General features: G+C 26.3%; 56 protein-coding genes and 1 tRNA gene. 30 read left to right on the top strand and 27 right to left on the bottom strand.

The genetic code is table 11. The features are described 5' to 3' along the window. Window positions 1–61: 61 nt before the first annotated feature. The 11 genes from Q0J90_RS11360 to pepT all read right to left on the bottom strand — a co-directional run bounded on the left by Q0J90_RS11360 (window position 62) and on the right by pepT (window position 10,892). The gene (locus Q0J90_RS11360) at window positions 62–1,348 is read right to left on the bottom strand and encodes a glycine/sarcosine/betaine reductase component B subunit (protein ID WP_297278015.1); all 1,287 of its coding nucleotides are present in this window, start codon (window positions 1,346–1,348) and stop codon (window positions 62–64) included. Window positions 1,349–1,671: 323 nt separating this feature from the next. Further along, a complete protein-coding gene (gene trxB, locus Q0J90_RS11355; RefSeq protein WP_297278014.1) occupies window positions 1,672–2,631 on the bottom strand; it encodes a thioredoxin-disulfide reductase in 960 nt (319 codons plus the stop codon). Window positions 2,632–2,656: 25 nt separating this feature from the next. Next, window positions 2,657–3,043 carry a GrdX family protein gene (locus Q0J90_RS11350; RefSeq protein WP_297278013.1) on the bottom strand — a complete coding sequence of 129 codons (387 nt, stop codon included), beginning with the start codon at window positions 3,041–3,043 and terminating at the stop codon, window positions 2,657–2,659. A 345-nt stretch (window positions 3,044–3,388) separates the two neighbouring features. Next, a complete protein-coding gene (locus Q0J90_RS11345) occupies window positions 3,389–4,123 on the bottom strand; it encodes a gamma-glutamyl-gamma-aminobutyrate hydrolase family protein (RefSeq protein WP_297278012.1) in 735 nt (244 codons plus the stop codon). 30 nt (window positions 4,124–4,153) lie between these two features. Beyond that, the gene (locus tag Q0J90_RS11340) at window positions 4,154–5,227 is read right to left on the bottom strand and encodes a tetratricopeptide repeat protein (protein WP_297278011.1); all 1,074 of its coding nucleotides are present in this window, start codon (window positions 5,225–5,227) and stop codon (window positions 4,154–4,156) included. Window positions 5,228–5,371: 144 nt separating this feature from the next. Then, complete coding sequence (locus Q0J90_RS11335) at window positions 5,372–5,875, bottom strand: dihydrofolate reductase (RefSeq protein WP_297278010.1); 504 nt, start codon at window positions 5,873–5,875, stop codon at window positions 5,372–5,374. Further along, window positions 5,872–6,660, bottom strand: a complete 789-nt coding sequence (locus tag Q0J90_RS11330; RefSeq protein ID WP_297278009.1) for a TdeIII family type II restriction endonuclease — start codon at window positions 6,658–6,660, stop codon at window positions 5,872–5,874. Before Q0J90_RS11330 ends, Q0J90_RS11335 begins: the two co-directional genes overlap by 4 nt. Before the next feature lie 15 nt (window positions 6,661–6,675). After that, window positions 6,676–8,250 carry a DNA methyltransferase gene (locus Q0J90_RS11325; RefSeq protein ID WP_297278008.1) on the bottom strand — a complete coding sequence of 525 codons (1,575 nt, stop codon included), beginning with the start codon at window positions 8,248–8,250 and terminating at the stop codon, window positions 6,676–6,678. Between the two features lie 21 nt (window positions 8,251–8,271). Next, entirely contained in the window at window positions 8,272–9,072 is an 801-nt protein-coding gene (locus tag Q0J90_RS11320) for a thymidylate synthase (RefSeq protein ID WP_297278007.1), read from the bottom strand. A 322-nt stretch (window positions 9,073–9,394) separates the two neighbouring features. After that, window positions 9,395–9,568, bottom strand: a complete 174-nt coding sequence (locus Q0J90_RS11315) for a hypothetical protein (protein ID WP_297278016.1) — start codon at window positions 9,566–9,568, stop codon at window positions 9,395–9,397. 70 nt (window positions 9,569–9,638) lie between these two features. Beyond that, entirely contained in the window at window positions 9,639–10,892 is a 1,254-nt protein-coding gene (pepT, locus tag Q0J90_RS11310; RefSeq protein WP_297278006.1) for a peptidase T, read from the bottom strand. A gap of 137 nt (window positions 10,893–11,029) precedes the next feature. Between pepT and Q0J90_RS11305 the strand changes: the two genes are divergently transcribed. Together Q0J90_RS11305 and Q0J90_RS11300 are read left to right on the top strand one after the other, a co-directional pair. Continuing rightward, window positions 11,030–11,401 carry a hypothetical protein gene (locus tag Q0J90_RS11305; RefSeq protein WP_297278005.1) on the top strand — a complete coding sequence of 124 codons (372 nt, stop codon included), beginning with the start codon at window positions 11,030–11,032 and terminating at the stop codon, window positions 11,399–11,401. A gap of 40 nt (window positions 11,402–11,441) precedes the next feature. Next, window positions 11,442–11,714: a hypothetical protein gene (locus tag Q0J90_RS11300; RefSeq protein WP_297278004.1), complete on the top strand. Its 273-nt coding sequence runs from the start codon at window positions 11,442–11,444 to the stop codon at window positions 11,712–11,714. A gap of 6 nt (window positions 11,715–11,720) precedes the next feature. Here the strand turns inward: Q0J90_RS11300 and Q0J90_RS11295 are convergent. Beyond that, window positions 11,721–11,801, bottom strand: a tRNA-Leu gene (locus tag Q0J90_RS11295). Window positions 11,802–11,852: 51 nt separating this feature from the next. Between Q0J90_RS11295 and Q0J90_RS11290 the strand changes: the two genes are divergently transcribed. From Q0J90_RS11290 to Q0J90_RS11255, 8 genes are all read left to right on the top strand, one after another. Beyond that, window positions 11,853–13,583: a YhjD/YihY/BrkB family envelope integrity protein gene (locus Q0J90_RS11290; protein WP_297278003.1), complete on the top strand. Its 1,731-nt coding sequence runs from the start codon at window positions 11,853–11,855 to the stop codon at window positions 13,581–13,583. A 61-nt stretch (window positions 13,584–13,644) separates the two neighbouring features. Beyond that, entirely contained in the window at window positions 13,645–15,474 is a 1,830-nt protein-coding gene (locus Q0J90_RS11285) for a methyl-accepting chemotaxis protein (RefSeq protein ID WP_297278002.1), read from the top strand. Between the two features lie 75 nt (window positions 15,475–15,549). Further along, window positions 15,550–15,783, top strand: coding sequence for a zinc ribbon domain-containing protein (locus tag Q0J90_RS11280; RefSeq protein WP_297278001.1), 234 nt, complete (start codon window positions 15,550–15,552; stop codon window positions 15,781–15,783). Between the two features lie 47 nt (window positions 15,784–15,830). Then, a complete protein-coding gene (gene rlmN / locus Q0J90_RS11275) occupies window positions 15,831–16,859 on the top strand; it encodes a 23S rRNA (adenine(2503)-C(2))-methyltransferase RlmN (RefSeq protein WP_297278000.1) in 1,029 nt (342 codons plus the stop codon). A 70-nt stretch (window positions 16,860–16,929) separates the two neighbouring features. Beyond that, window positions 16,930–19,593: a DUF4132 domain-containing protein gene (locus tag Q0J90_RS11270; RefSeq protein WP_297277999.1), complete on the top strand. Its 2,664-nt coding sequence runs from the start codon at window positions 16,930–16,932 to the stop codon at window positions 19,591–19,593. Window positions 19,594–19,604: 11 nt separating this feature from the next. Beyond that, the gene (locus tag Q0J90_RS11265) at window positions 19,605–20,327 is read left to right on the top strand and encodes a polyprenol monophosphomannose synthase (protein ID WP_297277998.1); all 723 of its coding nucleotides are present in this window, start codon (window positions 19,605–19,607) and stop codon (window positions 20,325–20,327) included. Between the two features lie 146 nt (window positions 20,328–20,473). Then, window positions 20,474–20,752, top strand: a complete 279-nt coding sequence (locus Q0J90_RS11260) for a hypothetical protein (protein WP_297277997.1) — start codon at window positions 20,474–20,476, stop codon at window positions 20,750–20,752. Between the two features lie 32 nt (window positions 20,753–20,784). After that, complete coding sequence (locus tag Q0J90_RS11255) at window positions 20,785–21,759, top strand: ABC transporter substrate-binding protein (RefSeq protein WP_297277996.1); 975 nt, start codon at window positions 20,785–20,787, stop codon at window positions 21,757–21,759. On the opposite strand, the gene aroA is transcribed toward Q0J90_RS11255, so the two are convergent. From aroA to Q0J90_RS11230, 5 genes are all read right to left on the bottom strand, one after another. Beyond that, the gene (aroA, locus tag Q0J90_RS11250; protein WP_297277995.1) at window positions 21,754–23,013 is read right to left on the bottom strand and encodes a 3-phosphoshikimate 1-carboxyvinyltransferase; all 1,260 of its coding nucleotides are present in this window, start codon (window positions 23,011–23,013) and stop codon (window positions 21,754–21,756) included. The two genes, Q0J90_RS11255 and aroA, sit on opposite strands and share 6 nt — an antisense overlap. Window positions 23,014–23,030: 17 nt before the next feature. Beyond that, the gene (ftsY, locus tag Q0J90_RS11245; RefSeq protein ID WP_297277994.1) at window positions 23,031–23,987 is read right to left on the bottom strand and encodes a signal recognition particle-docking protein FtsY; all 957 of its coding nucleotides are present in this window, start codon (window positions 23,985–23,987) and stop codon (window positions 23,031–23,033) included. Window positions 23,988–24,138: 151 nt separating this feature from the next. Further along, window positions 24,139–24,807, bottom strand: a complete 669-nt coding sequence (locus Q0J90_RS11240; protein WP_297277993.1) for a rubrerythrin family protein — start codon at window positions 24,805–24,807, stop codon at window positions 24,139–24,141. A gap of 270 nt (window positions 24,808–25,077) precedes the next feature. After that, on the bottom strand, window positions 25,078–26,037 hold the full coding sequence (locus tag Q0J90_RS11235; protein WP_297277992.1) for a hypothetical protein: 960 nt from the start codon (window positions 26,035–26,037) through the stop codon (window positions 25,078–25,080). A gap of 255 nt (window positions 26,038–26,292) precedes the next feature. After that, window positions 26,293–27,480, bottom strand: coding sequence for a PLP-dependent aminotransferase family protein (locus tag Q0J90_RS11230; RefSeq protein WP_297277991.1), 1,188 nt, complete (start codon window positions 27,478–27,480; stop codon window positions 26,293–26,295). A gap of 353 nt (window positions 27,481–27,833) precedes the next feature. Here Q0J90_RS11230 and Q0J90_RS11225 point away from each other — a divergent pair, with 353 nt between their 5' ends. From Q0J90_RS11225 to Q0J90_RS11205, 5 genes are all read left to right on the top strand, one after another. Next, window positions 27,834–28,451, top strand: a complete 618-nt coding sequence (locus Q0J90_RS11225) for a CD3073 family putative ECF transporter S component (protein WP_297277990.1) — start codon at window positions 27,834–27,836, stop codon at window positions 28,449–28,451. Beyond that, window positions 28,444–28,956: a CD3072 family TudS-related putative desulfidase gene (locus tag Q0J90_RS11220; protein ID WP_297277989.1), complete on the top strand. Its 513-nt coding sequence runs from the start codon at window positions 28,444–28,446 to the stop codon at window positions 28,954–28,956. Before Q0J90_RS11225 ends, Q0J90_RS11220 begins: the two co-directional genes overlap by 8 nt. A 69-nt stretch (window positions 28,957–29,025) precedes the next feature. After that, window positions 29,026–29,856 carry an energy-coupling factor ABC transporter ATP-binding protein gene (locus Q0J90_RS11215; protein ID WP_297277988.1) on the top strand — a complete coding sequence of 277 codons (831 nt, stop codon included), beginning with the start codon at window positions 29,026–29,028 and terminating at the stop codon, window positions 29,854–29,856. Continuing rightward, complete coding sequence (locus tag Q0J90_RS11210; protein WP_297277987.1) at window positions 29,841–30,674, top strand: ATP-binding cassette domain-containing protein; 834 nt, start codon at window positions 29,841–29,843, stop codon at window positions 30,672–30,674. The genes Q0J90_RS11215 and Q0J90_RS11210 overlap by 16 nt, the downstream gene beginning before the upstream one ends. Before the next feature lie 13 nt (window positions 30,675–30,687). Beyond that, on the top strand, window positions 30,688–31,416 hold the full coding sequence (locus Q0J90_RS11205) for an energy-coupling factor transporter transmembrane component T (RefSeq protein ID WP_297277986.1): 729 nt from the start codon (window positions 30,688–30,690) through the stop codon (window positions 31,414–31,416). On the opposite strand, the gene rarD is transcribed toward Q0J90_RS11205, so the two are convergent. The 6 genes from rarD to Q0J90_RS11175 all read right to left on the bottom strand — a co-directional run bounded on the left by rarD (window position 31,406) and on the right by Q0J90_RS11175 (window position 37,146). Further along, window positions 31,406–32,260: an EamA family transporter RarD gene (rarD, locus tag Q0J90_RS11200; protein ID WP_297277985.1), complete on the bottom strand. Its 855-nt coding sequence runs from the start codon at window positions 32,258–32,260 to the stop codon at window positions 31,406–31,408. The two genes, Q0J90_RS11205 and rarD, sit on opposite strands and share 11 nt — an antisense overlap. A 240-nt stretch (window positions 32,261–32,500) precedes the next feature. Next, window positions 32,501–33,148, bottom strand: coding sequence for a ribulose-phosphate 3-epimerase (gene rpe, locus Q0J90_RS11195; protein ID WP_297277984.1), 648 nt, complete (start codon window positions 33,146–33,148; stop codon window positions 32,501–32,503). Window positions 33,149–33,161: 13 nt separating this feature from the next. Then, complete coding sequence (gene rnc / locus Q0J90_RS11190) at window positions 33,162–33,899, bottom strand: ribonuclease III (RefSeq protein WP_297277983.1); 738 nt, start codon at window positions 33,897–33,899, stop codon at window positions 33,162–33,164. Window positions 33,900–34,003: 104 nt separating this feature from the next. After that, window positions 34,004–35,464: a VWA domain-containing protein gene (locus Q0J90_RS11185; RefSeq protein ID WP_297277982.1), complete on the bottom strand. Its 1,461-nt coding sequence runs from the start codon at window positions 35,462–35,464 to the stop codon at window positions 34,004–34,006. 8 nt (window positions 35,465–35,472) lie between these two features. Further along, window positions 35,473–36,495 carry a hypothetical protein gene (locus Q0J90_RS11180; protein ID WP_297277981.1) on the bottom strand — a complete coding sequence of 341 codons (1,023 nt, stop codon included), beginning with the start codon at window positions 36,493–36,495 and terminating at the stop codon, window positions 35,473–35,475. 24 nt (window positions 36,496–36,519) lie between these two features. After that, window positions 36,520–37,146 carry an AAA family ATPase gene (locus tag Q0J90_RS11175; RefSeq protein WP_297277980.1) on the bottom strand — a complete coding sequence of 209 codons (627 nt, stop codon included), beginning with the start codon at window positions 37,144–37,146 and terminating at the stop codon, window positions 36,520–36,522. Between the two features lie 237 nt (window positions 37,147–37,383). Here Q0J90_RS11175 and Q0J90_RS11170 point away from each other — a divergent pair, with 237 nt between their 5' ends. The 4 genes from Q0J90_RS11170 to pgsA are packed head-to-tail and all read left to right on the top strand — an operon-like array spanning window position 37,384 to window position 40,720. Then, window positions 37,384–38,334, top strand: coding sequence for an ATP-binding cassette domain-containing protein (locus Q0J90_RS11170; RefSeq protein WP_297277979.1), 951 nt, complete (start codon window positions 37,384–37,386; stop codon window positions 38,332–38,334). Further along, the gene (locus Q0J90_RS11165) at window positions 38,335–39,057 is read left to right on the top strand and encodes an ABC transporter permease subunit (RefSeq protein WP_297277978.1); all 723 of its coding nucleotides are present in this window, start codon (window positions 38,335–38,337) and stop codon (window positions 39,055–39,057) included. It abuts the gene before it with no gap. 42 nt (window positions 39,058–39,099) lie between these two features. After that, window positions 39,100–40,125 carry a DUF4340 domain-containing protein gene (locus Q0J90_RS11160; RefSeq protein ID WP_297277977.1) on the top strand — a complete coding sequence of 342 codons (1,026 nt, stop codon included), beginning with the start codon at window positions 39,100–39,102 and terminating at the stop codon, window positions 40,123–40,125. Window positions 40,126–40,162: 37 nt separating this feature from the next. Further along, window positions 40,163–40,720 carry a CDP-diacylglycerol--glycerol-3-phosphate 3-phosphatidyltransferase gene (pgsA, locus tag Q0J90_RS11155; protein ID WP_297277976.1) on the top strand — a complete coding sequence of 186 codons (558 nt, stop codon included), beginning with the start codon at window positions 40,163–40,165 and terminating at the stop codon, window positions 40,718–40,720. Between the two features lie 90 nt (window positions 40,721–40,810). Here pgsA and Q0J90_RS11150 read toward each other — a convergent pair whose 3' ends face one another. The 4 genes from Q0J90_RS11150 to galK form a co-directional block, all read right to left on the bottom strand. After that, entirely contained in the window at window positions 40,811–41,374 is a 564-nt protein-coding gene (locus Q0J90_RS11150; protein WP_297277975.1) for a hypothetical protein, read from the bottom strand. A 119-nt stretch (window positions 41,375–41,493) separates the two neighbouring features. Then, entirely contained in the window at window positions 41,494–42,072 is a 579-nt protein-coding gene (locus Q0J90_RS11145) for a hypothetical protein (protein ID WP_297277974.1), read from the bottom strand. Between the two features lie 113 nt (window positions 42,073–42,185). Continuing rightward, window positions 42,186–43,290, bottom strand: a protein-coding gene (gene prfB / locus Q0J90_RS11140) for a peptide chain release factor 2 (protein ID WP_297277973.1) whose coding sequence is annotated in 2 segments (ribosomal slippage) — window positions 42,186–43,217 and window positions 43,219–43,290 — 1,104 coding nt in all. Because the reading frame shifts where the segments join, the coding sequence is not laid out codon by codon here. Between the two features lie 46 nt (window positions 43,291–43,336). After that, window positions 43,337–44,518 (bottom strand): galactokinase, encoded by a 1,182-nt coding sequence (galK, locus tag Q0J90_RS11135; RefSeq protein ID WP_297277972.1) that lies wholly within the window; start codon window positions 44,516–44,518, stop codon window positions 43,337–43,339. 189 nt (window positions 44,519–44,707) lie between these two features. Here galK and Q0J90_RS11130 point away from each other — a divergent pair, with 189 nt between their 5' ends. The 11 genes from Q0J90_RS11130 (at window position 44,708) to fabG (ending at window position 54,024) form a co-directional block, all read left to right on the top strand. Continuing rightward, window positions 44,708–45,976 (top strand): serine dehydratase subunit alpha family protein, encoded by a 1,269-nt coding sequence (locus Q0J90_RS11130; protein WP_297277971.1) that lies wholly within the window; start codon window positions 44,708–44,710, stop codon window positions 45,974–45,976. Window positions 45,977–46,123: 147 nt separating this feature from the next. After that, a complete protein-coding gene (locus Q0J90_RS11125) occupies window positions 46,124–46,966 on the top strand; it encodes a hypothetical protein (protein ID WP_297277970.1) in 843 nt (280 codons plus the stop codon). Next, entirely contained in the window at window positions 46,926–47,840 is a 915-nt protein-coding gene (locus Q0J90_RS11120) for a tetratricopeptide repeat protein (protein ID WP_297277969.1), read from the top strand. The genes Q0J90_RS11125 and Q0J90_RS11120 overlap by 41 nt, the downstream gene beginning before the upstream one ends. 49 nt (window positions 47,841–47,889) lie before the next feature. Then, window positions 47,890–48,345, top strand: coding sequence for a DUF721 domain-containing protein (locus tag Q0J90_RS11115; RefSeq protein ID WP_297277968.1), 456 nt, complete (start codon window positions 47,890–47,892; stop codon window positions 48,343–48,345). Beyond that, on the top strand, window positions 48,338–49,219 hold the full coding sequence (locus Q0J90_RS11110) for an RNA polymerase subunit sigma (RefSeq protein ID WP_297277967.1): 882 nt from the start codon (window positions 48,338–48,340) through the stop codon (window positions 49,217–49,219). Before Q0J90_RS11115 ends, Q0J90_RS11110 begins: the two co-directional genes overlap by 8 nt. A 1-nt stretch (window position 49,220) precedes the next feature. Beyond that, window positions 49,221–49,721, top strand: coding sequence for a hypothetical protein (locus tag Q0J90_RS11105; protein ID WP_297277966.1), 501 nt, complete (start codon window positions 49,221–49,223; stop codon window positions 49,719–49,721). Window positions 49,722–49,760: 39 nt separating this feature from the next. Then, complete coding sequence (locus Q0J90_RS11100; RefSeq protein ID WP_297277965.1) at window positions 49,761–50,315, top strand: DNA-3-methyladenine glycosylase I; 555 nt, start codon at window positions 49,761–49,763, stop codon at window positions 50,313–50,315. A gap of 18 nt (window positions 50,316–50,333) precedes the next feature. Then, entirely contained in the window at window positions 50,334–51,053 is a 720-nt protein-coding gene (locus Q0J90_RS11095; protein WP_297277964.1) for a cyclic nucleotide-binding domain-containing protein, read from the top strand. A 35-nt stretch (window positions 51,054–51,088) separates the two neighbouring features. Continuing rightward, window positions 51,089–51,505 (top strand): hypothetical protein, encoded by a 417-nt coding sequence (locus tag Q0J90_RS11090; RefSeq protein ID WP_297277963.1) that lies wholly within the window; start codon window positions 51,089–51,091, stop codon window positions 51,503–51,505. A 111-nt stretch (window positions 51,506–51,616) separates the two neighbouring features. Continuing rightward, complete coding sequence (gene glmM, locus Q0J90_RS11085; protein ID WP_297277962.1) at window positions 51,617–53,017, top strand: phosphoglucosamine mutase; 1,401 nt, start codon at window positions 51,617–51,619, stop codon at window positions 53,015–53,017. 257 nt (window positions 53,018–53,274) lie between these two features. Continuing rightward, window positions 53,275–54,024 carry a 3-oxoacyl-[acyl-carrier-protein] reductase gene (gene fabG, locus Q0J90_RS11080; protein ID WP_297277961.1) on the top strand — a complete coding sequence of 250 codons (750 nt, stop codon included), beginning with the start codon at window positions 53,275–53,277 and terminating at the stop codon, window positions 54,022–54,024. Window positions 54,025–54,210 lie beyond the last annotated feature (186 nt).

Genomic DNA, 54,210 nt, shown 5'->3' with positions numbered 1-54,210 from the left:
CTCATGGCTTTCCTCCTAAAATTTTGTTTATATTTTAAAAACTCAGTATCACAATACTAGATTATAGTCCTGTAGCACTAAATTTGTTAAAACCTAATTCGTTTGTAGCACCAGTAATAACTTGTATCTCTGCTTCTATAGAGCCGTCTGGTTTTAATGATCCGTCAAATCCGCCAGCTATTTTATCTGTAAAGTCTAACATACCTATTACTTTATCCATTTTTGGTAAATTAATAATAACGTTAGCATTACCGCCTGATACAACAGCATTAGCAGATACATCAGCATCAGCCAATGATTGTGAAGATCCATCTCTTCCTGCATATTCATCTGTTACAAGACAAGTTTTTATACCAAGTGCTTCAATTTTCTTACAATTCATTATCAAGTCTGTATCTGGGTTACCAAATCCTTCTTCTGATACTATTACACCATCTAAGCCAAAATATTTAGCTAATTTAGATGACCAATCTGATGAACGCATCTTATCAGCTAAGAATACGTTTTCATTTGTAATAATAACACCCATAAAGTTATAATCTTTACCATGTCTTTCATATAAAGCTTTAATTATAGGGTTATTTAAATGGTGGTAAGTTGTGTTTTTATCGCAAGCTGATACACAGTTACCGCTTACTATAGCTCCATCCATAACTTCTGTTGGATAAACAAATGTTGGAACTATTTTTTTAGCATCAACACCATAAACATAAGTATCATGTAATAAACCTTGTGTTTGAAGCATATATACATAACCTACTTTTGGCAAATTAGGATACATTGCTGCTTGTTCAAATATAGGTTTAGTTTCATAACTGAAAGTTTTATCTGGTGTTAAGTCTTTAGCTAATTTACCTAGGTAAGTAGCTACTCTTAAACCAGCACCTCTTACTGCTGCTTCATAATCATGTTTTTCTATAGGCTCTACAGGCTCTATTAACAAACATAAATTATTAAGTTTTGAGAATGGAGTATAATCAGCACCAGGTCCTGTCATATCGATTATACCTTCTTGGAATCCAACTATTTTTCCGCAAGTAACAACAGCTGCACCTTTCAACACATGAGTTTTACCTTCTCCAACTGTATCTACTTTGGATATCATTCCAGGGAATATTCCGCCTCTGCCTTCAACTTTTACTCTTGGTTCGATTACATCTTTTACAGGAGTAATACGTACTGATTCACCAGGATGAGCTACATCAACTTTTACACTTTTTAACTTATCGTCTTCAAGTACAATTTTTGCAACCTCTTCCTCGTTTACATAAAGTACTCCATTCTCGACTCTTGAAATTTTGTCAAGCTTTATATCTTTAATATAAATCTCGCCTACTTCTAACTTCATATAGTCTCCTTTTTTTAAAGTTTTTTATAAATAATATATTAATTATAAACAAACAAAAAAAAGAGTGATAAATATATTATGCAATATATCTATCACTCTTATTTACAAAAATTAACCCAGAAGAAATTAAAGATTTAACTACTAAACGACCTAATATATGCATATTATAAAACCCTATTTTATTAAATAAATTATTAACAAAAAGATTACTAATTGCACCGCAATATGAATTGTTTACTCAAACATTAAATCTCATTACTTTCTTCCTTAAATATTTATTTTAAATATAACATTATTTTTAAATAATGCAACTTTTTTATTTTTTAATCAGCAAATTTTTCTTCAATATATTTGTTAGCAGAAATAGCTGCTATAGCACCATCAGCTGTAGCTGTAATAACCTGTCTCAACATTTTTGGTCTTAAATCTCCGCAAGCAAATACACCTTCAACATTTGTTTTCATTTCTTCATCTGTAACAATGTAGCCATCCTGCATGTTTACTTTACCTTCAAATAATTTTGTTAAAGGAACATAACCTACAAAAATGAATACACCAAATGTTCCGTCATTTTCATCTGCTTTATATTCATATTGCTCGCCTGTTTCATTGTTTAAGAATATAGCAGATTCTACTATACCATCACCTTTAACTTCTAAAAGCTCTGTTCTAAATTTAATTTCTACTTTAGGATTAGCTTTAGCTTTTTCCTCTATAGAGTTAGCACAGCGTACATAATCTTTTCTTACTATCAATGTTACTTTTCTAGCAAATTTAGATAAATACATTGCTTCTTCAACTGCAGTATCACCGCCGCCTACACAGAACACTTCTAAACCTTCAAAGAAGTTAGCATCGCATGTAGCACAGTAAGAAATACCTTTACCAGTATATTCTACCTCACCTTTACATCCTAATTTTCTAGGCTGAGCACCTGTTGCTATTATAACAACTTTAGATTCATAAGTAGAGCCGTCTGCAAGTTTTACTTCTTTTATCTTGCCCTCTAATTTAACATCTACTACTTCTTTATGTTCTATTTCGGCACCAAATTTTTTAGCCTGCTCTATCATTTTATTTATAAGGTTTTTAGGATGCTGTCCTTCTTCTGTTTCCTCAAAAAAACCTGGATAGTTAGCTATCTCATCAGTTATACTGATTTGTCCGCCGAAACTGCCTTTTTCAAAAAGAACAGTTTTTAATCTAGCTCTAGCAGAATATATGGCAGCAGCTAAACCTGAAGGACCGCCGCCTATTATAATACAGTCATATAAGTTACCCATAAAATCTCCCTTCTATTATTCAATTTTATAATAAACTTTCTATAGCACCAACTACAAGTTTAAAATCTATTAACTTAAAGTCTTCGTCTATAGTTTCCGTTAATTTCCTTCTAGGCTTATCTAAAAAGTTTCTTGTTAAAGCTATAGAACTCTCTATCATCTCTAAAGATTCTATATCAACAACATTATTATAAGCAAGAACTATACTTTTATATGGAGTTTCATAAGGCTTTATACTGCTTACTATAGGATGAGTCAAAAGCTTATAACACAAATGAACATGATCCCTAGCCTTATAAAGTATATCCATAAAATCTGAATCAGGAAAATACATTATTTCTATATTTTTACTATTTACTTCTTCAGCAATTTTTGGATTGTTAGTTATCAATATAGTTTTTTTACCGCTCATATTATATATACATGTTATATTATTTTAAATATTTGTCAAGTTATTATTACAACAATATTCTACTTTATTAAAAAAATATTTATATAAAATAAATAATTACTATTTATAATATTTCATTCTAAAACTATTTAATTTAAAATAACACTAAAATTATGTATAATAAATATATTATTTTAAGAAATATTATTTTCATATTTCATCTTTTATTTCACAAAAATATGTATATACCATCATAATTTATTAATAATATATATAATTTTGTAAAATCATATTTTTTTTAATAAAAACAATATTTTTTAGCTTTATACATTTTAAGCATTTTATAAAACTAATGAATATATACAATTATAAGTTACTAGCTGATACAAATACAAGTCTTTTAAAAATATTTAATGCAAAATCATGATGGGCATGCATCATTTCAGGATGAAACTGAACCCCAAGCACAAAATTTCCATTTTCCATATATTCTATACTTTCAATTATATCATCTTCAGAATAGCCTGTAGCTTTTAAATTACTTCCTAAATCTTTTATAGCTAAATGATGATATGAATTTACTCTTATCTTTTCTCCTAATATATCTCTTATTACACTGCCTTCTTTAGTTATAAAAGTATGAGTTGTCTCATAAGGCTTAGCACTTTGATTATGTTTTATATAGCAATTCTCTATAAGTGATAAATCCTGATATAAAGTACCTCCAAAATATACATTTAAAATTTGCAGCCCACGGCATATTCCAAGTATAGGCTTTTTCATCTCCAAAGCATATTTTATAAGTTTTAATTCGTATTCATCTCTTCTAGGGAAAATTCTTTCTAATTTGTAATGAATCTCTTCATTCCAATAAAAAGGATCAATATCATATCCCCCTGATAGTATAACTCCATCCACCCGGGATACTTGAACCTTTATATCCTCTTCATCATCTACAATCGGCATAATATATGGAATTCCTCCGGCTCTTGTTACAGAAAGCACATAATCATCATTAACATAAGCTCTTTCATAACCGCAAAACTCATCATCGCTTTTAATACTTAATAAACTTCCGCTTATTCCTATTATAGGTTTCATATAAACTCCAACATTTTTATTTATTGTATATTATTTTTTAATGAAAATTGATTTAATTTTAGATATAGTTTTTAACATATTTACTTTTTTATTATTATGAACTTTATTAAAATAATATAAAGCATCTTTAAAATATGATAGTTTATAGTAAGAAAATCCAATATTAAAATATATATCCTCATTTGAATTACCCAACTCTATAGATTTGAGTAAATCTTCTGCTGCCTCTTTATACAATTTTAATTTTAACTTTGCTTCTCCTCTTTTCTGATAAGAAAAAGAACATTTTGAATCTAATTCAATACTTTTATTAAGATCTTTTATTGCCTCTTCATAAAATTCTAATTTAATTTTTGATACAGCTCTATTGTAATATCCTTTAGAATAATATGGAGATAATTTCAATGCCTTATTAAAATATTCTAAAGACTCTTCATACATTCCTAAATCCTGCTTAACTATGCCTATATTATTATAAGCATGTACATAATTATTATCCATTTTTACAGCTTTATTGAAGTATCCAAGAGCCTCATCATATATTTTTAAATTATATTTTGATAACCCTATATTATAATAAGCTTTAAAATAGTTTTTATCCAATTCCAATGCCTTATTAAAATATTCTATAGCCTCTTCATACATACACAAATCATTTTTTATCAATCCTATATTATTATATGTATGAGCGTTCGGTGATATTTCTATGGTTTTATTATAATATTTAATAGCTTCTTCATAATTACCTAAATTATAATTGGAAAGTCCTATATTATTATAAGCCTGAATACAATTGGAATCTATCTCTATAGCTTTATTATAGTATTTTATAGCCTCTTCATAATGCCCAAGATTATGTTTAACTAATCCTATATTATTATAAGCATGTACATAATTAGGGTCCATACTTATGACCATTTCAAAATCTTTTATTGCATCTTCATACATTCCTATACTGCTTTTAGATAATCCTCTATTATTATAAAGCTCAATAATATCTCCATAATAAAAAATTAACTTATCAAAATATTCTATGGCTTTATTATAATCTTGTTTATTAAATGCCTCATCAGCCAATTTTAATAAATACTCACGATTATCCATAAATAAACTCCTAAAACAAATAATAAAGAATATATATACTTACAATTTCAGCTTATTTATAAAATAAGTAAAAAGATTTACATATAAAATGAGTAAAAATATTTATCTATTGTAAAATTATATAGCAGTTATTATATTTTGCAACTATTTTATCCTATTATATTCTATAATGTTCACATCTATACCATTATATGTGAAGTTACTTAATCGATTGGAATTAAATAAATGCTTATCAATATTTGGGAAAAATCTATCACAATTATAATCTTTATTTATATGAGTAAGATATACTTTATCAGCATAATCTAAAGCCTTTCTATATATAGATTCCCCTCCTATTATAAATATTTGATTATTCTTATCCAATAACAATTTAGAAATAGTATTCTCAAAAGATTTTTCATAAATTAAATTGTCATACTGTTTTATAAGTTCTTCATTAATATTAGATGATATAACAATATTTTTTCTTTTAGGAAGAGGTTTGCATCCCAAAGACTCAAAAGTTACACGTCCCATAAGTACAGGATACCCCATGGTTGTACTTCTGAAAAACTGCATATCTTCTTTAATATGTCCCCAAGGCATAATGCCATTTAATCCTATTCCGTTTTTAGAGTCAACTGCCGCAATTAATGAAATTATCATTTATTACCCTTATTTAAAAAATTAGAAAAATATTCATCTATCTCCTTTCTCATTTCAATACCAACTTCTTCAAAACATAATAAAATATCATTATATACATTATCTCCACCTATAAAATTCCAAAGATCCTCAGCTACCTTTAATTCTTTTTCTAAATCAAGCATTCCTGCAATAGTCCATCTTTCATAAGGTTTTGGTTCATAAGGATTATAAGGTATTCCTATCAAAGTATGAACATTCTTCTCACTATTATAATACAAACTAACTGCTGACCATTCCAGTAAAGTTCTTTTAAAACCTTTAAATTCACCTTTATTTGGTTTTGCTGTTTTCAAATCTATTAAATATATATCATTATCATTTTCAATATAAATGTCTATTTTTGTTAATTTTATTTTTTTAGGTTCACCTAATTTACATACTTTTTTTATTAAGTTAAGTTCCTCATTTCTATTAGGAGTTTTATTAGCAGATATTAGATCATCCATTATATTTTGTATTATTATTTGTGCTTCTGATGTAATTATATCTTTTGCCTCAACTTGTTTATCAATAATTTCAAATCTATCTTTACCTAACTCAACAGCTAATGGCTCAAATATAGAAGTACCGAAATTAGTATTTAACGATTGTATGAAAGAATACAAAGCCATTCTGTCTTTACCAAGCAATCTGGTATGAAAAGGCATTGATGTAGTTTCTGGTTTATAATCTTTAAATTTATTTCTTAAAACAGTATATAGTTTTTCTTTTATAGAATCTTTCTGTTTTTTAGTTAATGCCATAATAACTCCTAAAATTTATAATTCTTTCAAATGAAATATAATTTCTGAATATGCTGACTTATCTTTTTCAACCCTATTTAATACAGGCCTTTTAAAAGTATTAACTATTTTCATATCAGATTTCTCTGCTATTATAGGATACAAATTGTATTTATCATTAGCAACAATAAACACATCATAATCATTTATCATATATTTTTTAGAATTAATTAATACTTGAGATATATCTTTTACATATTCATTTTTAGCATTTGAACTTTTACCTTTAAATAAAGCTCCTATCTCATAATTATCATTTCTATCAAATCCAAATAAATCATAAGCATAAGCATGCTGCTCATGATAGTCTATCAAACCGATATATGGAGGACTTGTAAATATCCCTTTTATTTTTTTATTTTTTACAAATTCATAAAAGTCATTATCTATATCCCTCAAAATAGAAAAAATATCTATAGTCCTTGAATCTCCACTTATACATAATTGATGAGTATTAGTTCTTAATTTATTAAATTCATATAGACGCTTAATAGTATCAATAGAATATTTACTCCACCACTTAGTTATAGAAAATAAAGGCTTGCATATTTTATAATGCTTTCTACAATAATAAGTTGTTATAACTGGTTTTAATAATGTACCCAAATCAGAATGAGTAGTAGCCCTACATGAACGCATAGTTCTGCTTAAAATTACTTGTAAAATATCTTTTATTTTTACATCATCTATATCTTTTATTAAATTACTCATATATTCTAATTCATTAACTATACTAGGAATAAACCATTTATATATAAATGAATCATTATTTTTATTATTGTATAATTCTATATTATATTTTTTTATTAGATTATTATAAATTATTAAAAATTCATCTTCTTTTTCTTTACCGTATATTTTAGGATCTATTTCTTTATTTCTAACTTTCTTCTTATAATCTAATGTATTAAAATATATATTATTAAATTCAAATAATTTATTATTAAGTTCATTTTCAAATTCTACATTATTTTTCACATAATTTTCTAATTTATTAGTAAATATGCATATAATATTTTCAAGTTTTATCAAATCTATTTCATCTACTTTACAATTTGATATCATTGAATTAAAATTTGATATATCTATACCTATAGCATTAATACCTAACTCATTAGCCTGAACAAGAGTTGTACCGCTTCCACAAAAAGGATCTAATATTACATCATTTTTTTTAAAATAAACATCTTTTTTAAATTCATCCGTATGCGAATCTATAAAATACTCTACAAGCTGAGGTATAAATTTTCCTTTATAAGGATGAATCCTATGTACATGTTTAGTTGTATCTGACTCTTTTAAATCATCAAACGATAATTTCCAATTTAAATCATTTCCAAGTTTCTCTTTCCAATCTAATTCTCTCTTGTTTTTATCATAATATTTTTTTAAATCTGATTGTGATATATACGCAATACCATTATTTATAACTTTATCTATTAAAGCATATTGAATTAAATAACTAATATTAGATATAGTTACCACTTTATTTGTATACTTAGAAGCCCAAACAGCTGCATCATTTATCGTTATTAAATCATATTTATTCATTTATAAATAAACCTTTAAAAATCAAACTGCAACCTCCGCTTTTATAGTAGGATGATATTTATAACCCTCTAATCTAAAATCTTCATAAACATGGCTGAATATATTAGGACGTTCCTCTATAAATAATTCTGTAGTCTGCTCATAAGGTTCTCTTGAAATCTGAGTATTAACCTGTTCTATATGATTATTATAAATATGAGCATCCCCAAAAGTCATTATCAGCTCTGAAGCATGAAGTCCGCTATGCATAGCTAAAAGCCTTGTAAGTATAGCATAAGAACTTATATTAAAAGGCACACCTAAAAATAAATCCGCAGAACGCTGGTATAAATGCGTAATTATTCCGCCTTTACTATTAACTGAAAACTGACACATCATATGGCATGGAGGCAAATGCATTTTATCAATCTCCCCTACATTCCAAGCATTCAAAATATTCCTTCTGCTTGTAGGATTATTCCTTAATGTGTTTACTATATTGGATATTTGATCTATTTTATTGCCTTCTTTAGTTTCCCAAGCTCTCCATTGCTTGCCGTATACCGGTCCAAGTTCGCCCATATCATCAGCCCATTCATCCCATATATGAACATTATTTTCTAATAAGAATTTGATATTTGTTGATCCTTGCAAAAACCATAATAATTCTATAATAACACCTTTCATAAAAACTCTTTTAGTTGTTATAATAGGTATTTTATTCCCTTCAAATTTAAATCTTAACTGAGGTCCGAATATTCTTCTTGTTCCTACCCCTGTTCTATCTAAAGTTTCCTCGCCTTCTTCCAATACTTTTTTCAATAATTCTAAATAGTTTTTCATAGATTTTATACCTCAATATTGGTTAATTAATTAATAGAAGGACATTATATATGTTTAAAATATTTTATCAATAGAAACATTATGTCTAAATTAAAATAAAAATTAACATGCATACTATAATTTTATAATATGCCATTAACAAAAAAAGAAAAAATAAATATGATTTTTAGAATATTTACCATTATTTAAATCATCTGAGTTATCATAATAATTTTACTTTATAATCTAATATTATAACTCCATTAAAATATTATTAATTTATTACTGTAAGTTTTTTTATCATATTTTTGAAGAAAATCACTGCTTTTATTTAGATAATTTTTTATGATATAAAATAAATCTCAACAAACCTAAAAGTCTTCATTCCAGAGTCAAGCATTATTGAATTGATAAAACCAAGTAATATTGCTTCACTTCCTTTATCAGAAAAAAGGTATATAACAAAATAGTCATTTAATGTATTAAAATATTTTATATTTTTAAAACCGTTATCCATGTAAACATTATAATAAAAAATAACATTATTTGTCAAATTTTATAATTTTTGCTGTATATAATAAAAAGTATTAATTTTGTTTTATATTGCTGTTTGATACAATTCTTATTATTTCAAGTGTAATTTCCAAACTCTTATGAAATGAAGGTATAGGCAAAAACTCATATATAGAATGGAAATTATGAGCCCATGTAAAATAATTAGGAGTTAAAAGCCCTTTTACTGATAAAGCAGAACCGTCTGTACCGCCTCTCATAGATATAGTTTTCGGTTCTATATTAAGATTCCTCATAGCCTCGTATATAACATCTATGGCAAATCTGTCATCTTTTATAGAATCTGCAATATTTCCGTAAACATCTTCAATAGTTAATTCTATCTTTGCTCTAGGCTCCAATCTTTTGTACTTCTCAACAACTTCTATTATTTTATGCTTTTTCTCTTCATAGAGTTTTTTATTATGATCTCTTATATTTAGTTTTAAATATGCATTTCTTTGATTTCCTCCAATACCTTGAACCCATATATATCCTTCTTTTTTCTCAGTATTTTCAGGAGTTTCTTTTCTGTCGAATTCATTAGCCATATCTATTGCTATGAGTATAGGATTAACTAATACTCCCTTAGCACTCATAGGATGAGCTGTTACACCCTCTATATCTATGGAAGCACTCCCTGCATTAAATGTTTCATATACCACCTCGCCTATTTCGCATGAATCTATTGTATAGGCAAAATCTGGTTTAAATACAGTCAAATCTAATGCTTTAGAACCAAGCAGTCCTATTTCTTCATCCGGTACAAAAGCTATGTATATATCACCATGCTCAATATTATTATCTATTATATATTTTAAAGTTGACATAATAGTAGCTATTGCCGCCTTATTATCCGCACCTAATACGCTTGTGCCGTCAGAAAATATAATATCATTATTCATATAATTATTAATTTCAGGATGATCTGATACTTTAAATATTATATTTTTTTCTTTATTCAAACATAAATCTTCACCTTTGAATTTAAGTATTTGAGGAAAAACATCTCCTGTAAGTCCTATATCTACAGTGTCAAGGTGTGATACAAAACCAATAGAATATGTATTATCTTTATTTTTAGGAAGAAGTGCTGTAACTATTGCATTTTCATTTACAATTACATCATTTAATCCAAAAGATTTTAAATCTTCAGCAAGAACTTTAGCAAGCTTCATTTGCCCCTCAGAACTTGGAAGTGTTTTTGCTCCTGCTATGCTTTGACTTGGTATTGAAACATATTTAAAAAAACTATCTATTTGAAATTTCTTGATATCATCGTTTAACATACTGCCCTCTTTTAGAATACAATTAGAATATACAAATAAATGTATTATATATAATAATAAAAAATAATCATCAATAGAAATTTTTATTTTATAATTTTTATTACGATATTATAAATAAATATATTTTGAGGTATAATATGTACAAACTATATCTAATTATAATATTGCTTTTTACTATCACTTCATGCCAAAAAAAAGAAAATATAAGCGTAGAAAAACCTACTGTAGATACAAGATTTGTAGGTACATGGATATTTAAAAATGATAATAATGAATATGAGCGATATACTTTTTTCAATAATAATAAGATAGAATACAGTAATAATTATAATTACAATAGTTCGGCAAGTAATGAAATATTAACCTATGAATGGAAAAAAGAAGGTCAAAACTATTATTACAGACTATGGAATAATAAATTAGACAGTTGGTCAGCTTTCCCAATAAAATATATTAATACAAATATGATAAAAATATATTCAGATTTCTTTAAAAAATCATATATTTAATATATAATGTTAAATATCTTTTATTTGGATTTATTAAAAAGTGGATTTATTAGTTCTTATATTTTTTATAATAATTATTATTATATTTATATTAATGTTTGGAATATTATTCTTCGTTTCCGGAATAAGTAAAGTTGTAGATTTAATATCAATGGTAGTATTTAGAAATCATGAAGATTGTCCGTTCTGTAACTGCAGAAATTCTATGAGAATTATAAAAACATCAACAGGGTACAAAAAAGTGTGTAATAAATGTAAATTTTCCGTAGAAATAGAAGATAATAAAATAGATAAAGATGATAAAAAAGAATAATATATTTGCGAGAGGAGGGAGTCGAACCCTCATGCCTAGGGCGCTAGATCCTAAGTCTAGTGCGTCTGCCAATTTCGCCACCCTCGCTTTTGTCTATATATTATACATTATATAATTTTTTTTTGCAAGAAGTGTTTTATGACTAAAATCCAAAAAGTTAAAAAATTTTTTAATAAATTAAAGGTATTCTTCACAGAAGACATATATAACCTAGATCAAAATGCATTCAAACCTGTACAAAGATTCTTTATAGATACATATAGAATTATAGTATTTGCTGTAACAGATTTTTTTAAAGATGACTGTACCATAAGAGCAGCATCTTTAACATATCTTGTTACATTGTCTTTTATACCTGCATTAATAGTAGGGCTTTTCATATTGAGAATATTTAATATATACCAGAATATATTTGTAGTTATATTTGAATGGATGGAAAAAAATGCTCCTTTTTATGAACCAATGGTTAGGCAGATACTTAATATTGCAGATAATACAGATTTAGCCAGCTTTGGAATTATAGGAGTAATATCTACTATAATAAGTACAGCATTAATACTGCATAATATACAAAATTGTCTAATAAAAATATGGCGTGTAAAAATAAAAACATCTATACCTAGGGTGGCTGCAAACTATATAGCATTATTATTTTTAATACCTATATTAATAGGTATATCTTTCACTTTAATAACCTATACATCTATAAGTTTGCATAATCTCCCTACCCTAATACGCATACTATTATCATGGGTAACACCTATAATAGCAATGTCTATATTAATTTTATTTTCCTATGTATTAGTTCCTCAAACAAAAGTAAATTGGTCTAATGCCGCCATATCATCCGTTTTAGTAGCTGTAACTATAATATCTTTATTCAGTGTATATTTTAGGCTAAATATAAATGTAAAAAATTATAAACAGATATTTGATAGTGATAAATACAAAATAGAATATATTGTCAAAGAAATAAACAGTTATAATAGTAATGCAGAAATTGACAGTATAGAAACCAATGAATATTTAACTAATGAAAATATAAGTATTATTAATAATGCTATTAACAATAATAGAGAAATAAATTTAAAAAATGTATCTAATATTAAATTAGAAAGAGTAAATTATATTATAAAAGAAAATATAGGTACTGGTTTAGCGGCAGCTAGATATGAAAAAGAGGCTGTTTCAACTAATATTCTTAATTTTAGCAACTTCTCACCAAATATAGAGGAACAACTATTAAAATACAGCTTCAAAATAAATGATGTGGTAGTAATAAGCAGTGAGGATAATATGTTAACTAGCATAGCGCCTGCCGAATTATCATCAGCAAGTTCATTTGCCCAAATACCAGTATTATTATTGCTATTATATATAGTATGGATAATTATATTATTTGGGGCGGAACTTACATATTCAATACAGTATTGCAGATCTTATGGTGTAGATAAAAACAGTATAAGATTATCTTTTGCTGAAAAAGAAGTTATAGCATTAGAATTTATGCACATAATAGCTTACAGATTTATAAATAGAAAAAAAGCAATAACAATGTATGAATTAGCCAAAGAATTAAAAACTGCCCCTACTATAATAAATGAAATCTCAGAACCTTTGGAAAAATCTATGTATGTTATAAAAGTGGTTAATGGTTCAAACATATCATATTCATTAGGATGTCAGCCGGAATCAATAACTATAGGAGATATTATACATGCATTAAAAATGGACGGAGGATTTAGAAATAAAAATTTAAATTCTAATGATAAATATAAAAATATAATATATCAGAATAAAGCTATAACAACTAAAGATTATAATACAAATTTATTAAATTTGGTACATTATAAGTATAATAAGAGTTAATAATTTGACTTATTCCATATATAATATATAATTATTATATAAATCGTACATTGAGGTCATCATGAAAGCCATATTCAAACATATGAACAATCTAGTATTTAAATTTTTATTTCCATTTTCAGCGTTTTTATTGGTAGTATATATAGGATTGATTGTTATATATGAACCTGTATATAAAAAAGTGTTTATCAATGAAAAAATGAATTTAATAAACAATATTAGAACAGATATATACAATTGGCTTTTATACTTTGATTCTAAAATAGAAATTATAAGATCATACAATACTAGTCCTATATCAAAAGAAGATATGTTAAATGCATTTGGAGAAATTTTAAAAGATAAAGGTATGGTAGATCTATATTTTGCAAATGATATACCATATAAAGACGGAGGATCTTTTATTAACCTTTTAGAATCTAGTCTTCCTCCCGATTATGACCAAACCACTAGAGAATGGTATCAAGGAGCTTTGAAAACAACTAATTTTTATATTTGTGCACCTTATATTGCAGCTACTACTGGAGAAGTTGTGGTTACTTTCGCTAAGGCAGTTTATACCAATAATGCTTTAAAAGGTATTATTGGAATGGATATATCATTAAAAAATTTGGATGTTATAGCAGATAAATACTCTTCAAAATCTGGTATAACAATGAATGTAGTTACTGATAAAGGAGTATATCTAAACCATAAAGACCCTCAATATTTATTAAGTGAAAACAATACTTTGGTTTCCAATCCTTTATTTGCAAATCACATGAATGATTTATTGAATAATAATGTTTTTTATAATTTAGGTAAAAAAGATTGGATAATGAGTACGCATATACCATACGTTACTTGGATATGTACTGTTTACGGAGATACTTCTCAATTAAACAAATCTATAATGTCATTCAGGTTAATGTCATTAGTTGTTATTTTACTTTTGATTTTGTTAGAAACTATACTTGTGCTTTTAATAGCTAAACCTATTTCAAACAGTTTAAATATAGTTTCAGATAATATTAGTAAAATGTCTGACGGAAATTTCCACATTCAGTTTAATGAAAAATATGTCAATAAAAAAGACGAAATGGGAAAAGTTGTAAATTCAATAAATAGAATGCAGGTTAATATATCAGAAGTAATATATAATATAAAATCTGAAATTAATGTTATCAATAATGATGCTGTTACAATATCAAACGGAAGCTCAAACTTATCAGACAGAACTGCATCTCAGGCAGCTTCATTAGAAGAATTAGCAAGTTCTATAGAAGCATTGTCATCATCATTAAAAGAAACTTCAATAAATGTATCAAATGCTAAAGATGTTAGTTCAAAAGCAGCTGATGCCACTAAAAGCAGTGTTGAAGTATCAAGCAAAACATTAAGGGATATGCAGGAAATTTCAGAATCTAGTAAAAAAATATCTGAAATCACAAAAATGATACAATCCATAGCATTTCAAACTAATATACTTGCACTTAACGCTGCTGTTGAAGCCGCACGTGCCGGAGAACAAGGAAGAGGTTTTGCTGTTGTTGCATCAGAGATAAGATCATTAGCACAAACAGTAAACGATGCTGCAAGCGAAATAACAAATATAACATCTGACACTATAGAAAAAATTAATATAGGTAATGAAGCCGTTGCATTATCAGCAAAATTATTAGGAGATATAGAAACTTTTGTTGTTGAAGTATCTGAAGAATTGGCTAATATAACAAATGCAATAATGCAGGAAGATGAGAATATAGCTCAGATAAAAATTGCTGTTGATCAATTAAATGATATTACTCAGGAAAATTCTTTTATGGCTCAGGAAAGTGCAGAGTTGAGTAAAAATGTATCTGAGAAAACTGAAAATATGGTTAAGGATTTAGAATATTTCTCCTTAGATTAATAAATAAAATACTTGACAGATTTACATTTAAATATATATTTAATAAAATAAATTTGTTTTTAAAAAGGAAATATTATGCCAACTTATGAATATAAATGTGAAAAATGCGGTAATGAATTTGAGGAATTTCAATCAATGTCAGCAGAGGCTAAAGCAAATTGTCCAGAATGCGGTGCAGAAGCTAAAAGAATGATATCTCTTAATAGCGGAATCATATTCAAAGGCAAAGGCTTTTATGTAAATGATTATAAAGGAAAAAATAGTGCTTCTTCAAATGGAGATAATCAAACTCCTACTAAAAGCTGCTGAGGAGTTTAATTTTAACTTATAGGTTATAAGTTATTAAAGTAAAAATTATGTCTAAAAAAATATCAATAATGAATATCTCAGAAGATGAATTATCTAAATTCTGTGAAGATAATGGTTTTCCAAAATTTCATGCATCTCAAATACTCGATTGGATATATAAAAAGTATGCTGTAAGTTTTGAAGAAATGAGCAATATACCTAAGAATCTAAGATCTATACTCAATGATAATTGCTTCATACATAATTCCAAAATAGAAAATATATCCGAAGATGAGTATGGAACACAAAAATTATTAATATCATTATACGACAAAAAGAAAATAGAATCTGTTATTTTAAATAAAAATGATAGAGTAACTTTTTGTCTATCATCACAAGTAGGATGCGGATACGGATGTGCTTTCTGTGCCACTGGAAATATGGGACTATCTAGAAATTTAACTGCTGATGAAATATTGGCAGAGTTTTTATTAATGAGAGCAGTTACTAAAAAAGTAAATTCTATAGTCTTTATGGGAATGGGAGAACCTCTTGCAAATACTAAAAATCTATTTAAAGCTATAGAAACAATAAATTCATTTAAAGGATTTAATTTAGGAATAAGACATATTACAATATCAACATCAGGAGAGGTAGTTGGTATAAAGCAGCTTATAGAAAAAGATTTAGACTGCAGGCTAGCTGTATCATTGCATTCATTAAAGAATGAAGTTAGAGATAAAATAATGCCTATAAATAAAAGATATCCTATAGAAAATCTTATGGCTATTCTAAAAAGATACAGTAAAAATGGAAAAAGAATGATAACTTTTGAATGGGTATTAATAAAAGATATCAATGATTCTGTAAATGACGCTTATAGAATTGTAAATTTAAAAAAAGAATTTCCATTTAAAGTTAATGTAATACCTATGAATCCGGTAGAACATGCCCCTGAGTTGAAAAGGCCAAATAAAGATATTATACTAAGATTCAAATCTATATTAAAAGATAATGGAGTTGAAGTAGTGGAAAGATTCAAACAAGGTCAAGAAATTCTTGCCGGATGCGGACAGTTAGCAATAAAAAATTTGTAAAAAAATATAGTATTTATTTTTTGAATAACATTATATAATATTTGCTATAAAGTATTAAAGAGTGTATCTTATGAATAAATTTAATAGTTCTTTATTTTCTAGAAAATATCAAGGATATAATTTAGAAAAAGAAATATGTTCTATTAATAATAGTATAATAGAAAATGATATATATGCTCTTGATTTTTTAAGAGAAGCAAATTATACATACCATACAGATAAAGAATATTTTTATATCGTATATAATAAATTAGAAAAAAGTAATAACTGCGGAATATATTTAATACTTACTGCTGTATTATTAAAACATAATGATCAAAAAGTAAATATGAAAATAGCAGATAAAAAAATAGATATATTAATGCATAAAATTTACGATTCCTACTATGCAAAATATAATATAGAAGAACATATAGGCACCCCTAATAGTCTTACAATAATAAATGATGATATAATATATGAAGATGACAAGAGGTATGAATTAATAAAAAAATTCAGAGTAAAAAAATCTGCCTATGGTTATTTCTGTGCTTCAAAACCATATGATCCATATAAATTAAAGAAAAAGCCAAATAGAAATGATATAGTTTTTATAAAAAAATCGTTATTAACAAATTATAGAATATATTATATATTATTATTATCTGAGTATTCCAAAAAAGCAAAAAAATTATTAAATATAATAATAAAAACTAAATGTTATAAATCATTTATATATTTAATTCTAACTAGAAAAGAAGGATTTAATTTAACATATCAGGAAAGTTTAGATTATTTTAGTTCATTAGGTATAACATTGTCTGATATTATAATATCTTATATATTTTTCTATTCATATAATGATTCTATATCATATTATGATTCTTTTGCTCTTCAAATAAAAAATAAAGAATTTAATGATTTCTTCTACTCTATTATAAAAGAAAACCAGGAGTATTTTGAAAACATATTCTCAACTAAAAACTTTATTAATATCATAACTAGAAATAGTAAAAACTTTATACCGTTTCTAAATCAGCTTTACAGCAGCGAGATTAATTTTAATTCAAGCAAAGTATTATGTTCTCTTTTGGATAATAAATCCGTAAATATAAAAAAAACGGCTATAAAAATTATAAACCGTAAAAAAAGAGAAGCTTATGAATATTTAAAAAATTTGGATAATGATTTAGCAAAAGATATAATAAAAAGGTGGAAGAATAAGAAAATAATAAAATCAGGTTTTAAAGATATAAACAGCATAGTTAATTTTGTTAATAAAAATTACAATAAAAAGTTCGAAAAGAATTTGATATGTATAGATGAATCTTTATTATATGGTGTTCTGAGCAAAGATGGAAATCAGAATATTCCAATAATAGTCATTAAATATATTTACATGGAATATTCCAAATTAAAAAATCCAATAAAAATAAAAGACTTAGATAAAATAATATCATATTTCGATTTTAATTCATTTTTAAAAGTAATAAAAAATGTATATGAAAAATGGATATTTGAGGGAGCTAATACTTCATATAAATATATAATGATACCATATCTAATATATGAAAATGAATATAATATTGATAAAGTTGTATTTAAAATTAAAGAATGGTGTGAATCTGGAAGAATGTCATTGGCCAATTATGCTATATCAACATTATCATCTAATGGAAGTATATGCTCGCTAATGATAATAGATTATATATCAAATAATTTTCAATACTTTCAAATAAAAAATACTTCAAAATTAGCATTTAAATTAGCAGCTAAAAAATTGAAAATAACAGAAGATGAATTAAGTGATAAAATAATCCCAAATTACAATATAGATAAAAACGGAAAAAAAATATTAGAAGATGAGAATCATTCATTTAGTATATATGTTAATGAAAAATTAGAAATTGAAAAAATTATTGATAATAAAACTAATAAAAGTATAACTAAATTTGGTAAAGATATAGGCCCAAATATAACTGATAATTTTTATATTATGCAAAATTATATAAAAATATCTTATAAGTTTCAAATTTTCAGACTTCATAAAGCTTTAATGTCTGGGAAAAAATGGGATTTTGAAAATTGGAAAAATATTTTTGTAGAAAATTATATGATGAATATGGCATCAAATTTATTTATATGGTCAGCGTATGATAAAAACAACAAATTATTAAATCATCTTATATATGACAGAATCAAAAATATATTCTACACACTAGATCAAAATGAATATAAATTAAATAAAAACCATAGATTATCATTAGCAAGTCCGATAGAAATGTCAAAGGAAGATATAGAAAAATCTAAATTGCTGATTAAAAATCTAAAAATAAAACAGCCATTTAATCAGATGCAAAATGTTAAGTTTAGTTTTAAAGATGGTGATATTAAAGAAAATATTATTATTAAATATAGAAATAAAGAGATAAAATTAAAAACTTTTAAAAATCTAGCTCAAACTCTTGATATAGAATTGGATTATGATAATTCATACATAGTAGGTTATAAAATTATTGAAACATCTATAGCAACTGGTATAAAAATAAATTTAATAGGTATGGATAATGCAATAGATGATAATGATTTAATAATATTTGGAGATATAGTATTTTATAGTATAGAAAATGATGATATATTTTCATACAAAAATATAATAAATCCTAGAACAAACAATATTAGATATGTTACCTATATAATGGACACTATAGATAATTATCTAAAAAAGAATTTAATAAAAACATCTAATAATTAAAAGGTAATTAAATGAAAGCTATAATTGTACTACCAACTTATAATGAAAAAGATAATATAGAAAAAATGATTAATACAATATTAAGTTTACCTGAATATATAGAAGTATTGGTCGTAGATGATAACAGCCCTGACGGTACAGCTACTATAGTAGAGAAATATTTGGATAATAACAGAGTACATTTATTAAAAAGAGAAAAAAAAGCAGGTCTTGGACCAGCTTATATTGCCGGATTTAAACATTCATTTCAATATGATCCGGATTATGTTATAGAAATGGATGCTGATTTTTCACATGATCCAAATTTTGTAATAAAATTTATAAATAGAATGGAAGATGAAAAACTTGATTTAGTAATAGGTTCAAGGTACTGCAATGGAATAAGTGTAGTTAATTGGCCGCTTAGAAGATTATTTTTATCTTATTATGGAAATAGATACGCTTCTTTTGTATTAGGCTCTAAAATTATGGATATCACAGGCGGTTTTAAATGTTTTAGAGTATCTGTTTTAAAAAATATGAATTTTGACAATATACTTTCTACAGGATATTCATTTCAAATAGAGATGAATTATTCCTTTGAAAGTAATGGATATAATGTGAAAGAAGAACCTATTATATTTTATGAAAGAAGAAGCGGGCAATCTAAAATGTCTAAAAATATTATAGCTGAAGCTTTATTTAGAGTTGTACGTTTAAGATTTAGAAATAAAAAAAGATATTTTAATAATTGAATTTGATAGAATTATGAAAAATTATGCAGTATATTTAGTTTTTTATAATAATACTTATAGTATCATGTTCAAAAAATGGAGAGAACAATATTAATAATTTTACTAAAATAAATGCTGCATATTTATCAGATTTTACTGTATTAATTTTGAATCCATATTCAAAAAATATTTTATCAAAAATTCCAAATCAATATATAATATTAGCTTCAATTCAAAATTTATTATATAATACTACATTTAAAAACTATATTGATAAATATTCTTACATATTCAAAAGATTTTCAAAAGAAATGGATTATAATGGAGATAATAAAAAAGAGACTGGTTATTTAATTTCTGAACTTACTAGTAATAATATAGAATTAATGAATAGTGAAATAGATTCTGTACATATATTTAATTACTTGGAGTTAAAAATATTATAAAATATGATATAATAAAAATTGAGGATAAAATTATGAAAAAAATTATTTTTATTTTATTTATTTTTGTTTTGATATCATGTAATAATAATATTCAAGAAAATAAAAGCACCGAAAAAATAAAGATAAGAGTTGGTTATTTATCCGAATTTGCAGGTGCTTCAACTGTTGCTGTTGCTAAAGAAAAAGGTTTCTTTGAAGAAGAAAATTTAGACGCTGAATTATTTCAATTTTTTAATGGGCATGCTGCTATTATATCAATGATTTCAAAAGAGATTGATTTTTCATATATAGGACATGCTACTCATTTTCTAATAATAAATGGAAAAGCACAAATTTTATTCCCAGATTCTATAAGTAAAGCTGAGCAAATAATATCTGCAAAATATATTAACAGCATATCCGATTTAAAAGGAAAAACAGTAGCAACACATTTTGGAACATCAGGAGAAGCTATGCTTTATGCAGCATTAAAGAGTTCAGGTTTAGAAATAGATGATATTAAATTATCAAATATAAATGTAACAAATCTTTCTTACTGCCTCACAAATAAAAAAGTTGATGCTATATCAACGTGGGTACCATATACTATGGATATAACAAACAACTATAAAGTATTAGCATATATAACAAACTATTCCAATATAATTTCATTAACAAGCAGCTTCGTATCAACTGAAGAGTATATAGAACAAAACCCTGAAATAGTAAAAAAATTCTCAAGAGCTATGTTAAAAGCTATGGATTATAAAAAGAATCATTTAGATGAAACTGCATATTTAGTTTCTAAACTAAATAGAATAGAGGTAGAATCTATAAAAAAGGAAATAGATGCATCTATATGTTTTGATTCCTCAGATATAAAGAAAGCATGTGAAAACGGAGATATATTAAAATGGTATGAAACACAGCAAAACGTATTTTTAAAGTCACATGTTATTAAAGAAAGTGTTCCAGTAACAAATTACATACAATTAGAAATGCTTAGAAATGTATTGGAAAGTCTATGAAATACGGGCTCCTATACTTCTAAATTGTTCTATAAAATTAAAAGATGATTTATTTATAGATTCAGCATCATCTATAATAATACTATTGTTAGCAACTATAGAAGCAACCGCTAAAGACATAGCTATTCTATGATCATTATGTGAAGTTGTCTCTCCGCCTTCCAATTTTTCAACACCTTCTATAAATATATTATCATCTGTAGCCTCTATTTTTGCACCTATTCTATTAAAGCTATCCTTCAAATCATTTATTCTATCACTTTCTTTATATTTCAATCTTCCAGCATTATATAGTTTAGTAGTACCTTTTGCAGTAGATGCTAATGCAGTTATTATTGGAGCTAAATCAGGTATATTCGATACATCTATATCTAAAGCATGAAGCCTATTTGCTCTTTTAATTGTTATGGAATTATCCTCATTATATGCAATAGAAGCACCCATAAATTTTAATATATTAACTATTTCCTTATCTCCCTGAATAGAATATTTATTAAGTCCATATAGAGTTACTTCCCCGCCTAATGCACCAGCAACAGCAAAAAAAGCAGCATGAGACCAATCAGATTCTATTTCATAATTAATAGCAGAATACTCCTGATTTCCATAAACTTCTATAGTATTAATATTTTGTTTGCATATATCTATATTTGCAGATTTTAAAGTTTTTAATGTCATCATAACATAAGGAGCCGACTCTAACTCGCCTTCTATAATAATTTTTGAACTGTCTTCTAACAAAGGCAAAGCAAATAATAAACCGCTTACAAATTGACTGCTGATATTTCCTGGAATGTAAAAATCTGCACTTCTTAATTTACCAGATATTGTAAGAGAATCTTCTTTTAAATCAAACAATAAGCCCTGCTCTTTCCATATATTTTTATATATATCCATAGGCCTTGAAAATAATTTTTTGGAACCTGTAAATGTGCAATTAATTCCAAGTGCCGAAATAATTGGTATTAATAATCTTAAACTAGTACCAGATTCCATTACATTTATAGTAATATTATCAGGATATTTTTCTTTAGGAATTACTCTAAGTACATCATCAATCAATTCAAAATCAGCAAAATTTGCAGCAGCATTTTTAGTAACTTCAATGTCAGTTCCTACATTATTAATCCAAGGTTTTATCACACTTGGATTCTTGGCTAAAGATGCAGAAATTAAAGCTCTATGTGCATCGCTCTTACTTATTTGAATATAAACAGAACCAAAAATTTCAGAAGGCTTAACGGTTAAAGACATGAGAAACTCCGAAATAATTATTGCAATATAGAATCTACAAAACTTACGGCATCAAATTCTCTAAAATCATCAACCTTTTCACCAAAACCTCCATAAAAAATAGGTAATGATAAATAATGTGCTATGCTTATTGCTACTCCGCCCTTAGCAGAACTATCCATTTTTGAAACTATTGCTCCTTGTATATCCAAAGCACTTGTAAATACTTTAGCCTGCTCTATACCATTATGACCAACATTAGCATCTAATACCAATATAGGAATAAAATTGAATTCTGAAAATCTTTCTATTGCTATCTTTTTCATTTTTTCAAGCTGTCTAACTAAATTCTCCTGATTGTGAAATCTTCCGGCAGTATCAACTATAACAATATCAGCATTTACAGATTTTGCTTTATCCAAAGCTGAAAATAATACACTTGCCGGATCTCCTGCCTGCTGGCCTTTCACTATAGTAACATTAAGTCTATTAGCCCATTCTTCTAATTGCTCTATTGCTGCTGCTCTGAATGTATCCGCTGCGGCTAATATAACTTTATGATCATTTTTTAGTATATTGGCTAGCTTAGCTATAGAAGTAGTCTTACCTACTCCATTTACTCCAACTACAAATAAAATATTTTTTTCTTTTAACTCTATTTTTTTAGAAATGAATTTTGATATTAAAATTTCTCTTAAATGTTTTTTGGCTTCTTCCGGTTCTTTTATATTTTCTTTCTCTACAACTTCTCTTAATTTTGAAATAATATCTTTTGTAGTTTCAACGCCGGCATCCGCAGTTATTAATGTATTCTCTAAACTTGCAAAAAACTCATCATTAATCGCAGAAGTATTAAAAAGAGATGATAATGAAAATTTACTTTTAGAACTTGTTAATGATACCTTTGGCTTTTTGGTTCTTTTCATTAAAACTAAAATTACAATCACAGCTGCTATAACTACGCATACTGCTATTATTATATTTGTATATTGCATTCTTATTTATTCTCCATATTTTTTTTAAAAGGTTTCAAATATTATATAAGCTATTAATATTTTTTCAAGTTATAATTCAATAAAAAAAGCATTGATAATATCATAAATATTATCAATGCTTTGCCTCTATAATATAAAATTTATTTTTTAATTATTTAAAAGCTTGGAATGAATTAGCTGTAGCATTACAAAGAGGACATTTACCAGGAGCTGATCCTGCTTCTATATATCCGCAAATAGGACATACATAATATCCTTCTGGTAAAACAGAATTAGAATTTAAAGCTGAAATAGTTTTGTTATATAAAGCAGCATGAGTTTTTTCTACTGCAGCGATTCTGTTCATCAAATCAGCAACATTTTTATTATTTTCTGAAGCAGCTACTTTACTAAATGCAGGATACATTTTTGTGTATTCATAAGTTTCACCAGCTACTCCTGCTTTTAAATTCTCTACATCTGTGCCTGATTTTACAGCATTAATTTTAGCTGTTAAAGCTTTTGTAGATAATTTAGAAGACATAGCAATATCATTTAAAAGCTTAGCATGTATGCCTTCAGCAGCAGAAGCAGCTCTAAACATAGCAGCTACACTTTTATTTTGTGCTTTTTTAGCAAATTCAGCATACATAGCTGATGCATTTCTTTCACCATTGTATGACTGCATTATACCGTCTATTGTAGATTTTGCTGTTTGATCGTAAACTAAAGCAGTAAAAACAAATGAAAATGAAATTAATAAAGTAATTTTTTTAACATAGCGTTTTCCTTGAAAAAATATAGTGTTATATGCAGAGGCAGCATATACTATATATAACATATTATATATAGTAAAGTAAAATATTATATAAGATAATTTCACAAAAACATATAAAATACAATTATAATAAACTAAACAAAACTATATTAAACAACAAATTAAACAAAAAAACAAATATTTAACCTATTTTATTTTTTATTATTTTTATAATTACATCTTTACATACATAAATTTTCTTTACAAAATATACACCTACTTGAAAAAAGAAACAGGCAATTTTATAACAACTAATTTTATAATAAGCCTATGGATTATATTTTAAATACTCTGCTATATACAACAATTATCCACACCGAATTTTACTGCATCATTATCATTATACTTATAATAAATATCTACTTTATTATTCTCTAATCCATTTTCTGAAGAAATTCTATCTAAATAAAACATATTATTATCAAGTTTAAAAGTATAATACTTATTTACAAGACTATAATGATCCATATACTCTATAGTTATATATTTTCCTTTATGCACTGCATATGTAAAACTATAATGCATAAAAGGAAAGAAAATTCCTCCTATAAAAACAGCATTATTATCATTAATTTCCCAAAAACTTATATATTGATCTGTAATACTCTCTCCCCACCTTCCATAAGGAGAACCATTATCTACAGCAATGGAACTTAAATAATAATTTTTGCCGTCTATTTCTATAATGGAATTTATTTCATTATTAACTCCGTCATATTCATAAAGCTTAAATTTATCATAGTCAAATTCATTTTCCGGACCTAAATTCTCTTTTTCTATATAAGCAGGCAAAATTTCATTTGCTTTTGTAATAAGAGTATCTGTTATTTTATTAATCAAATTATTCTTATCATTGCCTTTTATACTCATTTTATTTAAAGCATCATTCATATTCTTTTCAAAAAAATTCTGTTCATAAGAATTTTTTAATAATGAATAATATAAATCTCTATGTTCCTTATTATCTTTATCAAACCATTCTTTCATATTATTTAAAGCATTAGTGTCATTAAGATTTACCCCATTTTCTACTAAAATATTAGCAGCACTTAAATTAGCATCTTTACAAAAAACAGCTAATATGCTTTCTCCATCTAAACCTACAGCATTAATATCAGCACCTGATTTTACAAGACCTGAAACGATATCAGAATATCCCATTTCAGCGGATTTGTATAAAGCCTCATCGAATTTTTTATCTTTTACAAATTTTTCTATTTCAGCTATACCATCATCGCCTTCATGATTTTTCAAAGCTAATTTTAAATCTTTATTAGAACCGCATGAAATAAAAAATAATAAAGATAAACAAATAAAGCATTTAAGTATGATCCCCTTTAATAAATTAGTTTACTCTAAAACTTAAGAAGACTATTAAATTAAAATAATGAAAAAATTATATGAAATTTTTAATAAAAAACAACCAAAAATTATTAATTTTTACAAAAAAAGCATGTATATATTATTAATATATACATGCTCAAGATATTTTATATTTTTTAAATTTAATTATTTACGCATTTGCTCAACAACTTTAGCAACTATAGACATACCTTTATCTATCATCTCAGGTGTAGAATTAGTATAGTTAAGTCTTAATGTACCTAATCCTCTTTTAGCCTCATAGAAAGGATCACCCGGTATAACAGCAACACCGGCATCAGCAGCTTTAACACAGAATTCAACTGCATCTATACCTTTAGGTAAAGTAGCCCATATAAACATACCGCCTTCAGGACGAGTCCAATGCATATCATCAGGCAAATGCTTATCCATAGCTTCAAGCATGCAATTGCACTGCTTTCCATATAAATCTATTATCTTTTGAATATGTGCATCATAATCATTATCTTCAAAATACTGAGTAACAACAACTTGTGCAAATGTACTTGTATGCATATCTATAAGCTGTTTATATTCTTTCATTTTAGTCCATAATTCCGGAATAGAACAAACTATCCATCCAAGTCTTAAACCAGGAGCTACTGTTTTTGAGAATGTTCCCAAAAGTATAGCCTGTTCTCCTAAATATGTATATAATGATCTTTGATGCTCGCCTTTAAATCTTAATTCTCCGTAAGGGTTATCCTCTACAAAAAAAGTATCTTTGCCTTTCATGGCATCTGCTATTTTTTCTCTTACAGCATTAGTATATGTTATTCCTGTAGGGTTCTGAAAATTAGGAACTGCATAGAAGAATTTATGATCGTATTTATTTATAGATTCTCTAACCTGTTCAACATCTGCTCCGTCTTCATTTAAATCAACTGTCTGAATATTAGGATTATACAAATGAAATGACTGTAAAGCAGCCAAATATGACGGATCTTCAACCAAAACATTATCACCGGCATCCAATAAACATGAAGAAATAATATCTAAAGCCTGCTGAGAACCATTTGTAATGAGTATGTCTTTTGCTTCAACATTAACGCCTTGCTTTTTGTATCTGTTGGCAATAAACTCTCTTAAAGGAACATAACCGTCTGCACTATTATATTGTAATGCGTATGCTCCTTTTGTCTCTAAAACTTTGTTAGCCGCAGCTTTAATTCCTTCTACAGGAAAAGATGCAGGATTAGGCAAACCTCCGGCAAATGATATTAAATCACCTTTTGCCGCTACTTCCAAAATGATCTTTACAAAATTACCCTGAAAATCTTCCTGTAATGCTCTTTTTGATAATCTTAATTTCATAATCCTATCCATTTAAAAAATTTCTTTATATTATATACTACTATTAATAAGAATGCTATATAATTTTATAAAAAATATATCTTTTTTTGTAAAAATAATAAATTAATAAAAAAGTATTTATTGACTTTTTATAACTGATATTATATGATGAATTTTAAAATATAATTTCACAAAGGTATTATTTATGGAATTTTTTAAATCATCACTATATAAGATGTATTTCATTAAACAATACCATTTTCCTCAGGTATTTTAATATCATAATAGACAGTTGGTCTATCTAACCAAAAAATATAATTCTTATTTTTACTAAGAATACTTTAGCATTACAACCATTTCATAAGGATTTAAAAATGAAAACAAAATCATATTCATTAACTTTTTGTGCTATAGGTGTAGCACTAAATATAGTATTATCATTCATAGCCTCCCATCTAAAAATACCATTCGTATTTTTAGATGTAATGGGTACAGTATTAAGCGGAGCTGTATTAGGTCCTTTATATGGAGCTATAACAGGATTTGTTACAAATTTAATAACTTCTATGATAAATAATCCGGCAGAGCTTCCATACGCTATTGTAAATATGATGATAGGTATAATAACAGGATTTATATCTATTAAATTTGGATTTAAAATTCATACAGCTATAATAACAGGTTTAATACTTGCTGTTGCTGCACCTCTAGTAGGTACTCCAATAACTGTAATATTATATGGAGGATTAGCCGGAGGAACAATGGATATTATGACAGGTTTTTTAATTCAAAGCGGACAAAAAATATTTACGTCTGCATTTATACCTAGAATAATATCTAATATAATAGATAAGCCATTATCATGTATAATAGCATATATCATAATTTTAAGAATACCAAATTCTCTATTAATGAAAATAACATCTAATAAAAAATTAATAGAACAAAAAACAATCAACTCATCATATTATGAGGATGCCAAAAATGAATAGATCAAAGAAATTGGCTATACTTTCACATTGTATATTAAATCAAAATGCTGTTGTAAAAGGGGAATACAAAGATATGAATATATTTTTTCCTTTTATTAAAAATTTATTTGAAAACAATATAGGTATATTACAGCTGCCATGTCCTGAAACTGAATGCTATGGATTAAAAAGATGGGGACATGTTATAGAACAATTTGATAATATAGGATATAAAAAACATAGCCAAAAAATACTTAATTCATTTGTGGATATTATTAAAGAATATTTAAATAATGGATACGAAATAATAGGTATATATGGAATAGCCGGAAGTCCTAGCTGCGGAGTTAATCTTACTTGTTCTGCTAATTGGGAAGGAGAAGTTGGAATATATAAAGATAAAGAAGATATAACATCCAGAGTAAAAATGATAAATACTAATGGTATGTTTATGAAAATTTTCAAATCTATCTTAGAAGAAAACAATATAAATATACCATTTTACGATGTAGACAACTATATATAATGCAAATTATATATTTTAATATTAGCTTTATTACAAAAATAAATCTGCAAAAATAAAATGGAAGGATTAATGAATAAAGCCATTGAATTTAACAATGTAAGTTTTTCATATATTGAAAATGATAAAAATAAATTTATAAACAATTTAAATCTAATCATAAAAGAAAACAGTTATTTAGCATTGCTTGGAAAAAATGGAAGCGGAAAATCGACTCTCATAAAATTAATGTTTGCAATAGAAAAAGCAAATAGCGGTAACATAAAAATATTTGATATGGATGTAAATGAGAATGCATCTGAAATATATAAAATATCAAGCCTTGTATTTCAAAATCCAGATGATCAAATAGTGGCAGATACTGTTGAACTTGATATAGCATTTGCTATGGAAAATTATTCTATACCAAGCAAAGATATAGATAAAAAAATAGATGAAGTTTTGGAAATAGTTGATCTATCAAATAAAAGAAAAGATAAAGTACATTCATTATCCGGTGGAGAAAAACAAAGATTATGTATTGCCTCCTCACTTGTATTAAATCCGAAAATATTAGTATTAGATGAACCCACATCCATGCTTGATAATGAAAATAGAATAAAAGTAATGAATGTACTTAAAAAAATACATTCTATGGGTACTACTATTATAATAGTTACACATCATATTAATGAAATAGAATACTGTAATGAAGTAGTATTTATGGATAATGGAAATATAGTTTTTAATGGTTCTGTAAATGAATTTGTTAATATTTTAATAAGAAATGAACAATTTCACAAATTAAATATGCCTATTAATTTTCAATTAGCTTATGAATTATATAAAAATAAAAAAATTTTAATCGATAAAGATATTTTCAATTATAAAAAGGTTTGTGAAAGTTTATGGAAATCACTTTAAAAAATTTAACTGCCGGATACATAATTAATAAAAAGGAAAAAAAGATAATAGTAGAAAATTTAAATTGCACATTTGAAAGCGGTAAATTTCATTTTTTAGCAGGCGTATCAGGAAGCGGAAAATCAACACTTCTTGAAACAATATGTTTGTTAATAAAAAAAATATCTGGCGAAATATTATTTGATAACAAATTAATAGATAAAAAAAATAATCTAAAAGAATTTAGAAACTCATCCGGAATAATGCTTCAATACACTGAAAAACAATTCTTTAATAATACTATAGCAGAAGAAATAGTATTTAATCTAAAGAGAAGCAAAATTGATAACAAAGAAATTAATAAAAAATTAAAAGAAGTGCTAGAAATATTGAATATAGATAAAAAAATTTTACAAGCATCTCCATTTGAAATCAGCGGAGGGCAAAAAAGAATAATAGCATTGGCCTCTGTAATAATCACATCTCCAAAAATATTATTTTTGGATGAACCTACTGCTGGTCTTGATTTTGAAAGCAAAAATATATTTATGAAAACGATAAAAGAATTAAATAACAATTCTAATATAACAATCATACAATCATCACATATATTAGATGACATTATAGAATATGGAGATAATGTTTTCATTATAAGTAAAAATAAAAAATATATTCAAGGTAAACCTAAAGATATTTTATTTTCCCAAAAAGTGCTTGAAGAATATAATTTAATAGAACCTGAAATTCATAAATATATAGAGGAATTAAAAAGATTAGGTATTAATAATATTGATAATATATCAAATTCAAATGAATTAATCAAAAAGTTATTTTATTAAAAGAGTATAAATAATGACTAAAAACTTTGATCCAAGAACTATTTTTTTATCAACAATATTTTTAGCTATATCATTAATAGTTATGAATAATATCAATCAAACTATATTATGTGCAGCAGCTATTGTCTTGCATGTAATACTTGTAGGAATAAATATAAAAAACATAATAAAAATATTTTTAGCTTCTATATGGCTATTATTATCAATTATACTCATAAACTATTTTATCATAGGAAGGGATATCAATTATATAATAAATACTGTAAGCAGATTATTTGGAACCATTATATTAGCTGCTGTAGTTTTATCATCTATGGATATTATGGATATAGGTTTCGCAATAGAAAAAATATTTTATCCTTTAAAATATATAAAAGTACCAATAGAAAGCATAAGTACAATAATAGCATTATCATTAAAATTTATACCTCTCATAAAAGATGAAGCTGTCAGAATAAGAAAAGCGCAAAAAGCAAGAGGGTTAGATTATAAACTTATGTCTGTACCAGAAAAATTATCAAACATAACAAATCTATTCATACCAATAGTTATCTCAGCAATACAATCATCTGTAAGAACCGCTATTGCAATGGAAGTCAGAGGTTACAGTGCTCCGTATAAAAAGACGAGATTATATGAATCATTTATGAAATTTAAAGATATAATATATATTTTATTCACCATAATTTTTTTAATATTAATAATTTTAATAAGATTAAATATTATAAAAACTATTTTTTAGATAAAGAATTTCTAAATATAGATATAGCATAAAGTACAGCTGCAAGTATTATAATTGCTAATGTAATACCTCTATTTAAATTAATTTCCTCTTTATAAACAAAGATGGCTAGCAAAGTTGCAAAAAGAGGGACAAAAAACTGTAAAAAACCAAGTGTAGAAATTTGAAGTCCTTTAGCTGCTTTTGCATATAAATACAATGGTATACCGGTAGCAATTCCTGCAAACATTAAAGTAATCCAAGAAGATACAGGCTGAGGTTCTGCAGGAAAATATATTTTACTTAAAATTATTGAGGGTATAAGTATAGCAGAAGTTTCTAAAAATAAGCTTTCCCATCCCGAATACACTGTCATTTTTTTGAATAATCCGTATATCGAAAAAGTTAATCCTATAAAAAATGCCATAACAGGAGGTCTGCCTAATGTAATGGTTTGATAAATCATTCCGGCAAACATTAAAACTATAGCAGCATATTCCAATACAGTTTTTTTCTCTCTAAAAATTATTATTCCTATTAGTATACTTAAAATAGGTGCTATATAGTAAGCAAGTCCGGCCTCAAGAACATGACCCGAATTAACAGTATAAATATATAAATACCAATTGATTCCTAAAAATATACCTGCTATTATTATTGAAACCAAAGGTTTTATGCCTCTGTATAGATTGGATTTCTTGTATATAATTATTATCAATGTAAATATAAAAGTAGTTATAACTCTAATACCTAAAACAAATGCTGAATCGAAATTTTGAACAGCTTTCCAATACACTGGAAGAAGCCCCCACATTATATATGCAGTTGCAGCTAGAAAAATAGATTTATTATTATTATCTGACATTTTGAATAACCCTGAATAATTTTTGCCTGCAATAATAAAACCTAATAAAAATATTTTCAATATGTTAGTTTCAAATATTTAAAAAAATTAAATATTATATTTTATTATAAAGTTTTTTCATCTTGTTTTGCAGTTGTTATTAATATTTTTGGAGAATCTTATTTATATATTTTGTTTTCATCAGAATTATTATCTAATTACTACAATTTATATTTACTTTATATTTGAATATTGCTAAAATTAATTTCTTCTTAATTTGCTAATAGTATCTTTTTTATTATCGCTGTCAATTATTGCACTTCCAGCTACAAGGAAATTAGCACCAGCCTCTAATACTTTATCGCAAGTTTTTAAATTAACTCCGCCGTCAACTGCAAGAATTATATCTCTGCTTCCTATTAATTTTTTTGCCTCTTTTATTTTGTTTAAAGATGATTCAATAAATTTCTGTCCGCCGAATCCCGGATTAACGCTCATTATAAGCAAATAATCAATATCATCAATAATAGGCTCTATTACATCAACTCTAGTATGAGGATTAAGTACAATACCAGCTTTTATATTATGTGCTTTTATTTGATAAATTAATCTATGTATATGAATATTACCTTCAAAATGCACACTTATAATATCACATCCTGCCTTAGCAAAATCATCAATATGCTTCTCAGGATTTACTATCATAAGATGGGCATCAAGCGGTATTTTACTAATCTTTTTTATATCAGAAACTACTTTAGCACCGAATGTAATTTGAGGAACAAATACTCCGTCCATTATATCCAAATGAAGATAATCGCTTCCTGAGTCTTCAAGTTCCTTTATTGTATTTTCTAAATTAGAAAATGATGCTGTTAATATTGAAGGTGCTATTAATATTTTATTCATATATTTTCCTATATTATTTATTTTGTCTGTTTCTTTTTATTGCATTGCTTACTGTCTCTATTTTATCTAATGCACTTTTGGCAGCCTCGGTCTCAGCTTCTTTCTTACTCCTGCCAAACCCAATAGAAAAAATATTGTTATTAACATAAACTTCTGCTTTAAACATTTCATCATGATTTTCATTATCAGATACATATTCAAAAGACTTATAAATAGGACTTATTTTATGTTTTTTCTGTATAAGTTCTTGGAATATAGTTTTATAATCTTTATCAAAGTTTTCTATATCTAATTTTTTAAGTCTTTCTTTATAAGCCATCATAACAAATTTAGAAGCATTTTCTATTCCAGAATCCAAATATATAGCTCCTACAATAGCTTCAAATAAATCCTCAAGCATATTAGCTCTATAGCGTCCGCCAGAAGCCTCTTCTCCATGACCTAAAAGCAAAAAATCACCTAATTTAAGCTCTTTTGAAAGTTCAGATAATGACTTCTGAGATACTAAAGATGATTTTACCTTTGATAATAAACCCTCTTTACTTGTATCATATTTTTTAAATAAATAATCAGATATTATTAAAGAAAGCACAGAGTCCCCTAAAAATTCAAGTCTTTGATTGTATTTCATCTTTTTTTTAGATTCATTGGCATAAGTTCTATGAGTTATGGCCTCCAAGAGATAAGCTTTATTTTTAAACTCATATTTTATAGCTTTCTGACAATTATTTAATATTTCTTCTAAATTCATTCTGTATGCTGCCTAATAATATAGCATTTATCATACTATGAAAAAAAATACAGTCAAGAAATAAATATAATTTTTTGATATTTTTTATTATTTTAATTAATTATTTAACTGCCGAATATATTTGAATTTGAATACATATTTTCTGTAATTTCCTTTACAGAACCCATTGAAGAATCATAGCACCAATTATAATCAAATAAACTCTTTCCAACATTAAACATAGGAGTATTTCCTATTATAAGAGAATAAAACCTATTTTCATTTTTCTTTTGTGCTTCAGCTAATTTATAATCTTCTTCTCTAAATTCATTGAATACAAAATCAGAAACAAAAAGCAAATCAGATTTTTTATAATTCTCAGTATTCATAGTTTTTATAGCATGTCTTAATGCTGGTATAGGATCTGTGCCTCCATTAAAACTTAATCTTAAAAATTCTATTAAATTATCCATAGTATTAGGATATGTTAAATCCATAGTATTTATTTGAGTGCTGAAATTTATAAGATAACAATCTCTTTTTTGCTTCATAGCCCTTGATGCCAAATATAATGTAATAGCCTTTGCAACAGTTTCTGGAACACCTTTCATAGAACCGCTAGTATCAACGCATATTATAATAGGACCTTTTTTATCTTCTTCTTTTACTTGAATTTCTTCTTCAATATATGCATCATAATAAGAATCAATATATCCTTCCTTCTTAAAAGTTAAAAGCCTATTCTCAAAATATTTTACTCCGAATAAAGTTTCTAGCACTCCTTCAGCTAAAAGCAGCTTCTCCTGAGGAAGTATATTATGTATATCCCTTGAATATGTTATACCTACTATTTCTTCTTCTGAATTAATATCTCTTATTTTTGTGCTGAATGTTTCTTTTCTTAAAACTTTTTCTATTTTTATGCTTTCCTCTGCTTTCATAAATCTGCCAAGCATATCGCATAATCTTTTTATATCTGAATTTTCTTTTATTAAATTTAAAAGTTTTTTTATATATTCAATATCTATTTTTAATAATTTTCCTATACTCAAATCAAATAATAATCCCGTATCTTCTCCAAATATATCCTGTATATATTTCAAATTATTCAAATAATCAAAAAATTTTTCCATATCTTGAAAAAATTTTTTTCTGTATTTATCTATTTCATTTAACACCCAATTCATATATTGCTTATCAAGTTCATCTTTCCAACTATTGAAAACTGATTTTCTAATAGCTATTATCTCATTATTATATTCATCTTTTTCTAAAGAATTTATTTTTGAAGAGAAGAAGTCAGCATTATAATCGCCTGCAATTAATCTATAATTTTCAATATCATTAAAAAGTGCTTCCTTATCAGCTTCATTTTCTATAAAACTATTTTTAGCTTCTTCATAAACAGAATATAAGTCTTTAAATGGATTATCATTTTTTAAATGTTTTTCTAAATTATAATTAAAATCATTTATTCTCTTAGTAATTTCTTTTTGTATATCATTATTGCTCATAAAAATATCATACTGAGAAAATCTTTCTTTTAATATATATTTAGTTTCTTTTAAAATACCATCAATATTCATGAAAAACCTTAATAATTACTATTTAATTTCTCTATACAATGCTCAATATTAATTTTAAGAGATTTCAAACTAGATAAATAATCATTATTATAAATAGATTTTTGTATATATTTTTCATTTATAAAAACACAGTCACATTTTTCAATAATAGATTTCAAGTCACTTTCATAAGACTCTATTTTATTATTTAATGTATTAAGTAAATCAGAGCAGACATACATATAACTATTTCTTTTATTGTATTCTATAGGTTTTATATCTCCTTTTCTAAACTTAATAGGAATAGATACATTTAATGATGATACTACATCTCCATTTTGATCAACAAAACGGTTGTAATAACTATTAGTTTTTATATTAATAGTATTTGAATCTATAAATGAACAAAATACATTATCGGCTACAATATAATCACCAGCATTCTTCAAATTACTATAATTATTATAATAGTTATTATATCTTGGGCTTCTGCTGCTTGCATTATTAAAAGCATCATTCTCATATACATTTATTAAAGGACTAAATTGCGTATTATTATTCATTTTATCAATTTCAATATAAAATTTTACACTGCTCATACTATTATTTACATACGTATTTTTATATTCATAAAATACATCTATAACAAAATACTTTTTACCATTTATATTAATTTCATTTTCATATTCATCTCTGTCACTTATAGAATCTTTATCTATATTTGTTTTAAGTTCTTCTGCTTCATCATATATTTTATCATAATTAAATTCATCAATATCATCATTCAAAAAACGCATTATAGATTTTTTCACTATGCTATTAACAGCTTTAATATTTTCTTCCAATGTCCAAATACAATTAGAAATTAAAAAACAATCTGTAGGAAGTATTTCTCTTCTATCTGAAAAATATGCAGAAGCTTTTAATATATAAACAATATTCTTCCACCTTCTATCAGAAATATAAATAGGTTCATTATTGCCGTTATTATATTCATCTATTTCATTCTTTATAGAAATTATAATGTTGATAATATTAGAAGGAACTTCCACTTCTTCTATATTGCTTTTTAAACTTTACAAATAATCTGCAGATATTTTATCTTCTTCATCTAAATCAGCATTAAAATCAATATCTTTATCAACTATCAATGATTTAAAATTATCTATATCTTCTGCAGGATTAACTAATAAACGCATTATAAATCTGTCATACATAGCATCAAGTCCCTGCCCTTTAGGAGGAGTCTCATTACTTGCAGCTGCCAATATTTTTAAAGGTACTTTTTCTTCAACACTTCCATTTCTGTATATTTTTTCATTTATTATAGTTAACAATGTATTTAATATTGCAGGACTGCTTTTCCAAATTTCATCTAAAAATACAAAATCAACTTTAGGTAAATAACCTTCTGTTTGTCTTTCAAATTTATCTTCTTTTAATTTAGACAAACTTACAGGACCGAATACATCTTCAGGAGTAGTAAATCTATTCATAAGCTGACCAAAATATTTAGACTCTTTAAAAGCTGAAGCTATTCTTCTTACTATTAAACTTTTAGCAGTTCCAGGAGGACCATATAAAAATACTGATTTTCCAGCCAAAGCACATAAAAAAGTAAATGATATGATATCCTCTTTTTCATACAGTCCTTCTGAAAGTTTTTTAATAATGCTGTTTATTTTTTCTTTGTTCAAATCCATATATAGCACCTTTAATTTGTCATATTTATAATTATAATAATAATATCATTAATGGCAATATACTATATTAATTATGCCATATAAGTTTAAATATATACTTATATGTATATACAATAAATACAATATATTTCGAACATCTTTTATTTTACAATTTTATAATTGTTTTTTTACTTTATATATATTATAATGTTTTGTACTTATATTATATTTTTTATCAACATAATCAAAAGGAATAAAATGATATCAGTAGAGAAATTGAATAAATACTATGGTGATTTTCATGCTTTAAAAGGTGTAAGTTTTGAAATAAATGCAGGAGAAATTGTAGGAATACTTGGACCTAATGGAGCCGGAAAGTCTACTACTTTAAGAATATTAACATGCTATCTTTCACCTACAAGCGGTAATGCTATTATAGACGGTAAAAGCATATTAAACAATGAAAGAGAGGTCAAAAAGGTTATAGGATACTTGCCGGAATCAGCACCTCTTTATGATGACATGTGCGTATTTGATTACCTTGTTTATATGGCAGAAATTCAGGAACTTGAGAGAAGCAGATTAACAGAAAGACTTAATTATGTAGTAGAAGCATGCAGTTTGAAAGATGTTATATCAAAGTCAATCGGAGAGCTTTCAAAAGGTTATAAGCAGCGTGTAGGTATTGCAGGAGCTATTATACATGATCCTAAAATACTTATATTAGATGAACCTACTAACGGACTTGACCCTAACCAAATAGTAGAAATTAGAGAGCTTATTAAAGAACTTGGAAAAGAAAAAACTGTTCTTATATCAACTCATATATTAAGCGAAGTTGAAGCTACTTGTTCAAGAGCTATTATTATAAATCAAGGAAATGTTATCGCAGATGCTGATCCTAAACACTTGAGTTTAAATGATACAACTAAAGAAAATATAGTATCAACAAGAATAAAATTATCTGTAAAAACTAATGATGATAATAATAAAATAATAGAAAAATTAAAAACTATAGAAAATGTTTATGATGTTCAAATTGAAGATAACGGTAATCTAAAAGATATTATTGTATTTTCCAATGATGAAGAACCTAGAGAAAAGATTTATAAATTTATAAAAAATACTGATTGGATAATATATGAAATGACAAAAGAAAAACAAAATTTAGAAGCCGTATTCCATACATTAACAAAAGGAGACAAATAAGTGGAAAACATTTTTTCATTAAATAAATCAAATATTATATTAAAAAAAGAATTAAGACATATATTCTTTTCTCCAATAGCATATATATTTTCAGCAATATTTTTGATAGTAAGCGGGGTATATTTTTTCTCAAGATTTTTTATACTTCAGCAGAATGATATGCAGGATTTTTTCGGCATACTGCCTTTGATTCTATCACTAATAATACCGCCTATAACTATGGGATTATTATCAAGCGAGTTTTCAAGCGGTTCTTATGAGCTTATAAGCACCCAGTCAGTTTCATCATTAGAAATTATATTAGGAAAATTCTGTTCTGCTGTAATATTTATGCTTTTTGCATTGGTACCTACTATACTCTACCCTATAACATTAATATTTTTGGGAAGATTAGACTTAGGACCTGTTATTGCTGGATATATCGGAAGCGTATTTCTTATTATGGCTTTATGTGCTATAGGAATATTTGCATCATCTACTACAAAAAATCAAATAGTAGCATTAATTGTAGGGCTTGCAATTATGATATCTTTGAACATGTTTTTAAGATATTTAACTCTGCTTTTTCCTTCTATAGTTAACATTATAGAAGTTATTAGCGGAGATTATCATTTTGCCAACATTGCAAGAGGAGTATTAGATTTAAGAGATATTGTTTATTTCTTATCTGTTACTGTTATATTTTTATATTTGGCTAATATTATGCTGGAAAATAGAAAATAATTTACGATATAAAAAATCAAAATAAAAAAATAGGATAAAAAAATGAATAAGAACGTTACAAAAATTATAATTCTTCTTGTGGTATTAGCTGTAATAGGTGTTATAGCATTTTTCACCACAAAACAAAAACGTATAGAAACTGAGGCAAATAAACCAAGAACTCAGATTTTTGAACTTAATGAAACAAATGTAACAAAATATGAATTAAGATATTCAGAAGAGCCAATAATAGTAGAAAAGATAGATGAAATTTGGAAAGTAACATCTCCTTCTAATAATTATAAAATAGACCAATTAGAGGCTTTTGCTAATGTTAAAAACTTTAATACTTTGAATATTGATATGATTATAACAAATCTTACTGAAATTGAATCATTCGGACTTGAAAATCCAAGCAATGAATTTACAGTTTGGGAAGGAGATAAAGAATATAAAATATTTGTAGGAAATAAGACAGCAGATGAAGAAAGATACTATGTAAAATATAATGATGAATATTTCAGTGTTGAGCTTATATATATAGAGGCACTTAAAAAAACTATTGATATGTTAAGAGATAAGATAATATTTGATAAGCCTATATATATAGATTCTGTTGTAAGAGTTGAAAGCAATATAAAAGATTATACAAATGTTATAAAGAAAGAAAATAGAACTAATTGGGTTGTTGAAGGAATAGAAGAAGAAATAAGCTTAGATAGAGCATACAGAGACTACGAAGCATTATCTTTGGTTAAAGCAACTGGATTTGTTAATGATGACAATATGAAAAAATATTTAGAAAGATTATTCAAAATTCCTGATGCTACAATTACAATATTTATGGAAGATAATACAAAAAAAGAATATGCTTTAGTTTATGATAATAATGATGGCAAAGTATACATAAAACCAGAAAGCGGTATAATATATGAAGCTGACTATTCTATATACAATGCTGCTATGCGCGGAAAAGAATATTATATAAAAACAGAAGAAGATGAAAAAGAAGCTAATATGGAAAATGATCCTTATACTGATGAAACAGAAGACAGTATGAGATTGGATGAAAATATACAGCAGCAATAATTTTAATAAAAATATTTATTAAAAAAGGAAGTAATTTATGAAAAAGCAAATACCTAATTTACTAAGTATTAGCAGAATAGTTTTGTCTCCGCTTGTTATATTTTTATATTTTTATAATTCTATGATAAGTGCAGTATTAGCATTAATATTTCTTATAGTACTGGAAATAACAGATGCTTTAGACGGTGCTATGGCTAGAAAATTAAATTTGGTAAGCGATTTAGGTAAAGTGCTTGATCCATTTGCTGACACAGTATTTCATATAACAATGTTTACAATATTTTTATACGAAGGTTCTATGCCTATATGGATGTATATAATTTCACTTTATAGAGATATGTTTTCAATGTTCATAAGGATTTTAGGCGGATTAAGAGGTTTTGCTGTTGCTGCTAAATTCAGCGGTAAATTAAAAACTGCATCAAGAGCAGCTGCAGTAATTATCATATTTCTTATAAAAATATTGAAACATACAGATATAGTTCTTCCTTATAATCAAATAACATATTATAGTTTATTAATAGTGACAATAATAACAATATATTCATTTTTTGATTATATGCCTTTAATAACAGGAAAAGCTAATAAAAAATAAGAATTATTATTATTGCTAGTGATAAACTTCATAAAAACAATGGGTATTCATAAATATTTGAATACCCATTTTTATATTATAGTGCTAAAATTAGAACCAATACCTAAATCCAAAATCTCCATAAAATCTAAAAAACTTGGAGAATGTCCATCCGCTGCTCTTTGGATACCATCCGAAAGTTCTAAATCCATCATTACCAACAGCCAAAGCACTCAAGCCAGGAGTAATCTGCAAAAATATTTCCCAATCTCTATTAAATAGAAATGAAAAACCTAAAGGAACTCTAACATTTGCTTCTATATTCCAGTAATTATTTCCAAATTCCATTACACCTTCTAAACCTAGCCCAAAATATACCCAAACATGAGAATCCCCAAGCATTCCTAATCTATGCTTTAATCCCCACCAATCTGCACTGGCACTGAGTCCGAAAAATGCAAATCCTGTTGATGACAGACCTATATTAAGTATTCCTCCAAACATGAATGGAACAACATCAAATTTACCTGTCACCCCCAAAGATACTTGGGTTGGAAAACCAGCTCTTATAAAAAATCCTGCACTTTCTCCATTAGGATAAAAAGAGTATAATTTATTAAAAACTGATGTAAAGGATATTATCATAAATACATATATGATTATTTTTTTAGTCATAATAATTATAAATCCAAAATATTTTATTTAAAAATATAAAAAATAATGTAAAAAAGTAAAGCAAATAAAAGCCCCGTAATTAAACGAGGCTATAATTTTTCAAATAAAACTTATTAAATTTAGAACCAATATCTAAATCCAACTTGGAATGCTATGTGCAAGAAATGACCGAAATACCATCTGTCTCTGTCTCCTCTGTCTCCAAGGTATATACCAAGTATTGAAACTCCGTCTCCGTCAGCATGTAAAACGTTAAGAGTAGGAGCAGGCTCTAAGAATATTTCCCATTTTTGTTTAATTAAGAAAGAAAAACCTATAGGCATTCTTAAACCAGCATTAATTGACCATATACCATGGGAACCAAAAGCAAAATCAGCAGCAAGTCCTGGCCCTAAATAGAAGTGAACATCTGACTCACCAGCCTGACCCAAAGGTATTTTTAATCCCCACCAATCCATAGTTAAACCAACACCGAAATATTGATAATAAGGATTGAATAAACCTGCTACAGCTTGAACACCAAACATCAAAGGAACACCATCGAACTGACCTACTAATGCTAAACCCTGATTAGGATATCCAAAAAATAATGAAGCTCCTATTGCAGCACCGTCAGAATAAGCAGCTTGTGCTTTGTTAGGAATAGCAACTGCTAAAATTAATATCATAGCAGAGATAAGTGTAATCTTTTTAAACATAATATTCTCCATTTTTTATATATCTACACTATACAATCTATGTCTAAAAATGTCAATAAGTAACATAATATTATAAAATTTTATTTACATAAAAAAACAAAATGAACCATTTTTTACTTTTTTATTTGCTGTTTTAGATATGCAGATATAAACTCATCTATATTTCCATCCATAACAGAATTCATATTTCCGCTTTCATGTCCTGTTCTTAAGTCTTTTACCATCTGATAAGGCTGAAATACATAACTTCTAATCTGATTACCCCAAGCTATATCCGTTTTTTCACCTGCTATTTTCTGCTTTTCTTTATCCAGTTTCTCTTTTTCAAGCTGATAAAGTTTAGCCTTTAACATTTTCATAGCCATATCTTTATTATTATGCTGGCTTCTTTCAGCCTGACACTGTACAACAATATTTGTAGGAATATGAGTTATTCTTATAGCAGATGATGTTTTATTTACGTGCTGACCGCCTGCTCCGGAAGCTCTGTATGTATCTATTCTTAAATCTGCAAGGTTAATTTCAACTTCAATATCTTCATCTATATCCGGCATAACGCTTACAGCTACAAATGAAGTATGCCTCTTAGCATTAGCATCAAAAGGAGATATTCTCACTAGTCTATGTACACCTATTTCAGAACGCAAATAACCATAAGCATAAAGACCTTGTACATAAAAACTGATTTGCTTTATTCCTGCTTCATCACCAGGAAGTTCATCCGTAGTTTCAACTGTAAAACCATGCCTCTCACAAAAACGTACATACATCCTTGAAAGCATAGAAGCCCAGTCACAGCTTTCTGTACCGCCGGCTCCTGCATTTAATGTAAGATATGCATTTTTGCTGTCAAATTCCCCAGAAAATAAATTTTTAGTTTCTAACTCATCAAAAACTTTTTGAAGCTCTATATATTCGCCTTCCAGCTCTTTCTCCATTTCTGTATCGCCGGATTCTATAGCCATTTCAACAAGCTCATATATATTATTAGAGTTTTTTATTAGGTTTTCAACAGGCTCTATTTTATCAAGAAGAAGCATTCTTTCTTTCATTAATTTTTGGGCTGCTATATTATCATTCCAAAAATCATCTTTGGCAGATATTTCATCAATCTCTTTTATTCTTTTATAAATAGAATCGGGGTCAAAGATACCCCCTTAATACTTCCGATTGTTCTTTAATATTTGCTACTGAATTTTTAATCTCAGATAATGTCATAAATTTTCCTAATTTATTATTAAAAATTAATTTTTTTAATCAAAAATTATTCTTCTGTAGGTAATATCCTAGTACCATTAGATGACTTAAGTATATAAACATCAGCATCTCTTCTAGTTCTTTCTTTGTAATGCGTATATAAATTTTCTATAACATTTTCAACTTCTGTTTTTTTAAGTAATATTAAAACTCCGCCGCCGAAACCTGTACCTATCATTCTAGCACCTAAAACACCATCCATATTAAGAGATTCTTCTACTAAAATATCTAACTCTGCAGTAGAAACTTCATACAATTTACTTAATCCGTCATGCGTTTTTGATATTAAATTTGCTAAATCCTTAATAGAACCTTTCTTAATAGCCTTTACAGCCTGATTTACTCTATCCTGCTCTGAAGAAACATATAAAGCACGTCTTTGTTCTTTATTTTGCAAAGTCTCTTTAATGAAATCAGCATCCTTAGGCTTTAAATCGCATAAAGATTTTAAATTTGGTTTTTTCTCTTTTAATTTTTTTAAAGCATTCTCACATTCTCTTCTTCTTGCATTATATTCGCTATCGCTGGAAGTTCTTTTTTTATTACTGTTAACAACAGCCATACAATAATCGCCCATATTAAAATCAAAATATTCATATTTAAGCGAACTCATATTAAAAAAGAACAATGTATTATCTTTTCCCATAAAAATTGCCGCATGATCGCTTAAAGATGTTCTATGAGATGCATATTTTCTTTCCCCTTCATATGACAATTTTGCCATATCTAAAGGTTCAATATCTTTTATATTATTTATATCTAGAGCTGCATAAGTTAAACAAGCACATAATGAACTTGAAGATGCTAAAGATGTATTAAATGGCAAGTCAGTATACACAAATAAATCCATACCATGTATTTTATATCCATTTTCTATAAGTACAGAATATACACCTTTAAAATAAACAGCCCATTCATCTTCTTTATTCTTTTCTAATTCATCTAAAGTAAATGATTTTTTAGCCTTAAAAGAATGAGCATATATATTAATCTTATTATCCGGTCTTTTTCTAGCTACTATATAAGTACCTCTGTCTACTGCAGCAGTTATAGTATCGCCTCCAGAATAATCTATAAGCTCGCCTATAATAGTTACTCTGCCTGGTGAAAAATATAACTTTGTATCACCTTTGTGACCAAAAACTTCTCTAAATCTTGCTACTATTTTTAAATGTAATCTAGGTATCATAGTTAACTTCTCTCAAAATTTATCTGTTATAAATACCATAAAATGAAAAAAAATCAATAGCATAAATAAAATATTACAGTTAAATATTAATAAATCGTAATTTTTTTAAAAAATTAGATATAAAATATTGATTTTGATAATAAAGAGTAATATAATAATTTACAGTTTCTAAATTAGAGGACTATTTCTATGGATAATAAATTATATAATAATTATATAGATATTTTAAAAGAAGAATTAGTACCAGCATTAGGCTGCACAGAACCAATAGCAATAGCCTATGCCGGAGCAAAAATAAGAGATATTATAGGAGAAATACCTGATTCCATAGTAGTAAAATGCAGCGGAAATATTATTAAAAATGTCAAAGGTGTAACTGTTCCTAATTCTAATGGATTAAAAGGAATTGATATCGCTGCTGTTTTAGGATTAATAGGAGGAGATTCAAGCAGAAATCTTGAAGTATTATCCACTGTTAAACAAGAAGATATTGATAAAACTAAAGAACTTGTAAAAAACGGTTTTTGTACATGTGATTTAATAGAAGGTTCTGAAAATTTACATATTATAATAGAAGCAAAATATAAAAATACATTTTCCTGTATTGAAATAAAAAATGCACATACAAATATAACTAAAATCATTAAAGATGGAAAAGAAATATTCACATCTGACAATGCCAGCAGTGATAAAGAATTAGCTGACAGAGAATCATTAAAAATAAAAGAAATACTAAATTTTGCTAATGAAGTTAATATAGAAGATATTAGAGAGATTATATCAAGACAAATAGAAATGAATACAGCAATATCCGAAGAAGGAATAAAAAATGAATATGGATCATCTATAGGAAGAACACTTCTTAAATATTATGGAGATGATGTTAGAAACAAAGCTAAAGCATACGCATCTGCTGGTTCTGATGCCAGAATGGGAGGATGTCCTATGCCGGTAGTAACTAATTCAGGCAGCGGAAATCAAGGAATAACTGTATCAATACCTGTAATAGAATATGCTAAATATATGAATGTATCTAAAGAGAAATTATACAGAGCATTAGTTTTATCAAATTTAATAGCTATACTTCAAAAAAAACATATTGGAAAATTATCTGCTTTCTGCGGTGTCGTTTGTGCTGCTACAGGAGCTGCTTCCGGTATTGCTTATTTGCATGATGCTGACTATAATATAATATCTGATACTATAACAAATGCATTATGTACAATAGGCGGTATGGTTTGCGATGGTGCTAAAGCTTCTTGTGCCTCAAAAATTTCTGAAGCTGTTGATTGCGGAATACTAGCTTATAATTTAGCAAAAGATGGAAAAGTATTCAAATCAGGAGACGGACTTGTAAAAGATGATATAGAAGCCACCATAGACAGCATAGGAAGAATGGCTAAAGAAGGTATGAAAGGTACTGATATAGAAATATTAAATATAATGATAGATAAATAATATATAAACTAAAAATTATAACTCTTTAAAAAATACAATAATATAACTATAATATTTTATACTAGATTTATTTAAAAAAAATTGTATAATTTATTAACAATATTTTTCGATAACAGTTAAGAGTATTTTTTATAAGGAGTATTTTTTATGGCTGGTTTAAGTGACAAAGAAATTAATGCAACTTTAGCTAGAATAAGAAGTGATTATGAAAAAGGTGCTGAGAAATACGGCAATAAAATATATAATGTTAATAGTTTCAATGACAGATACAGAGAAGCATTGCAAAACAGACAGGATATATCAAATTTCTTAATTGTTGAAATAAAAATACTAGAAGATATCAAAACAACGCTTAGAGATAGAGAATTAGAACGCCAAAGAAAAAAAGCGGAAGAAGAAAAAGCTAAAGAAAATTCTTTCATGAATAAAGTTGATAACATGATAGAAAAATTTAAAAGTGCTGTGGAAAAATACCCTTTAGAAGATATGCATCCTAAAGCTGATCAAGAGATAGAACATTTATATGGTGCTTTTAAAGAATTGTATAATTGTTTTTCTGTTATTAGATTCTTCCTATGCGGACCAGCAAGCGATTATGTAGTTGAAACTGCAATAAAAGATTATGATAATCAATTTCAAAAATTCATCATACCTGTTGGGGAAACTAAAGTACCTCAAATATTCGCTGATTATATTTTTGCATTAAATAATGGAGAAAATTCAAGCAGAGCAGAACAATTTATACTTAAAGAATCTGGCTTCTTCCTACATGCTTTTATAGAAAAAATGAATAATATAAAATCAATAGCATTAAAAATAGCTAATGACGGAGAGATTGTACTTCCTGATTATTTGAATGTTCAGTCTCCTAGAGTTTATAAATTTTTTAAAGGCAAGAAAAAAGAAGAAATGTATGATGCAACTATCGCCTATGCTAGTGCAATGATAAATGACTTTAGACTGCAAAGCTTCAAAAAAGATGCCAATTAAAAATACATTAATTTTAATTTTTTTTGTTTTAATAAATATTTCATTATACTCTCAAACTAATAATGATTTTGTATACAATAAAGATAATTTAGCAAATGCATATCGTTTTTATAAAGCAAAAAATTATTCTAAAGCAGCGGAATTATTTGAATATGAAATAGAGAACTCCCCTATTCTAAAAATAGAATATTTTGAGAATTTAGCAAATGCATATATGTATTTAAAAGATTATACAAATATGCTTAGAGTATCGAGAAACGGAATCATAGTAAATAGATTTTCTCCTAAATTATACTTTCAAAAAGGATATGCATTATATAAACTAGGAAATACAAATCAAGCAATAGACTCTATAAGACATTCTATAAGTTTAAAGCCTAATGATGCTTATATGAATAATTTTTTAGGACTATTATATTTATATGTTGAAGATTATAAACAGGCAGAATCATCATTTTTGAAAGCAACAGTTTATAGTCCAAATAATATAGTATATATGGTTAATTTAGCAGCAACTTATGAAAGAGATAAAAATTACAGTTCAGCACTTGATGTATATGAATCAGCATACAAATTAGACCCTAAATACAAAGGATTGCATGATTCTATAATTAGAGCAAGAACAATACTTGGAATAAATACCAATTCAACAGAAACAGTATCAACAAATCAAAATAATATAATGGAATATAATGAAGATATAGAAGCTAAGCCTATAGAATTAGAAAATTACGAAAACAGTATTATCAGCAATAATTCTTTGACTAATGCGACTAATACAATTAATACAAACACTATAAATAATGCTTCATATACAAATATTCAAGAAAGCGGAAATACAAATATGCAAAAAGATAATTCTACTAATAATTAATATTGATAATATAAATATTTATTATATTATATAGCTTAGGGATTATTATATGCATACAATAAAAAATACTTTGGAAGAATATTCAAATAGAAAACTATATCATAATATCAATTTATCTAATTACATTAAAATATCACAAAAATGGGATGATATTATAGGAGAAGTACTTTCAAAAATATGTTATCCTTCATTCTTCAGAAATGGTATATTAACAATAATTGTTAAAGATAATGTATGGGCTAATGAAATATTTATGAATAGAACAAATATATTCAAAAATATAAAAAAAGAAACTAATATAGAAGTAGTTGAATTAAAAACAAGAATAGGAGAAGTAAATAATAATTATAATAATAAACCAGAAGAAAGCATAAAAAAGAATAAAATCATTACTAAAGAACATAAAGAATGGATTGATAATGTTATAGAAGAATCAAATATAAAAGATGAAAGAATGAAAGAAATATTTTTCAATATACTTAAATACGAGGATTATAATGATTGATGATGAGTTTATAAAAAAAGCTGTGAATGAATATAAAGCAACTAGAAGTATTGAATCTTTAAAAGAAATTAATAATCATTTATCTAATTATATATACAATTATCCAAGAAAAGTTTTCGGTATTTATCATAATGATGCTTTAGAGTTTTATTCATATTATATTGAAAGGATAGGAAATATAATATTAAAATACAATGAAACAGAAGCTAAATTTATAACATGGTTTACATATACATTAAGAAGTCATTATTTGAATTTTATAGATTACAAAAAAAGAAAAAATAAATATAATAAAAAAGAAATATCAATAGATGCCCCATTATGCAATAGAGATTCATTAACACTTCATGATGTACTTTATGATACTAAATCATATTCTATAAACGAATATACAGAAAACTATAATGAAGAAATAAACATAGAAAATATTGCATTAAAAATGTTTAACTATATAGAAAAAGAATTTAATGACAGAGATTCTTTGGCATTCTTTATGCATAATTTGGAATTATTTATAAATTTAATAGCATCTCCTATTATGAAATATTTTAATATAGGATATGAGGAAGCATATTCCATAATAGAAAAGGCAAGATCAACTTATATAAATAAATATAATGAAATAATAAAACAGCAGGACAGAATAGCTAAAGTGAATGCTCAAATATCTGAAAATAATAGAAAGGGAATTTTCACTGTACATTTAGCGAGCAAAAAACAAAATTATATAAAAAAACTGCATTCTATAAAAATAAATGTTCCTTATGATTTTATAGCAAAACTTTTTAATATTACAAGCAATGCAGTTACAAAAATTATAAACAAAATAAAAACTAATTTGAAAGAACATTTTAATAATTTATTGGATTTATAATATGAGCAAATATAATTACACAGAAGAAGAAATTATAAATTATGTTAATGGCATCAAAGTATCCGATGATTTTTTAAAAGAGCTTGAATCAAATACAGATTTACAAAAAGAAGTAAGCTCTTTAAAAAATGATTTATTTCTTATGGAAAATGTAAAAGATTCTGATATGTTCAAAGAATCAAAAATGAAATCAACTATTAATATTAAAAACGGTATAATTGATTATATGCTTTATTTTACTGCATTAACTCCATTAGCTTCAAGAGGAACTGATGATAAAAATATAAAAGATATTTATGTTTATAAAAATATAGAAATATATAAAAGCAATGATGAATACTATATTAATATAAGCAATATAAAAAATTGGTGTGTAATAGAGTATAATGGAGAGAAAATAGTCAATATATTTGGAGAAAGAGATAACTACTCTTCAAACTTAAAAAATGGAAATTATAATATTAAAGTTGATGATTATGAAGCTTCGATAAATATAGAATGAATATTATGAATTAAACAAAATAAGGAAAGAATTATAACTATGGATGAAATATGTAAATGGGCTAAAACAGAAATAGAAATAAAATACCATAATGAAGAATGGTGCAGAATATGCCATGATGAAAGGAAGCTATTTGAAATGCTGATATTAGAAGGTATGCAGGCTGGGCTTAGTTGGAAATGCATACTTGATAAGAGAGAAAATATGAGAAAAGCATTCGATAATTTCGATTATAAAAAGATAGCTAAATATGATAATAAAAAAATAGAAGAACTGCTTAATGATAAAGGCATTATTAGAAATAAAAGAAAGATTAATGCTCTTATATTAAATGCTCAAAAATTTATTGAAGTTCAAAAAGAATTTGGAAGTTTTGACAAATATATATGGAGCTTTACCGATAATAAACAAATAGATAATAAACTAAAAGATAACTCTGAAATACCAGCAAAAAATGAATTATCTGATAAAATTAGTAAAGACTTAATAAAAAGGGGATTTAAATTTGTAGGAAGTGTAATCATTTACAGCTACATGCAAGGAATAGGAATTGTAAATGATCATTCAATAAACTGCAAATTTCATGATATATAAATAAATGGATATTAAATTATGGGAAAATATAATACTTTATCATTTCAAAAATCATCTATCATATATATAAAAAATCAATACCCTAAAGATTCTTTCTATGTAATTACAAAAGGAAAGGCTATTTCTTATGGTACTTTTGATTATAATATAGAGTTTAATAAAGGCAATATATTAGGTTTGGTAAATGCTGTATTGAATGAGCCATATTTCTATAATGTAAAAGCTGTAGAAGATACCGAAGTAATGGAAATAAAAATAGAAGATATAGTCAATATAGAAAGCAAAGATTTAATGGTAAAGATAGACAGATATTTAGATACATCATTGGAAATGTGGCTCAGTAAATACTATATGTCGCTATCAAATAATCATAACAACAGTATATTCATAAGTTCCAAAGATGATGTATTAAAAATGGCAGAAGTATATAAAAAAAATGGTTTTGATGATGCATCTTATAAATTATATAAAAAATGTATAGAGTTGTTTCCAGAAAGCGAAAATGAAATCAAAAATCAATTATCAAGTTTAACTCCTATATCAGAACCTACGGCAATGGGAAATAATACATTTAGTTACAAGAAAGGATATTGTATATATACAGAACTAGAGGCAAGTAACAAATTATATATTATACAATCAGGAAAAGTTGGAATATATAATATAATAAATTCACATCAAAAATTACCAGAGCAATTTATTCAGAAAGTAATATTATTGACGGATATAAACCTATAGGCAAATATCAAGCATTATCAACAAGTGCTATAATATTGGAGGATTCTTTAATAAAAGTATTAGAAAGAGAAGAATTATTAGATGCCATGGAGCATGAACCATCTTTAAAACTTTATTACATAAAAATGGTAAGCATGAAAATAAGAAATACTGTATTAAAAACAATAGTACTGCACACAGATGAAATAATACCAAAATTAATAATAACTTTATATTATATGTTAAAAACAGAAACTTTGCCAAAAGATACAAATTCTATAAATTTATTATATAATGTAAATGATATAAAAACTATAATTAATATTAATGATCTAAAATTAGTAGAAAAAGAATTAAATAAAATAAGATCAGTAAAAATATCAGAAGACCATTATATCAATATATTAGATATAAAAAATTTCATTATAGAATATAAAAACTGTATGAATAGAATAACAAGTCATAAAAATTAATAATTGCAAATTATAATAATACTGTTAAAATAAAAATATATTTATCATATTTTACATTTGATTGTATTTTAAGATTATTATAATAAATAAACATATATTTAGGAGTTTTAAATGCCTACATTAAAAACAAGCATATCAGGTATAAGAGGAATAATCGGGGACGGACTAGACATAAGAGCAATTGTAGATTATACATCTGCATTTGCATGTCTCTTCCCAAAGAAAGCAAAAATTTTGGTAGCAAGAGACACAAGAATAACAGGAGAATCTATATTAAATGCTGTAGTTTCAACATTAATGGCATCAGGAATAAATGTAATAGATATAGGAATAACACCTACACCAACTGCATTATATATGGTTGAAAAGTTAAAAATACATGGCGGTATAATGATATCAGCAAGCCATAATCCTATAGAATGGAATGCTTTAAAATTAATAGGAAAGGAAGGAAGATTCTTAGATGAAAAATCTGTTAATGAACTTATGAAACTTTATGATAAAAAATCATCAAGATTTGTTAAAGCATTGGAAACAGGAACATATCAAAAAATAGATAATGCCATAGATGAACATATAAAACGCATTTTAAGATGGATAGACGTAGAAAAAATAAAAAAAGCTAATTTCAAAGTAGCATGTGATTATGTTAATGGAACAGGTTTATTTGCTACACCTCCTTTATTAAAAGCATTAGGTGTTAAAGAAATATCCATTAATAAAGAACATACAGGAAAATTTGCCCATGTAGCAGAGCCTTCAGCAGCAAGCATGAAAAGTTTATCTGATTTAGTGAAAAAAAATAAGGTTAATATAGGCTTTACTCAAGACCCAGACGCTGACAGACTTGCTATAGTTCTTAATGACGGTACAATTATAAGCGAAGAATATACTTTGGCTTTATGTGCTAAATATTTATGGCTTGTAGGAAAAGGAAATGCAGCTGTTAATCTCTCTACATCAAGAATGATAGATGATTTAGCTAAAGAAAAAGGCTACTCAGTTGACAGAACAAAAATAGGAGAAATAAATGTTTCTTCTCATGTTGTAAAAAATAAATTATATTTTGGAGGCGAAGGAAACGGAGGAATAATAGTTCCTGCTGTAACTCCCGGAAGAGATTCACTTTTAGGTATAGCTTTGATATTAGAATTAATGGCAGCAACAGGAAATACTATAACAGAACTTGTTAATGAAATACCAAAATATGAAATAGTTAAAGAAAAAATAGAAGTTGCAAAAATAGATGAAGATAAATTCTTAAAGCAAGTAAAAGCAGAATATCCTAAATCAAAAATAACAACCATTGATGGTATAAAAATAGATTTGGAAAACGGATGGCTGCATGTACGCTCATCAAATACAGAACCTATTGTACGTATTATAGCAGAAGCTAAAACTAAAAAAGAGGCTAAAGAGTTAATTGAATCTGCTATGAATATGATAAAAGGAGAAAAACCTGCCAAAAAAGCAGCTCCTAAAAAAGAAACAAATAAAAAAACTGCCAAATAATATAAAATAATAGTAAGATAAAAGCAGAAGGTAATTTTATCTTCTGCTTTATTTTTTATAATAATTAAACTATTAATACATAAATATTATAGTAGAAACTAACTACTTCGACTTTTAAACCAAAAAAGTCGAAAATTTTAAATTAATAAAAATTACTTGACAAATTTATTATATTTTGTTTTAATATAATAGATATTTAACTAATAAAAAAAATTTTTGTTATATTATATATCTTTTATATACCAGAAAGGATAGATATGGATTTAAATCTTAAAAATAAAACAGCCATAATAACAGGATCAAGCAGAGGAATAGGTAAAAAAATAGCAGAAACTTTAGCTAAAGAAGGAGTTAATGTTGTAATAACTGCTACTAATTCTGATAAAGCATCAAGTGTTGCAGAAGAAATAAAATCTGCATATAATGTAGAAACTTTAGGTTTAGAACATGATGCTAAATCAAGCGAATCTTGTAAAAATGTAATTGCTAAAACTATAGAAAAATTCGGGTCTATTGATATTCTTGTAAATAATGCAGGAATTACAAAAGATATGCTTGTTATACAAATGGATGATAATGCTTGGAATGATGTATTATCAACAAATTTGTCAGGAGCTTTTTATACTTCAAGAGAAGCAGCAAAAAATATGCTAAGAGCTAGAAAAGGAAAAATAATTAATATATCCAGCGTTATTGGTAAAATGGGTAATGCAGGACAAGCTAATTATGCTGCTGCTAAAGCCGGACTTATAGGTATAACAAAATCTATGGCTAAAGAATTTGCACCTAGAAATATACGTGTAAATGCTATAGCACCTGGTTTTATTCAAACAGATATGACAGATGCTTTACCTGAAGATACAGTTAAAGGAATTATGAGTATAACCCCATTAAAGAAATTAGGAACTCCTGAAGATGTTGCTAATTTAGTGTTATTTCTCGCTTCAGATATGAGTAATTATATCACTGGAGAAGTAATAGCAGTTGATGGCGGAATGTCAATGTAATTAATAATTATGTATGTAAGGATGCTTAAAAGCACTTTATAATAAAAAAATATTATGATTTTAAGGAGATTAAAAATGGCATTAATCGATGAAATTAAAGATGTTGTTGCTAATCAATTAAACATCTCAGACAAAAGTAAAATTACTGATACAGCTTCTTTTGTAGATGATTTAAACGCTGATTCA

The sequence above is a fragment of the uncultured Brachyspira sp. genome (genome assembly GCF_944390595.1).
GTDB lineage: Bacteria > Spirochaetota > Brachyspiria > Brachyspirales > Brachyspiraceae > Brachyspira.
This window is presented reverse-complemented; position numbering and strand designations above follow the sequence as displayed.

Bases quoted from the DNA above. Each gene is read 5' to 3' on its own strand.
- glmM (WP_297277962.1), top strand. From the start codon at position 51,617: ATGCCTACATTAAAAACAAGCATATCAGGTATAAGAGGAATAATCGGG.
- Q0J90_RS11320 (WP_297278007.1), bottom strand. From the start codon at position 9,072: ATGAAAAACTATTTAGAATTATTGAAAAAAGTATTGGAAGAAGGCGAG.
- rnc (WP_297277983.1), bottom strand. From the start codon at position 33,899: ATGAATTTAGAAGAAATATTAAATAATTGTCAGAAAGCTATAAAATAT.
- Q0J90_RS11265 (WP_297277998.1), top strand. From the start codon at position 19,605: ATGAAAGCTATAATTGTACTACCAACTTATAATGAAAAAGATAATATA.
- Q0J90_RS11170 (WP_297277979.1), top strand. From the start codon at position 37,384: ATGATATCAGTAGAGAAATTGAATAAATACTATGGTGATTTTCATGCT.
- Q0J90_RS11150 (WP_297277975.1), bottom strand. From the start codon at position 41,374: ATGACTAAAAAAATAATCATATATGTATTTATGATAATATCCTTTACA.
- Q0J90_RS11110 (WP_297277967.1), top strand. From the start codon at position 48,338: ATGATTGATGATGAGTTTATAAAAAAAGCTGTGAATGAATATAAAGCA.
- fabG (WP_297277961.1), top strand. From the start codon at position 53,275: ATGGATTTAAATCTTAAAAATAAAACAGCCATAATAACAGGATCAAGC.
- pepT (WP_297278006.1), bottom strand. From the start codon at position 10,892: ATGTTAAACGATGATATCAAGAAATTTCAAATAGATAGTTTTTTTAAA.
- rpe (WP_297277984.1), bottom strand. From the start codon at position 33,148: ATGAATAAAATATTAATAGCACCTTCAATATTAACAGCATCATTTTCT.
- Q0J90_RS11120 (WP_297277969.1), top strand. From the start codon at position 46,926: ATGACTTTAGACTGCAAAGCTTCAAAAAAGATGCCAATTAAAAATACA.
- Q0J90_RS11175 (WP_297277980.1), bottom strand. From the start codon at position 37,146: ATGGATTTGAACAAAGAAAAAATAAACAGCATTATTAAAAAACTTTCA.
- Q0J90_RS11240 (WP_297277993.1), bottom strand. From the start codon at position 24,807: ATGTTATATATAGTATATGCTGCCTCTGCATATAACACTATATTTTTT.
- Q0J90_RS11100 (WP_297277965.1), top strand. From the start codon at position 49,761: ATGGATGAAATATGTAAATGGGCTAAAACAGAAATAGAAATAAAATAC.
- Q0J90_RS11360 (WP_297278015.1), bottom strand. From the start codon at position 1,348: ATGAAGTTAGAAGTAGGCGAGATTTATATTAAAGATATAAAGCTTGAC.
- Q0J90_RS11125 (WP_297277970.1), top strand. From the start codon at position 46,124: ATGGCTGGTTTAAGTGACAAAGAAATTAATGCAACTTTAGCTAGAATA.
- Q0J90_RS11145 (WP_297277974.1), bottom strand. From the start codon at position 42,072: ATGTTTAAAAAGATTACACTTATCTCTGCTATGATATTAATTTTAGCA.
- Q0J90_RS11285 (WP_297278002.1), top strand. From the start codon at position 13,645: ATGAAAGCCATATTCAAACATATGAACAATCTAGTATTTAAATTTTTA.
- Q0J90_RS11315 (WP_297278016.1), bottom strand. From the start codon at position 9,568: ATGGATAACGGTTTTAAAAATATAAAATATTTTAATACATTAAATGAC.
- Q0J90_RS11290 (WP_297278003.1), top strand. From the start codon at position 11,853: ATGACTAAAATCCAAAAAGTTAAAAAATTTTTTAATAAATTAAAGGTA.
- Q0J90_RS11350 (WP_297278013.1), bottom strand. From the start codon at position 3,043: ATGAGCGGTAAAAAAACTATATTGATAACTAACAATCCAAAAATTGCT.
- Q0J90_RS11205 (WP_297277986.1), top strand. From the start codon at position 30,688: ATGACTAAAAACTTTGATCCAAGAACTATTTTTTTATCAACAATATTT.
- Q0J90_RS11185 (WP_297277982.1), bottom strand. From the start codon at position 35,464: ATGAATATTGATGGTATTTTAAAAGAAACTAAATATATATTAAAAGAA.
- Q0J90_RS11345 (WP_297278012.1), bottom strand. From the start codon at position 4,123: ATGAAACCTATAATAGGAATAAGCGGAAGTTTATTAAGTATTAAAAGC.
- rlmN (WP_297278000.1), top strand. From the start codon at position 15,831: ATGTCTAAAAAAATATCAATAATGAATATCTCAGAAGATGAATTATCT.
- aroA (WP_297277995.1), bottom strand. From the start codon at position 23,013: ATGTCTTTAACCGTTAAGCCTTCTGAAATTTTTGGTTCTGTTTATATT.
- Q0J90_RS11210 (WP_297277987.1), top strand. From the start codon at position 29,841: ATGGAAATCACTTTAAAAAATTTAACTGCCGGATACATAATTAATAAA.
- Q0J90_RS11115 (WP_297277968.1), top strand. From the start codon at position 47,890: ATGCATACAATAAAAAATACTTTGGAAGAATATTCAAATAGAAAACTA.
- Q0J90_RS11340 (WP_297278011.1), bottom strand. From the start codon at position 5,227: ATGGATAATCGTGAGTATTTATTAAAATTGGCTGATGAGGCATTTAAT.
- Q0J90_RS11330 (WP_297278009.1), bottom strand. From the start codon at position 6,660: ATGGCATTAACTAAAAAACAGAAAGATTCTATAAAAGAAAAACTATAT.
- Q0J90_RS11215 (WP_297277988.1), top strand. From the start codon at position 29,026: ATGAATAAAGCCATTGAATTTAACAATGTAAGTTTTTCATATATTGAA.
- Q0J90_RS11225 (WP_297277990.1), top strand. From the start codon at position 27,834: ATGAAAACAAAATCATATTCATTAACTTTTTGTGCTATAGGTGTAGCA.
- Q0J90_RS11280 (WP_297278001.1), top strand. From the start codon at position 15,550: ATGCCAACTTATGAATATAAATGTGAAAAATGCGGTAATGAATTTGAG.
- Q0J90_RS11130 (WP_297277971.1), top strand. From the start codon at position 44,708: ATGGATAATAAATTATATAATAATTATATAGATATTTTAAAAGAAGAA.
- Q0J90_RS11095 (WP_297277964.1), top strand. From the start codon at position 50,334: ATGGGAAAATATAATACTTTATCATTTCAAAAATCATCTATCATATAT.
- galK (WP_297277972.1), bottom strand. From the start codon at position 44,518: ATGATACCTAGATTACATTTAAAAATAGTAGCAAGATTTAGAGAAGTT.
- Q0J90_RS11220 (WP_297277989.1), top strand. From the start codon at position 28,444: ATGAATAGATCAAAGAAATTGGCTATACTTTCACATTGTATATTAAAT.
- Q0J90_RS11325 (WP_297278008.1), bottom strand. From the start codon at position 8,250: ATGAATAAATATGATTTAATAACGATAAATGATGCAGCTGTTTGGGCT.
- rarD (WP_297277985.1), bottom strand. From the start codon at position 32,260: ATGTCAGATAATAATAATAAATCTATTTTTCTAGCTGCAACTGCATAT.
- pgsA (WP_297277976.1), top strand. From the start codon at position 40,163: ATGAAAAAGCAAATACCTAATTTACTAAGTATTAGCAGAATAGTTTTG.
- Q0J90_RS11305 (WP_297278005.1), top strand. From the start codon at position 11,030: ATGTACAAACTATATCTAATTATAATATTGCTTTTTACTATCACTTCA.
- Q0J90_RS11105 (WP_297277966.1), top strand. From the start codon at position 49,221: ATGAGCAAATATAATTACACAGAAGAAGAAATTATAAATTATGTTAAT.
- Q0J90_RS11255 (WP_297277996.1), top strand. From the start codon at position 20,785: ATGAAAAAAATTATTTTTATTTTATTTATTTTTGTTTTGATATCATGT.
- Q0J90_RS11160 (WP_297277977.1), top strand. From the start codon at position 39,100: ATGAATAAGAACGTTACAAAAATTATAATTCTTCTTGTGGTATTAGCT.
- trxB (WP_297278014.1), bottom strand. From the start codon at position 2,631: ATGGGTAACTTATATGACTGTATTATAATAGGCGGCGGTCCTTCAGGT.
- Q0J90_RS11270 (WP_297277999.1), top strand. From the start codon at position 16,930: ATGAATAAATTTAATAGTTCTTTATTTTCTAGAAAATATCAAGGATAT.
- Q0J90_RS11230 (WP_297277991.1), bottom strand. From the start codon at position 27,480: ATGAAATTAAGATTATCAAAAAGAGCATTACAGGAAGATTTTCAGGGT.
- Q0J90_RS11335 (WP_297278010.1), bottom strand. From the start codon at position 5,875: ATGATAATTTCATTAATTGCGGCAGTTGACTCTAAAAACGGAATAGGA.
- ftsY (WP_297277994.1), bottom strand. From the start codon at position 23,987: ATGCAATATACAAATATAATAATAGCAGTATGCGTAGTTATAGCAGCT.